Origin of the sequence: Rathayibacter sp. AY2B5, assembly GCF_002931645.1 — a bacterium.
Taxonomy (GTDB): Bacteria; Actinomycetota; Actinomycetes; order Actinomycetales; family Microbacteriaceae; genus Rathayibacter.
Genome location: NZ_PSUE01000004.1, coordinates 1 through 54,244 on the forward strand (window position 1 = coordinate 1; position 54,244 = coordinate 54,244).

Here is a 54,244-nt window from a genome sequence, read left to right on the forward strand (position 1 = left end):
CGTCCAGGACGTCCACATCCCCGAGGACGACACCCAGGAGTCCGACCCGCGCGTCGTCTGACCCGTTCCCCCCGCACCGACGCCCCGGTGCCGTTCGGCCCGGGGCGTCGGTGCGGGGGGAACGGGTCAGACGACGCGCGGGTCGGACTCCTGGGTGTCGTCCTCGGGGATGTGGACGTCCTGGACGGTCACGTTGATCTCGGCGACCTCCATGCCGGCGATGTGCTGGATGGCGTCGGCGACGGCGGAGCGCACGTCCTCGGCGACCTTCTGCAGCGGCGCGGGGTACTCGGCGACGATGGTGATGTCGGCGGCGACCTGGCGCTCGCCGACCTCGACCTTGACGCCCTGGCCGCGGTCGTCGTTGCCGATCGCACTGCGGATGGCGCCGATCGCTCGGGCCGCTCCTCCGCCGAGGGCGTGAACGCCCGGGACCTCGCGCGCGGCGATGCCGGCGACCTTGGCGATGACGCCGTCCTCGATCACGGTGCGTCCGGATCCGGTGCTGGTCTGACGGGTGGTGGTCGCGGTGGTCTCGGCCATGGTCTCCTCTTTCGCTCGGGGCCCGATCGCTCGATCAGGCGGGGTATGCAGGTAGGACGCTCCGTCGACGCCGAACGTCACGGTCGGATCCGGCCCGCCCAGGCAACTGCCAGAGAGGCGGGCCGGGCCGGGCCGGTCCTCTCAGGAACGCGGTCGACGCCCGTCGATTCGCCCTCGGCCCGGTGCTGTGGTGGCATGGAGCCGTGACCGACGCGACCGCCCCGCAGGCGCCCCTCCCCGATCGGACGGCCGCGCGCATGCGCCCGCGCGCCCTGCTCGTCCTGGCCCTGATCGGCGCGGTCGGCGGGACCCTGTCGGGCGCGTTCGGCGTCGGCGGCGGGATCGTGATGGTGCCGATGCTGATCGCGTGGGCCGGGATGGACCAGCGCCGCGCCTCCGCCACCTCGCTGCTCGCGATCGCTCCGACCTCGGTCGCCGGAGCGTTCGGCTACGCCCTCGCCGGCCAGGTCGCCTGGGTCCCGGCGGCGGTGATCGCGGCTGCGGCGATGCTCGGGGCGGTGGCCGGATCCTGGCTGCTCGCGCGGCTGCCTCTGGGGGTGCTGCGCTGGATGTTCGTGGCGCTGCTCGTGGCCGCGGCGGTGCGGATGGCCGTGTTCGGCTCGAACGACACCGGCGACGTCGCCGAGGGCTGGGGCGTGTGGCCCGGGTTCGCGGGGCTCGGCGTCGGGATGGGCGTCGCCTCCGGCCTCTTCGGCATCGGCGGCGGAGCGATCGCCGTGCCGGTCCTGGTCGGCGCCTTCGGGCTCGCGGACCTCCTGGCCAAGGGCACCTCGCTGGCCGCGATGATCCCCACGGCGGTCACCGGCTCGATCGCGAACGCCCGGCGCGGCCTGCTCGACGTGCGCGCGGGCCTCGTGGTCGGGCTCACCGCGACGGCGTTCTCCTTCGCCGGAGTGGCGCTCTCCTTCCTCCTGCCGGCGCGCGTGTCCGGGATCCTCTTCGCGGTCCTCCTCCTGCTCGCGGCGGTGCAGCTCGCCCTCCGCGGGCGGCGCCGCTGAGCCCTGCACGACGCGGACCCCCGCCGTCAACGCCCTGTCCGATCCGTCGCAGACGCTCGTAGCGTCGTCGCGATCGGGCGCGGGCCCGGAGGGGCGGGAGCACGATGGAGCAGCAGCAGCGCGAGCAGCAGCAGCAGCGCGAGCAGCAGGGCCGGCAGCAGCGGCGAGGGGGCGGCGCGAGCCTGCACCGGGACGTCGCGCCCGGGGTGCACCGGCTCGAGCACGCCTGGACGAACCTCTACCTGATCGAGGAGGCCGGCCGGCTGACCGTCGTCGACGCCGGACTCCCGAGGACGTGGCCGCACCTGGTCCGTGCGCTGGAGGTGCTCGGCCGCTCGCTCGGCGACATCGACGCCCTCGTGCTGACCCACGCGCACTTCGACCACCTCGGCGTCGCCCGCAGCCTCGTCCGGCGGGGCGTCCCCGTGCACCTGCACGCGGCCGACGAGCCGCTCGCCGCGCAGCCCTACTCCTACCGCCGCCAGCGCACGCCGTTCGTGTACCCGCTGCTGCACCCCTCCGCGATCCCGGTGCTCGGAGCGATGGCCCGTGCGGGCGCGCTCGCGGTGCCGCCCGTGCACGGGACCCTGCCGCTGACCGCCGGAGCGGTGCTCGACGTGCCCGGATCGCCCCGCGTGCTCGCGACTCCGGGGCACACCGACGGGCACGTCTCGCTGCACCTGCCCGAGCGCGATGCGGTGATCGGCGGAGACGCCCTGGTCACGCTCGACCCCTACTCCGCGCGCACCGGCCCGCACCTGGTCGCGCGCGCCGCGACCGCCGACACGGCGCAGGCCCTCGACTCGCTGCGGGTCCTCGCCGGGACCGGGGCGCGGACACTCCTGCCCGGCCACGGCGCGCCCTGGCGCCTGGGCGTCGCGGCGGCGGCCGAGCTCGCGGCGCGGACGCCGATCGCCTAGGGCGCGCCGCCGCAGGCCGCTCAGAGGCCGGTGGCCTGCCTCCCCGGCCGACCCGGCCCCGCAGCCGTGGCACCATCGGAGATGATGTCGATCCCCGGTCCCGCATGAGCGCGGTCAGCTACCAGGCCGCGTCGATCCCCCTCCGCCTGGCCAGCGCCGGCATGGTCGTCGCCCTCCCCGTCCTCGCCGTCGAGCGTCTCGGCGACGTCGCGCTCGGCGGTGCCCTGACCGGAGCGGCGCTCTTCCCCGCCGTGATCGCCGCGCCGCTGGTCGGCACGGTGCTCGACCGGGTCCGCCGCCCCCGCCGGCTCCTGGTCGGCGCCGCGCTCACGACCGCCGTCGCCTTCGCGGTCGCCGCCTTCCTCGGCGAGGTGCCGACGCCGCTCATCGTGGTGCTGCTGCTCCTCGCGGGGCTCGCGACGCCCGTCTACATGGGCGGCATGTCGAGCTTCGTCACGAGCGCCATCCCGGAGCCGCGCCGCGCCTACGCGCAGGACTCGCTCTCGTACACGGTCGCCTCGATCAGCGGGCCGGCCATCGTGGGCCTCGCGGTCGGAGTCGGGGGAGCGCGGACCGCGATGCTCGCCATGGCGGTCCTCGCCCTCATCGGCGTCGTCGGGTCGCTCGGCCTGGCGATGGAGGCCCGTCCGGCGCCGACCGTCGGCGTGCTGCGGACGATCGTCGCGGGCGTCACCCACCTCGTGCGGCACCGTCCGATCGCGGTGGTCACCTCGGCGGGCACGCTCAGCCAGGTCGCGGGCGGAGCGGCGGGAGTCGCGGCGATCAGCCTCTCGGTGGAGCGGCTGGGCAGCACCGACGCCGCCGCGTGGATCCTGACCGCCTTCGCCGTGGGCGGCCTGCTCGGCGCCCTCGCCGTGGCGGCTCGCCGCTGGACCCGCCGTCCGCCGGCGTGGACCATGGGCGCCGCCTACATCGCGACCGGCGCCGTCCTCCTGATCGCCGTCCCCGACCTGGGCGTCGTCGTGGCGATCGCCGCCTTCGCGGTCGCGGGCGTCTTCACGGCCCCCTCGAACGCGGCGATGCTGCTGCTGCGCGACCAGGAGAGCCCTGCCGCCGTCCGCTCGCAGGTGTTCACGATCGGCGCGGGGCTGCGCTCCGCCGCCGCGGCCGTCGGCGCCGTGCTGGCGGGAGCGGCGTCCGGCCTCGGAGCCTCCTGGCTCGTCTCGGGGATCGCCGTGGTCTGGATCGGCTCCGGCCTGCTCCTGCGCCTGTTCCCCGCGCGCGACCGCGACTGACCCGGGCCGCGCGCGGAGCGCTCGGCGGGACCGGCACCTCCGCGCGCGGGGATCGCGATCAGGCCGCGACGCCCGCCAGCGTGCCCGTGCTCGGCCCGTTCGGGTCGGTGATCATGCAGTTGATCGTGCGGTCGCCCGTGCCCCAGCTCTCGGCGGTCGGGTAGTAGTAGCTGAAGTCGTACGCCGAGTCCTGGTAGCCGATCCCGGTGAACGACTCGAACGCCGTGACGCAGTCGGTCTCGGCCTGCTCCGTCGCGACGGACTCGCCCGGGTACTCGTCGGCGTCGGCCATCGTCAGGTTCTGGAACACCTCGTAGACGTGCGGGTCGGTGCAGGGCACGGTCGGCACGTCGGTGACCTCGGTCGCCTCCTCGCTGAGCTCGCCGTTCAGGCAGTCGCCCACGCGCAGCTGGAAGACGTCGGTCGTCCCGCCCTCGGTGATCTCCCCGGTCTCGTCGTCGCGGGTCTCGCCTCCCATCAGGCCGTTCAGGCCCGAGCAGCCGGTCAGGCCGAGGGCGAGGGCCGCGCCGGCGGCCAGGACGAGGGCGGTTCTGCGGCGGTTCATGGCGACTCCCGGGATCAGCGGTACGGAGGTGTTCCTGTGACGACTCCCAGGCTAGAGGTGCAGGGCATCCGTCCCGAGGGGGATGCACCCGATCCGGATCTCCACTTTCCGGAGTAGCGGACGCTCAGCCCGGTCCGGTCGAATGGGGTCATGGCTCAGAAGACGGTCGCAGACCAGCTCATCGCTCAGCTCATCGACGCCGGCGTCTCCCGCATCTACGGGATCGTCGGCGACTCGCTGAATCCGATCGTCGACGCGGTGCGCCGCAGCGGCGGCTCCGAGAAGGGAGGCATCGACTGGATCCACGTGCGCAACGAGGAGGCGGCCGCCTTCGCCGCCGGCGCGGAGGCGCAGCTCACCGGGCGCCTCGCCGTCTGCGCCGGCAGCTGCGGCCCCGGCAACCTGCACCTCATCAACGGCCTCTACGACGCGCACCGCTCCTCCGCCCCGGTGCTCGCCATCGCGAGCCACATCCCCAGCAACGAGATCGGCTCGTCCTACTTCCAGGAGACGCACCCGGACAGGCTCTTCGTCGAGTGCTCGAACTACCGCGAGCTGATCTCGACCGCCGCCCAGGCTCCGCGGGTCGTCAACGCCGCGATGCGCAGCGCGGTGGCGCTCCGCGGAGTCGCCGTGGTCACCCTCCCCGGCGACATCGCCGAGCTGGAAGCGGTGGACGGCTTCCCCGCGTTCGTGCTGCCGTCGACGCCCGTCCTGGTCCCCGCCGACGCCGACGTCCGCGCCCTCGCGGATGCGATCGACCAGGCGCGGACCGTCGCGATCTTCGCGGGCGCCGGAGTGCAGAACGCGCACGACGAGGTCGTCGCCTTCGCCGAGCTGGTGGGCGCGCCCGTCGGGCACAGCCTGCGCGGCAAGGAGTGGATCCAGTACGACAACCCCTACGACGTCGGCATGACGGGCCTCCTCGGCTACGGAGCGGCTCACGCCGGCATGCACGACGCCGACCTGCTCCTCCTCCTCGGCACCGACTTCCCCTACGAGCAGTTCCTCCCCGACGCCTCGAAGGTCGTGATCGCTCAGGTCGACAGCGACGCCTCGAAGCTCGGACGCCGCGTCAGCGTCGCGCACCCCGTCCACGGCGACGTGGCGGCGACCCTCACCGCGCTGACCCCGCTCGTGCAGCGGAAGGACCACCGCTTCCTCGACAAGACGCTGAAGAAGCACGAGAAGCTGGTCACCGGAGTCGTCGGGAAGTACACCGAGGTCGGCACGCGCAGCCCGATCCACCCCGAGCTCGTCGCGTCCACGCTCGACGGCCTGCTCTCCGAGGACGCGATCGTCACCGCCGACACCGGCATGGGCAACGTCTGGCAGGCCCGCTACATCACCCCCAACGGGAAGCGGCGCCTGCTCGGCTCGTACATGCACGGCTCGATGGCGAACGCGCTGCCGCAGGCGGTCGGCGCGCAGCTCTCGCACCCCGGTCGCCAGGTCGTCTCGCTGAGCGGCGACGGCGGGCTCTCGATGCTGATGGGCGAGCTGGTCACGGTCGCCGCCTACCGGCTGCCCGTGACGATCGTCGTGTTCAACAACTCCACGCTCGGGCTGGTGAAGGTCGAGATGCTGGTCGACGGCTTCCCGGACTTCGCCGTCGACGTGCCGATGGTCGACTACGCGAAGGTGGCGGAGGCGATCGGCATCCGCGGGATCCGCGTCGAGGACCCGCGCGACGTGGAGGAGGCCCTCCGCTCGGCGCTCGCCGACGGCGGCCCGGTCCTCGTCGACGTGGTGACGGATCCGCTCGCCCTCTCGCTCCCGCCCACGATCACGGGCGCGCAGGTGAAGGGCTTCGCGCTGGCGGTCTCGAAGATCGTGATGAACGGAGGAGCGGGCGAGGCCGTCGCGCTGGCCCGCACCAACATCAAGCACGCTCTCCGATGATCGACGCCCGAGCGCTCGCGAGCGGCACCTGGTTCGTCCGGGGCTCCTCGCTGCCGCTCTGGCGCTCGCGGTCGGGGGTGGCGATCACGTACGCGCCGCTCCCGACCGGCGGGATCGGCGACGTCGTCAGCTGGCGCGGCCGCACGCGCTCGCACTACGTGGTCGGCATCGACACCCCCGACCCGCACGATCCGTCCGGCTTCCGCTGGCGCGGCGTCGAGCCGCTGACCCTCCTCGCCCGCAGCCGCTGGTCGTTCGTCGCCGCCGACGAGGAGGCGGGCTGGGCGCTCACCCGCTTCGCCCGGACTCCGTTCACGCCCGCCGGCGTCGACGTGTACGTCCGAGAGCCGCACCCGGCCCGCGGCGTCCTCGCGGCGGCGCTCGCCGCCTGCGCCGCCGACCCGCGCACGTCCGCGCTGCGCCCGCGCCTCTTCGAGGTCGCGCCCTGATTCCTGAGCGCGCGCCCTCCCGTGAGGGGTCACGAACGGTCGTCATCCGAGCGGGATGACGACCGTTCGCGTCCCCTCGGCGGTCGTCGATGCGGAGCCCGTTCCGCGAGTGCTCGTCGCAGGCGCTCGACGGAGCGCTCGGGGTGGGGGACGAACTCGGCGCCGACGATGCGGACGACGCGGACGCCGATCGAGGCGAGGTCGTCGTAGCGGCCGAGGTCGCGCGCGAAGCGCCGGTTGCTGGTGCGGTGATCGTCGCCCTCGTACTCCCACGCGACCCGCTCCGCGGGGTACCAGCCGTCCGGACGCCCGATGAAGACCCCGTCGGAGTCGAACAGCGGCTCCTGCAGCACCGGCTCCGGGAGGCCCGCCCGCACCGAGGCGAGCCGGAACCGCGACTCCTGCCGCGACTCCGCCCCGTCGCGCACCAGAGCGAGCGCCGCGCGGAGCCGCACCGAGCCCCGACCGCGGAAGGCCGACGCGCGCTCCCGCAGGTCGGGCAGCGGCACCCAGGGCCGTCGATCGGCCGGATCGCCGACGACCGGCGTGCGCACCAGCGCGTCGCCCACCGCGACGAGGTCGTCCGGCTCGAGGAGCGCGGAGAGATGGCAGAAGAGCGAGGCCGGATCGGTGAGGGGCAGTCCGCGGCGCAGGACGCGGCGGACGTCGGGATCGGCGAGGGCGTGGCCGACGACGTTCCGGTGCCGGGGAGCGCGTCCCGGCCGGCGGACGCTGACGTGCACCGGCTCGTCCGCAGCGGCGGGCGGGAGGTCGAGCGGCCAGAGCCGCGCCGCCGTCACGTGGCTCAGGAGCGCCTCCGGACCGACCAGCGCGAGGAGCGCCTGCGCGCGCAGGCGCAGGTCGGGGTCGGGGTCGGCGGTGCGGACCCCGTGGAAGGGCCGGTGGAGGTCGGAGCTGCGGAGCCGCCCGCGGCTCAGTCCGCTCGCGCGAGCGTCAGCGACGGTGAAGGCGCGGCCGCGGAGTCCGACCGGAAGCGGCGAGGGATCGTGCATCCGGCCACTGTCCCGCCTCCCGATCTTGTGAACCGGTTCTCCACAGGTCGGATCCTGCGCCCTTCCCGCTCGACCGCGTCCAGGCGTCACGAACGGCCGTCACCCTGCCCGGATGACGACCGTTCGTGACGCCTCGGCGGGCCCCTGAAGCCCGCCGGGCGCGTCACTCGCCGAGCGTGATCGCCTGCGCCTCGACGAGCTCGGGCTCGGGCTCGTGGGCGTCGGCGCGGGCCAGGGTGCGGCGTCCGAGCAGCACGATCAGCGCGGCGACGGCGACGGCTCCGGCCGCGGCGTACATCGGGAAGGCCGGCGAGATCGCCGCGGCCAGGGCGGAGGCGGCGGGCGGGGCGATCGCGCCGCCGAGGAAGCGGACGCCGGAGTAGGCGGACGAGGCGACGGAGCGGGGCAGGTCGGTCGCCTCCATCACGCACTCGGTGAGCACCGTGTTGACGACTCCGAGCAGCAGGCCGCCGACGATGATGCAGACGATCAGGCCGACACGGGATGAGATCACGAGGCCGCCGGCGATCAGGTCGAGCGCGAGCAGCAGCAGCACCGAGCGCAGCACGACGGTGCGCGGGAGGCGCCGGGTGAGCAGCGGAGCGACGAACACGGAGGTGACCGCCACGCCCAGGCCCCAGCCGAAGAACGTGAAGCCGAGGCCCATCTCGTCCAGCCCGAGCGGGTAGGGCGTGTAGGCGAGCAGCACGAAGAAGCCGATGTTGTAGAACAGGGCGGCGCCCGCCAGCGTGCGGATGGCCGGGACCTTGAGGGCCGCGAAGGGCGCCGAGAGCGGAGTCGGAGCGGGCTTCGGGCCGTCCTCGCGCAGGAGCGTCGCGATGGCGATGAAGCCGACGGCCATCAGCACGGCGGTCCCGAAGAACGGGCCGCGCCACGAGACGCTGCCGAGGATCCCGCCGAGCAGCGGGCCGATGGCGATGCCGATGCCCAGCGCGGCCTCGTAGAGCACGATCGCCGCGGAGGAGCCTCCGCTCGCCGCGCCGACGATGGTCGACAGGGCGGTCGAGATGAACAGCGCGTTGCCGAAGCCCCAGCCCGCGCGGAAGCCGATGACGCCCTCGACGCTGCCCGCCGTGCCGGCGAGCGCGGCGAACACCACGATCAGCACCAGGCCGATCATGAGGGTCTTCTTGGCGCCGATGCGGCTGGAGAGCCAGCTGGTGAAGAACATCACGACGCCGGTGATGACGAGGTAGCTCGTGAAGAGCAGCGAGGTCTCGGTCGGAGTCGCCTGCAGGCTCTCGGCGATGGCCGGGAGGATCGGGTCGACCAGGCCGATCCCCATGAAGGCGATCACCGCGGCGAAGGCGACGGCCCAGACGGCCAGCGGCTGCTTCAGGATCGAGCCCTGGGCGGGCGAGTGGGGGGAGGTGGTCACGGCGTAGAGCCTTTCTCGGGGGAGGAGGGGACGGGGGTGCCGGCGATGCGGGCGACGCGGGCCTCGACGAGGGTCGCGGCGCGCTCGAGGGCGAGGCGGTCGTCCTCGTCGAGGTCCTCGAACAGCGGGGCCAGGGCGGCCTCGAGGCGGAGACGGTGCTCGGCGAGGGCGTCGAAGCCGGCGGGAGTGCCCTCGATCAGCCAGGCGCGGCCGTCGCCGGCGTCGTGGACGCGGCGGATCCAGCCGGCCTCGTCGAGCCGGGCGATGATCCCGGTCATCGTCGGCTGGGTGACGCGGGCCCGCTCGGCGAGCTCGCCGAGGCGGGAGGGGGAGGCGGTGCGCAGCTCGGCGAGCGTCGACCAGACTGCTCCGGACTGCGCGCCGAGCCCTGTCGCTCCGCTCGCCCGCCCCGCGAACCGCGTGAGGGCGGTGGCGGCGGAGGCGAGACGCACGGGGGCACTGGAATCGGGCACGAGAAACAATATAGCACGCCTATGTAGTTCGGTCGAGGGCGCTTCGAGTCCACCCTCCATCGGGCGCACTCACTGACGTTCTCCTCCGCTTCTGTGACAGGATCGTCCGTATTCGCGCGTCCACTCCCGCGATCACCGACGGAAAGAGAAGTCATGTCCCCCAGCGAGCACGACGTCGTCGTGATCGGAGCCGGTGCCACCGGACTCACCGCGGCGCTTCGGCTGCAGCAGCACGGCCTCGACGTCGTCGTCGTCGAGGCGCGCGAGCGGGTGGGCGGTCGGCTCGAGACCCGCGTGGTCGACGGGCAGCTCCTCGAGCTCGGCGGCCAGTGGGTCTCGCCGGACCAGACGGCGCTCCTCGAGACCCTCGACGAGCTCGGCCTCGGCACCTACTCCCGCTACCGCGAGGGCGAGAGCGTCTACATCGGCGCCGACGGCTCCGCCCGCCGCTTCACCGGCGACATCTTCCCGGGGAGCGAGCGCACCGAGTCCGAGATCTCCCGTCTGATCGAGGTGCTCGACCGCCTCGTCGCCGAGACGGATCCGGCGGCGCCGTGGACGCACCCGCTCGCCCGCGACTACGACCGCATCACCTTCGCCGCCTGGCTGGAGCAGCAGAGCGACGACGAGGAGGCACGGGCCAACATCGCCCTCTTCCTCGCCGACGCCATGCTCACCAAGCCGGCGCACGCCTTCTCCCTCCTCCAGGCGCTCCTCATGGCCGCGAGCGCGGGGAGCTTCAGCAACCTGGTCGACGCCGACTTCATCCTCGACAAGCGCGTGATCGGCGGCCTCCAGCAGGTCCCGGAGCGGCTCGCCGAGCGCCTCGGCGCCGAGCGCGTCCTGCTCGGGCACCCGGTCCGCTCCGTCCGCCACGGCCACGACGGGGTCGAGGTGCGCGCCGACGGCGTCGTCCTCCGCGCCCGCCGTGCGATCGTCGCCGTGCCGCCGAACCTCGTCGGCCGCATCTCGTTCGACCCGCCGCTCCCGCGCCTGCGGCAGCAGGCCCTGCAGCACCAGTCGCTCGGCCTCGTGATCAAGGTGCACGCCACCTACGCCACGCCCTTCTGGCGCGCCGACGGCCTCTCCGGCACCGCGTTCAGCCCGCACTCGCTCGTGCACGAGGCCTACGACAACTCGAACCACGGGGAGGAGCGCGGCACCCTGGTCGGCTTCGTCTCGGACGAGAAGGCCGACCGCGTGCTCGCGCTCGACGAGGCGGAGCGGAAGGCCGCGATCCTCGACTCGCTCGCCGCCTACTTCGGCCCGGCCGCACTCGATCCGGTCGTCTACTACGAGAGCGACTGGGCGTCCGAGGAGTGGACGCAGGGCGCGTACGCCGCGAGCTTCGACCTGGGCGGGCTGACCCGGTACGGCGCGCTGCAGCTGGAGCCGGTGGGTCCGCTCCGCTTCGGCACGAGCGACCTCGCCGCCGAGGGCTACCAGCACGTCGACGGCGCCGTCCGCGTCGGCAGGCGCCTGGCACAGGAGATCATCGACGAGGACGGCGCGACCGCACCGGCCCCCCAGCGCGAAGGAGCACAGCCCGCATGAGCACCCACTACGCCGTGATCGACCCGGCCACGGGGGAGACCCTCCGCGAGTACCCGACCCTCGGCGACGCCGAGCTGACCGCGGCGATCGGCTCGGCGCAGGACGCCTACTCCTCGTGGTCGCGAACCGTGCCCGTCACGACCCGCGCGGCGCTGATCGCCCGCGTGGCAGAGCTGCACGTCGAGCGCGCCGACGAGCTCGCGGCGATCATCGTCCGCGAGATGGGCAAGCCGCTCGACCAGGCGCAGGGCGAGGTCGGCTTCGCCGCCGACATCTACCGCTACTACGCCGAGAACGGCGAGGCCTTCCTCGCCGACGAGCCGATCGAGCTCGCCGAGGGCACCGGCTCCGCGCTGATCCGCCGCGCCGGGCTGGGCGTGCTGCTGGGCATCATGCCGTGGAACTTCCCCTACTACCAGGTGGCCCGCTTCGCCGGCCCGAACGTGGTCGCGGGCAACACGATCCTGCTCAAGCACGCGCCGCAGTGCCCGGAGTCGGCCGCCGCCATCGCCGACATGTTCCGCACCGCGGCCGAGGAGCTGGGTGCGCCCGCCGGCGTCTACGTGAACCTCTACGCCACGAACGAGCAGACCGCGACCGTCATCGCCGACCCCCGGGTCCAGGGCGTCTCCGTCACCGGCTCCGAGCGGGCCGGCGCGGCCGTCGCGGAGCTCGCGGGCCGCCACCTGAAGAAGGTCGTGCTCGAGCTCGGCGGCTCCGACCCGTTCGTGCTCCTGTCGACCGACGACCTCGACAAGGCGGTCGAGGACGCGGTCGCCGCGCGCCTGGACAACAACGGCCAGTCCTGCAACGCCGCGAAGCGCTTCATCGTGATCGACGAGCTGTACGACGCGTTCGCCGAGAAGTTCACGGAGGCGTTCACCCGCGCCCAGCCGGCCGACCCGTTCGCGGAGGGCACCCTCCTCGGCCCGCTCTCCTCCTCCGCCGCGACGGAGCGACTCGAGGCGCAGCTGGCGGCCGCGCGCGAGCAGGGGGCCACCGTCCGCGCCAGCGGCGAGGTGACCGGCAACTTCTTCCCGCCCGCCGTGCTCGAGGGCGTCACGCCCGAGATGGACGCCTACCGCGAGGAGTTCTTCGGCCCCGTCGCCGCGCTCTACCGCGTCCGCGACGAGGACGAGGCGATCGCCCTCGCGAACGACACCCCCTACGGCCTCGGCTCCTACCTCTACACGACAGACCAGGAGCAGGCGCTGCGCCTGGCGGACCGGATCGACGCGGGGATGGTCTGGATCAACCTCGTCCTCGGCGACGCGGCCGAGCTGCCCTTCGGCGGCGTGAAGCGCTCGGGCACCGGCCGCGAGATGGGCCGCCCCGCCCTCGAGGAGTTCGTGAACAAGAAGCTCATCCGCATCGCGTGAGACGGGCGCGGGCCGGGCCCCGGAGTCGATCCGGAGCCCGGCCCGCAGCCGCTCGGCCTGCGCCCGCTCACTTCTTCGTCAGCGACGACTCCTTGTGCGCGGCCTTCGCGTCGGTCTTGTCGCTCTGCACGATCCAGTAGGGCTCGTCGTCCGAGGCGTTGAACTTCTGCCCCTCGAACTGGAACTCCTTGGTCTTCTTCTCGACCAGCTCGCCGTGGGTCTCGCCCTGCGAGGTGTTCCAGCTGATCTTGTCGCCCTTCTTCACGAGGCGGCTCCTCTCTCTCGGTCGCGCCGGAGCGCGGTGGTCCCCTCGCGCGGGAGCGCGATGGTGGTGGTGACGTCGACCATCGCCGGAGCGGCGGGCGCCGACGAGAAGCCGAACCGCACGGGCGGCGACAGCGGTCCCAGCGGGCCGAGGTCCTCCTCCGCCAGCACGGCGTGGACGCCCTCGACGCGGCGGATCGCCCGCACGCCGTAGTACTCGCGGCGTCCGTGCCCGGCCGACCCGGCCGTGCTGACCCCGCGGACGAGCAGGGAGGCGACCGGCGAGATCGCGGTCAGCCATGCCGGGTGCTCGGCGAGCGGCCGCGGAACGATCCGCAGCAGCCGGCCGAGCGGAGTGAGACCGCCGAGCTCCAGGCGCACCGCGAGCGGTCCGGCCGAGACGGACAGGCCGCCCGCGATCCTCCGCCACGACACCGGCGCGATCCGCACCTCGTCGAACGCGTACGTCGACCCGATGAAGTCCGCGACCTCGCGGGTCGGTGCGATCAGGAGGCGGTGGCCGTCGCCGTCCTCGACCATCGCGTCGGCGAACGGGCCGAAGGGGGTGTCCTCCCAGAGGCCCAGCACGATCCTCGTGCCCGAGGACGTGCCGAACCCCGCGATGCGCCCGCCGAAGCGGAGGAGCCGCGGGGTCCGGCCGGTCATCAGGAGGCCGAGCGCAGCAGTGTGAACGAGCCGTCGCGGACGATCAGCGTGGTGACCTCGCCCTCGACGACCTGCTCCGGGTCGCTCGAGGCGGCCAGCGTCCACTCGGCGCCGGGCGCCTCGGGAACGGTGAACTCGACGCCGTTCTCCGCCGCGTTCAGCAGCAGGGCGAAGCTCGCGCTGCCCTCGTGCTCGAACACGAAGGTGATCGAGCGGGCGTCGGGGTTGTCCCAGTCCTCGTCGGCGAAGCCCTGCGCGTCGGAGCGGAGGATGTCGACCGTGTCGGGGCCGCCGTCGCCGGGGGCGCGGCGGAACCACTTCGGGCGCAGCGCCGGCTCCGCGGCGCGGAGGGCGATCAGCTCGCGGGTGAAGGCGAGCAGCTCGCGGTCCGCGTTCTCCCAGTCGAACCACGAGATCTCGTCGTCCTGGCAGTAGGCGTTGTTGTTGCCGCCCTGCGTGCGGGCGATCTCGTCGCCGCCCAGGATCATCGGCACGCCGGCCGAGAGCAGCAGCGTCGCGAGGAAGTTGCGGCGCATGCGGTCGCGGCGCTCGTTGACCGCCTCGTTCTCGGTCGGGCCCTCGGCGCCGTTGTTGGAGGAGCGGTTGTCGCTCTCGCCATCGTTGTTGTCCTCGCCGTTGGCCGCGTTGTGCTTGCGCGAGTACGCGGTGAGGTCGGCGAGGGTGAAGCCGTCGTGCGCGGTGACGAAGTTGATGCTGGAGACCGGCGAGCGGCGGTCGGCCTCGTACACGTCGGGGGAGCCGAGGACGCGCTGCGCGGTCGTGCCGAGCACCGAGTCGGCGCCGTTCCAGAAGTCGCGCACGTCGTCGCGGAACTTCCCGTTCCACTCCGACCAGTCCGCGGGGAAGCCGCCGACCTGGTAGCCGGCGGTGTCCCACGGCTCGGCGATCATCTTGACGGGCGCGAGCACCGGGTCCTGCGCGATCAGGTCGAGGAAGGCGCTGTGCACCTCGGCCTCACCGGTCTGGCGGGTGAGGGTGGTGGCGAGGTCGAAGCGGAAGCCGTCGATGTGCATCTCGGTCACCCAGTAGCGCAGCGAGTCCATGATCAGGCCGAGCGCGGCCGGGTGCGCGACGTTGAGGCTGTTGCCGGTGCCGGTGGTGTCGAAGTAGTTCGCGCGGTCCTCCTCCACCAGTCGGTAGTAGGAGCCGTTGTCGATGCCCTTGAACGAGAGGGTGGGGCCCTTGTCGTTGCCCTCGGCGGTGTGGTTGTAGACCACGTCGAGGATGACCTCGAGGCCGGCCTCGTGGAACGCCTTGACCATGGCCTTGAACTCGTCGACCTGCGAGCCGTCGTCGCCGGCGTGGGAGTACTCGTTGTGCGGCGCGAAGAAGCCGAGGGAGTTGTAGCCCCAGTAGTTGCGCAGGCCCTTCTCCTCGAGGTGCGAGTCCTGCACGAACTGGTGCACGGGGAGCAGCTCGACCGAGGTCACGCCCAGGTCGGTGAAGTGCTTGATCGCGGCGGGGTGCGCGAGGCCGCGGTAGGTGCCGCGGATGTCCTCGGGCACGTCGGGGTGCAGCTTCGTGAAGCCCTTCACGTGCACCTCGTAGACGACGGTCTCCTCGAGCGGGATGCGCGGCGCGGTGTCGCCGCTCCAGTCGAAGGAGTCGGGGTCGGTGACGACGCAGCGGGGGACCGCGTGCGCGGAGTCGGCGTCGTTGCGGGTGTCGGCGTCCTCGTAGAACTGGCCGAAGACGTCCTCGGACCAGGTGTACGAGCCCTCGATCGCGGTGGCGTGCGGGTCGAGGAGGAGCTTGGCGGCGTTGTGGCGGAGGCCGTTGGCGGGGTCCCAGGGGCCGTCGACGCGCAGTCCGTAGCGGGTGCCGATGCCCATCTCGGGGACGAGGCCGTGGAAGACGTGGCCGGTCCGCTCGGTGAGGGCGACGCGGGTCTCTGCTCCGGACTCGTCGAAGAGGCAGACCTCGACGCTGTCCGCGGTCTCGGAGTAGACGGCGACGTCGGCGCCGGCGTCGCCGCGGAGGGAGACGCCGAGGGGATACGGGAAGGAACGGGGGGATGCGGGCATGCGTCCATCCTGACCGGGCGGCTCCGGGAGCTTCGCGCCCTTGTCGCCGCGCCCGCCTCCCGCTAATCTCCCAGGCCCTCCCTTCGACACGGCGCCCTCCGCGGGCATATAGTCAGCTGGCTTACTAAATCGTCGGAGGAGAGCGTCGTGCGCAACCGCAAGTGGATCGGGCTGGTCGTCATCAGCCTCGGAGTGGCGACGATCATCGTCGACTCGACCATCGTCAACGTCGCCATCCCGTCGATCGTCGCCGATCTCGGGATCACCTCGACCCAGGTGCAGTGGGTGCAGGAGTCGTACACGCTCGTGTTCGCCGCGCTCCTGCTGGTCTTCGGCACCCTCGCCGACCGCTGGGGCCGGCGCCGCATGCTGATCGTCGGCGTCTCGCTCTTCGCGCTCTCCTCCGTCGCGGCGGCCCTCGCTCCGACCGGCGACCTGCTGATCCTCTCCAGGGTCGTGCAGGGCGTCGGAGGAGCGATGGTGCTGCCGACGACCCTCTCGCTGATCAACGCCACCTTCCGCGGGCGCGAGCGCGCCATCGCCTTCGCCGTCTGGGGCTCGACCATCGGCGGCATGACCGCGGTCGGCCCGCTGCTCGGCGGCTGGCTCACCACCGACTTCTCCTGGCGCTGGGCGTTCGGCATCAACATCCCGCTCGGCGTGATCATCGTGGTCGGAGCGCTGCTGTTCGTCGACGAGTCGCGGCAGCCCGACGGGCGGCGGGTCGACCTCGTCGGCGCCGCGCTCTCGATCATCGCCTCCGCCTCCCTGGTGTTCGCCCTGATCGAGGGGCGCACCCTCGGCTGGTGGGGCGTCGACGAGCGCCTGAGCGTCGGCGGCTGGAGCTGGCCGCTCGGTCTCTCGCCGGTCCCGATCGCGTTCGCCGTCGCGGTGCTCGCCGGGGTCGCCTTCGTCCTCTGGGCGCGGGCCCGCGAGCGCGCCGGGCGCTCGGCGATGCTTGCAATCGGGCTCTTCCGCCTCGCCTCGTTCCGCAACGGCAACCTCGCCGCGATGATCGTCTCCCTCGGCGAGTTCGGGATCATCCTGGCGCTGCCGATCTGGCTCCAGAGCGTCCTCGGCTACACGGCCGTGCAGACCGGCCTGGTGCTCCTCGCGCTCGCGCTCGGCTCCTTCGTCGCCTCGGGCTTCGCCGGCGCCTTCGGAAACAGGGTCGCGCCGGTGCTGATCGTGCGGGTGGGCCTCGCGGCCGAGATCGTCGGAGTCGCGGGCATCGGCCTGGTCGTCTCCGACTCCACCCCGTGGTGGGCCCTCGTCCCGTTCCTCGCCGTCTACGGCTTCGGCGTCGGCCTCGCGACGGCGCAGCTGACCGGGGTCGTGCTCCGGGACGTTCCCGTCGAGCTCAGCGGGCAGAGCTCGGGCACGCAGTCGACCGCACGGCAGATCGGCTCCGCCCTCGGCATCGCCGTGCTCGGGACGATCCTCTACACCTCGACCGCGGGGGTCCTCACGACCTCGCTCGAGCAGCAGGGCCTCTCCGCGGAGCAGGTGGCGACCACCGTCGACGCGGTGGTCGACTCCTCCGGTGCGGCGATCGCCGGGCTGGCCGCCTCACCGGCCACCGCCGACGCGGCCCGGGCGGCGGGCGAGGCGTTCTCGGACGGCACCCGCTACGCCGCCTTCGCGGCCGCCGGGTTCCTCGCCGTCGGCTTCCTGGCCACGCTCTCGCTCGGCCGACCGGCCGAGGAGGAGGAGACGGTGGTCAGCTCAGCGGAGCCGAGTCGTCGGCAGTGAAGACGACCTTGCCGATCGTGCGGTCGGCGCCGGTCGCTCGGCGCGACAGCACGTCGACGACGTCGCCCAGAGGATGCACGGCGCCCGGCCGGGGCCGCAGCTCACCGGAGGCGGCGAGCGAGACCGCGCGCCCGATCCGCTCCGCCGTCGCCACCACGATCATGTTGCGCACCCGTGGGCGGTCGCGGCGGACGAGGCCCGTCGCCTGCGAGACCAGCGCCGGACCGCTCGGCACCAGCGTCGCGATGCGCCCGCCCTCGGCCAGGAGGATCGCCGCGTCGTCGACCGGCAGGTGGCCGGAGACGTCGACGACCACGTCGAAGCGGCCGCCCAGCACCCCGAGGTCGAGCGCGCGGTAGTCGTGCGGCTCGGCGCCGAGCGAGCGGAGCAGGTCGGCGGAGGCGGCCGAGCCGGTGGCCGCGACCGTGCAGCCCGCCCGCACCAGCAGCTGGATCGTCGGATCGCCGATGGCTCCCGAGCCGCCGCTGACGAGGACGCGCTCGCCGGCGCGCACGTGCAGTGCGTCCACCAGGCCCACCGCGGTGCCGCCCGACATCGCGAGCGTGACGGCCTCGACGAAGCCGAGGGAGTCGGGCATCGGGACGAGCGAGCGGCTGCGCGCGATGGACGCGTCGGCGAAGGCGTCGCCGTCGCGGGTCATCCCCACCACTCGGTCGCCGATCGCGACCGAGTGCGACCCCGGGCCGAGCGCCTCGACGGTGCCGGCGATGTCGAGCCCGAACCCGTAGGGACGGGAGCGGCCGACGGCCATGATCCGCGCGGAGCCGGACAGGATCTTCTCGTCGGTCGCGTTGATGCTCGCCGCGCGTGTGCGCACCAGGACCTCGCCGCGACCCGGCATCGGCACCGGCGCTTCCCGCCACGAGAGCAGATCGGGCCCGCCGAACCTGTCGTACCCGAGTCGTCGCATGTCGCTCCCGTCGTCCGTGCCAGCCCCCCGAGCCTAGGGCGTGGCCGCTGAGCGGAGGCGTCGCGGGCGCCCGGCGGAACCCCCTCCGGTGCCCGCGGGCCCGGTGCTACCGTGGCGGCCATGAGCGCAGACGACAGCCCCGAGTTCGCAGGCTTCGAGGCCACCCCCTCCACCGATGCGGAGAAGGCCGACGACGTCCGTCCCGCCGACGCCGAGGTCGAGGAGAACACGACGGCCGACGAGAGCCGCGACCCGGACCACGGCTACGACCCGATGAGCGAGAGCGGCTCCGAGAACGCCCCCGAGGACGAGGTCGGCCCCCGCGAGGACGAGGAGGGCCTGCTTCCCCCCGGCAGCACCGCCGAGGGAGCCGGCACCGCGCTCGGCGCCGACGCCGTCGAGGGCGGCGAGCCCCTGGGAGAGAACGCGAGCGCCGGCACCCCCGGCCAGCTCGCCGACGAGCGCTGGCGCACCAACGGCATCAACCCGCTGGGTTGAGCCGTCTTCCGCGGCGGTCCCCGCCCGCCGCGGCGCAGTCGGCTACCCGGGATGGCCGGGCGGGTGGAGCGTCCTGCGTCCAGCTACGACGGAACGCTGACACGCGTTCCGCCGGTTCGCCTCGCGGACACAGCGGCGGTGGACGCCCGGCCGCGCGGGCCATCGACTCCTCCGACCACGACCACGGTGGCGCGCCGCGTCGAGGCGAACCGTCGAAACGCGTTTTGGCGTAGCCGGTCGCGACCCGCTCCACCTGCCCGGCCACTCCTGGGAGCCGACCGCGCCGCGGCGGGCGGGGACCGCCGCGGTAACGAACACTGCCGTGAGGCGAACCGACGAAACGCGTTCCAGCGTTTCGGCGTAGCCGGTCGCGACCCGCTCCACCTGCCCGGCCACTCCTGGGAGCCGACCGCGCCGCGGCGGGCGGGGACCGCCGCGCAACAAACACAGCTGGCGTTCCGGTTGCTCGGAGGAGGAGCAGGGGTGGGCGCCGTAGCGTTCCGGGAGCGCGGCACGTCGGTCGCGCGGACGGGGAGTCCCATGTCGTTGTTCCTGAACCGCACTCGTGAGGTCCGATGGACCGAGGACGAGAGGCGGGCGCTGGCCGAGGCGGTGGCGGAGGACCGGGCCGACGCCTGGCGCGGAGTGGGTGCGCTGGATCGCACCGTCGTCGTCTCGACCGAGGATCCCGGCGTCCGCGGCGGCGCGCGCTGGCCCACCGATCACCGTGCGTTCCTGCGCGTCGACCGCGGCGCCTCCGTGGTGCTCGCGACCGACGGGCTGAGCGATCCCTTCGACCGGCTCGCGCATCCCGGCACCGGTCTCGGCCTCGAGCTGTGCCTCGAGACGTCCGCCGTCCGCGGCGTCCCCACCGCCGAGCTCTGGAACCACTGGCACTTCCGCCTGCTGTACGAGGCCGCCCGACGGGCCGCCCTCCAGGGGGTGTGCTGCCGCAGCTCCCTCGACACGGCGCGGCTCGCGAACGTCGCGGCGCCGCCCGCCTGGACCGATGAGCAGGGCACCGTCGGTGTCCTCCTGGGCCTGCGCAGCCCCGGCCTGCCCGAGCGGCTCGACCTGGCGACCGGTCACGCCGACCTGGTCACCCTCACGCCGCTGCGGCCGCAGGAGCACGCCCGGGCGTCGGTCGACGCAGGCGCCCGTGCCGAGATCGCCGAGCGCCTCGGGGCCCTGCCGCACGAGGAGCTCGTGCACACGGCCCGGCCGCTCGTGGTCTGAGGAGCGTCGCGGGTCAGGAGCCCTCGGCCGGCTCCGGCACCACGGTCATCTCGCCGGTGTTGTTCGCGCTCGCGATGAACTGCTCGATCCACAGGCGGTTGAGCGACGGGCGCTTGCTGCCGTGGAACCGGAAGTGCAGCGGAGTCGTCGGGTGCACCCAGACGGAGCTGCGGCCGTAGCCGGACGATTCCGGCTCGCTCCAGGAGAGGCTGAACGACTCGTTCCGCCGCATCTTGGTGAACATCGCGACCTTGAGGTGCGCGAGGAGCCGGTCCTCGAAGTCGATCTCGAGTGATTGCGGTCCGTAGATCAGTCGTCCCATTGTCTCCGCCGTGAAGTGGTGCCGACGCGCCGGAGTCCCGGACGGCGTCGCGGGCTCCGTGAGCTCGGGAGCCGCCACGGAGAGGATACCGATCCTGCGGCCCGGAGGGGTGGCACGGGTTTCGCCTCCGCCGGCCGGGGGCGTAATCACCCCGTCAACGACGGACGCCCCGCCGACCGGATCCGGGGATCCTGGTCGACGGGGCGTCGGAAGTCGGAGATTACTCGCCGACGCCGCGGATGTTCGCGGCCTGCGGGCCCTTGCGGCCCTGCTCGACGTCGTACTCGACGTGCTGGTTCTCGACGAGCTCGCGGTAGCCCTGCTTCGCGATGGCGGAGAAGTGCGCGAACACGTCGGCGCCTCCGTCGTCGGGAGCGATGAAGCCGAAGCCCTTTTCGGAGTTGAACCACTTAACGGTGCCAGTAGGCATTTCTTTTCCTTATGTGTTAATGACGCCGACCGGGGCCCGCGTCGTCAGAGTCCGCACGAGTGTGCGGTACCCGCTCGACTCGGCCTCCGCGGGTGAAACACGCGTCTGCCGGAGTCGTCCGGGTCGTCTAGGGGCTGAGCTCGCGCCTCCGGGGGAGGGCGGCTCTGCGGGGGAGAACGTCCCGCGGACCGGGCGAGCCGGTGGAGCGGGGGTCGAACGAGGAACGGCGCGGCTTCCGCGGCGTCCTGTGAAGGGCGGTACCCGCGTGCGAGGCGGGCGTTCGAACCGGACGACCGAGGACGATGCTCTCGGTCGGTGCGGTCTCTATCAGGGGCTGAGTCTCTTCGTCGTCGTGCGACTTCTCAGCCGTGGAATTCGGGCGATCGCCCAGGAGATGTCTCGACTCTACGGGATCACGGCCCCCGAGCGCGACCGCCCGCGTCATACGGCGCGCCGATCCGCGTGCGCGAGGCGGCCGGAACCGCTGTCCGGGCGGGTCGCGGTGTGCCACGATACGACTCGGATCGCGCCGTTCCCCGCCGCCGATCCCCGCCACAGCCTCCCCGCCACAGCCTCCCCGCCACCGTCGCCCCGGAACGAGCCCGGAGCCCGTCCTCCCGAGGTCACCGTGCCCCTGCCTCCCCGGCCCGCCGACGCCGCGGTGCTGCTGCGCGAGCAGCGCGAGGTCGGCGTGCTCTGCGCCCGGCGGGCGGGCGGGGTGCTGACCGCCGCCTCCGCGCTGCACCTGCTCGCCCTGACGCCCGCGCAGCTGACCACGGTGCTGCCGAGCCTGGCGCTGCTGGTCGTCTCGGCGCTCGTGCAGCTCGCGCCCGGCCGATCGGTCGCGACCGGAACGAGGGCCGTGATCCTGGGATCCGCGCTGAACGTCGCGGCACTCGCCGCCTTCCTCTCGCCGGGCGTCGACGCCTCCCTCCGCGCCGTTCTGGGCGGGATCACGATGCTCGCCTCGATGGCGCTGCCGTGCGCGCTGCTCGCCGTCGGCTCCTGGCGGGGCATGCCGTGGGCCGCGGTCCTCGCGCTGCTCCCGGTCCTCGCCCTCGGCGCGGCGGCGACGGGCGCGTCCGGGCGCGCTCCCTTCGTCCTGATCTCGGTCGTCGTCTGCTGGGCGCTGCTGCTGACCGCCGCGCGGTGGCTCGCGGGCAGCGTCGCGCGTGCGCACGTCGGCACCGCCCGCCTCCGGACCGCCCACGACGCCGAGCGCCGCTCGAGCGAGAGCGAGTCCCGGCACCGCGCCGACGCGCGGCTGATGCACGACACGATCCTGGCGACGCTGACGCTGGTGGCGCACCGGGGGGAGGGCGTGCCCGCTCCGGTGCTGCGCGACCGGGCAGCCGCCGATCTGGCCCTCCTGCGCGGTCTGGAGACGGTGGAGGAGCCGGACCCGGACGGGGCGGCCGGGGTGCCGGAGGCGCTCCTCGCGCTCGGTCGGCGTTCGGCGGCGGTGGGCGTGGAGGTGCGCTGGCACGGCGGTGCGCAGCCGCGGATCCGACCGGAGGTGCTCGACGCCGTGGTGCGCGCGACCGGGGAGTGCCTCGAGAACGTGCGGCGCCACTCCGGAGCGGCCCTGGCCCACGTGAGCGTGGCGGAGGAGGCGGGCACGCTCCGCGTCGTCGTCTCGGACGAGGGGCGCGGTTTCGACCCGGCCGCGGTGGCGGCCGGACGCCTCGGCCTCGCGGAGTCGGTCGTCGGCCGGATCGAGGCGGTGGGCGGCGCGGTCCGGGTCTTCTCGGCGCCCGGGTCCGGCGCGACCGTGCTGCTGAGCGTGCCGCTGTGAGCGGGTCGCGGCAGGAGGAGGGGACGCTCCTGGAGCTGGTCCGGGCGGCGGACAGGAGCCCGGGCGCGCTGTGGAGCATCCGCGAGCGCCTCACCCGGCCGAACCGCCTGAGCGGGAGCTACCTCGGGCTGGGCTTCCTCACGATGGCGGTGCTGCTCGACATCCGCGGAGTGATCTCGTACCTCTGGTCCCTCGACGCGCGGTCCGCGACCTGGCTGAGCGGACTCTCCTGGCTGCTGGTCGTCGTCGCGAGCGCGGTGGGGGTCTCGATCGCCCTCCGCCGCCACGGCGAGCTGCCGCGCCGGGCCTTCGCGGGCGTCCTCGCTGTGGACGTGGCCGCGCTGCTGCTCGAGTTCGCCGACCACGCCCTGCCGACACCGGCTCCGATGTACTACCCGTCGGTCTGCGTGGGAGTGGGCGCGGGGGTGATCGCGCTGATCACCTTCCAGCCGCTCTCGCGCTCGTTCCTCGCTCTGGTGGTCCTGGTCGGGCTCACGGCGCTCGGCCTCGTCGGCCAGGCGCTCCTCGGCGACGGAGGCGCCGCCCTCGCGGTGAGCAACGTCCTCCTCGCCGTCGCGCCCGCGGCCGTGTGCGTCGTCGTGCTCACCTCGCTCGACCAGTACGTGCGGCGCACGCTCGACCGCAGCCTGGCCGACGGCACCGTCCACGCCGCGGACGACGAGTTCTCGCAGGTGGACGCCCGCATCGAGGAGCTCCTCGAACGGGTCCGGACGCCGGTGCCGCTGGACGAGGAGCTGGGCGAGCGGGCGCGGGTGCTCGGAGACGAGCTCCGCGAGGCGCTCGCCCGCAGCCATGACCGCACCTGGCTGAGGATCGCGGTGGAGGAGTCGGCGCTGCTGTCCTCCGCTGTCGCGCTCGACGATCCGAGCGGGGCTGCGGCGCTGCTGGCCCCGCTCGATCGCTCGCGGCTGCTCTCGGTGCTCTGGCTGCTCACCGCCCCCGCGGGGAGGACTCCGCTCGCCGTCCGCCTGGAGCCGGGCCAGGGCGGCGGGGTGGAGCTCGCCCTGGTCGCCGCGGGCATCCGCGCCCGCGACCTCGACCGCTCGGTCTGGGGCATCCTCAGCGAGCTCGGCGAGCACCGCACGACGACCGACCACGGCGCGACGAGGATCCTCGTCGCCCACCGGCCCCGGAGGAGGACGACGACATGAGCGACGAGCCCGCGATCACGCTGGCCATCCTCGACGACCACCCGATCCTGCTGGCGGCGCTGGCGGAGTGGATCCGCCGCTCGGGCACGGACATCCGCGTGGCGGCGACGGTCGGCACCTGGACGGACCTGCTCGCGCATCCGGCCTTCCCGACCGACGTGGTGCTGCTCGACATCGACCTCGGCGACGAGCTCGACCTCGCCATGAAGATCCGGATCATCGCGGCCGCCGGCGCCGCCACGATCATCATCAGCACGCACTCCGAGCCGGGCACGATCAGCCGGGCGCTCGAGGCCGGGGCGCACGGCTACGTGGTCAAGAGCGAGCGGACCGAGACGATCCTCGCGGCGATCCGCGCGGCGGCGCGCGACGAGCGCTTCCTGACGGCGCAGACGCGGGAGCTGCTCGGGGCCGACCGCCCGGGCACCCTGACGCACCGCGAGCGGGAGATCGTCCGCCTCTTCGTCGACGGGATGCCGCTGAAGCAGGTCGCCACGCTCCTCGGCATCACCCAGGACGCCGCGCGGAGCTCGCTGCGCAGCGCCCGGGGCAAGTACCGGGCGGAGGGGCTGGCCGTCGGCACGAAGATCTCGCTCCGCCGGCAGGCGCTGCGCGACGGGATCGTCGAGCGCTAGGCGCGCGCTCGACGGTCCCGGGGGCCTAGACCGTCTCGGCGCGCTTCTGCCGCGCGGGCTCGGCGGGGTCGGAGGGTCCGTTCCAGATCGAGACGATGCCCCAGACGACGGCCGCGATCGGCACGGCCAGCACGGCGCCGACGATGCCGGCGAGGACGGTGCCCACGGTCAGGGCGATCAGGACGATCAGCGGGTGCAGCTTCAGCGAGCGCGCCATCACGACCGGCTGGAGGAAGTTGCCCTCGAGCTGGTTGACCCCGATGACGACCAGGATCACGATCAGCGCGGCGACCGGGCCGTTGGCGACCAGGGCGACGAGAGCGGCGAGGATGCCGGCGGCCGTGGCTCCGACGATCGGGATGAACGCGGTGAGGAAGACGATGACGGCCAGCGGGATCGCCAGCGGCACCTGGATGATCGCCAGTGCGACTCCGATGCCGATCGCGTCGACCGCCGCGACGGTCGCCGTTCCGCGGACGTAGCCGCCCAGCACGTCGACCGTCTTGTGCCCGACGCGCTTGGCGCGCTCGTAGCCCGAGCCGGTGAAGGGGCGCAGGAGGAACTCCCAGATCTTCGGGCCGTCCTTCATGAAGAAGAAGAGCACCACGATCATCAGCACGAGGCCGGTGATGAAGTTCGCCGCTGCGGAGACGCCCGCGAGCGCGCCGTTGCCGAACGAGCTGGAGGTGAGGAAGTCGACGACCGACTGGCGGGCGGACTCGATCTGCTCGTCGGTGATCTGGAACGGCAGGTGCTGCACGTAGTCCTGCAGCGAGGTGATGCCGTCGGAGGCGCTGCTGACCAGCTCGTCCCACTGGTTGCGGACCGCGACCGTGATCAGCCAGCCGACCGCGCCGAGGACCGCGAGCAGCCCGATCAGCGCCAGCCAGGTCGCGAGGATCGACGGCACGCCCTTGCGCCGCATCCACGCCAGCACCGGGTGGATCGCCGCGGCGAGGATGAGCGCGATCATCACGGGGATGAGCACCAGCGTGAGCTGCGTCATCGCGAAGACGAGCACCGAGGCCAGCAGGAGGACGATGACCACCTGGAGGCAGCGGGTGGCGAACCGGCCGAGGCCGTCGCTCCAGACCCGCCGCTGCGGATCGGGTGCGCTCGGCTGCGGCGCTGCGGCGCTGGTCGAGGAGTCGTTGCGGTCGAAGAAGCCCATGGAGGGACGGTATCGGCTCGGGCCGACCTGCCGTCCCTCCTTGACACCCCGCCCGCGCCGCGGCGATCCGGGGGTCAGAGACCGGCGGGCTTCTCCGGCGTGCGCAGCCAGGTGTCGAAGAAGTCCGCCAGGTCGGAGCCGGAGACGTTCTCGGCCAGGGCCTGGAAGTCGGCGGTCGTCGCGTTCGAGTAGCGGTTCTCGGAGGCCCAGCGCTTCAGCAGCACGCCGAACGCGTCCGCGCCGATCCGGTCGCGGAGGGCGACGAGGGTCAGGCCGCCGCGGGCGTAGACGGGCGCGTCGAAGAGGCCCGCGGCTCCGGGGTCGGCGACGGCGGTCGACCAGAACGGGTCGTCGGCGGGAGCGGCGGCGACCCGGGCGGCGGACTCGGTGACGCTCGCGCCGCCGGTGTGCTCCTCCCAGAGCCACTCGGCGTAGGTCGCGAAGCCCTCGTTCAGCCAGATGTCGGACCAGGTCTCCGGCGTGACGCTGTCGCCGTACCACTGGTGCGCGGTCTCGTGCGCGACGGTCGACTCGTCCGCGCCGCCGGAGTAGAACGAGCGGCCCTGGGTCTCGAGGGCGTAGCCGATCCGCTCGTCGTCGACCACGGCTCCGGCCGAGCGGAACGGGTACGGGCCGAAGACGGAGGAGAAGTAGTCGATGATCGCGCCCTGCTTCGCGAGGGCCGCCTCGGTGCGGGCGCGGGTGTCGCCGGTGATGTCCCGGTCGATCGCGTCGATGGTCGTCACGCCGCCCTGGGTGGAGCGGACCAGGTCGTAGTCGCCGATGTTCACCATGGCGAGGTAGCTCGCCATCGGGCTGGTCTCGACCCAGCGGGAGGTCGTCCACCCCTTCGACGTGGTGGGGGAGCCGACCGGCAGGCCGTTCGCGACGACCGTCCGGCCCTCCGGGACCGTGATGCTGAAGGTGTAGCGCGCCTTGTCGGCGGGCGAGTCGTTGACGGGGTACCAGGTCGAGGCGCCGTCCGGCTCGCTGGCGACCAGGGCGCCGTCGTCCGTCGACCACCAGCCGAAGGGGGCCCCGGTGCCGTCGACGGGGTTCCCGGTGGTCCCGGCGTAGTCGATGCTCACCAGCGCGGGCAGGCCCTTCCGGAGGGTCCGGGCGGGCGTGACGGTCAGCTCGTCCCCCGACTGCGAGAACCGGGCGACCCCGGCGTTGACGGTGACCTTCGAGACGGTGAGGCCGGTCAGGTCGAAGGAGAGCGAGCGCAGGTCCTTCTGGGGCGCGAGGGTGACCACGGCCCTGCCGCCGAGGGCCCGGGTCGCCGGATCGTACTTCAGGACGAGGCTGTAGGTGAGGGCGTCGAAGCCGCTGCTGCCGAGGCCGGGGAAGTAGGGATCACCGGCGCTGGTGCCCCCGTCGACGGCGCCCGCGCGGGCGGCGGGGGAGGCGATGGCGGCGGGTGCGAGGAGGAGGGAGGAGGCCACGAGCGCGCTGAGCGCGGCTGACGCACGGAATGTCATGTCCGCACGCTAGCGGGCGGGCGTTTCGTGCGCGTGTCGGCACCGTGCCGAGGAGAAGCCCCATCGATCGACGGACGGGCGATCACGTTCCTGCCGGGGCGAGTCAGCTGCGGAATCCGTCGCGGTCACGGAGCATCGCACGGTGGAATTACCCATTCGAGCCGCCGGAGCCCCGCGGATCGTTGCGGCGGCGACGGATTCCGCACTACAGTCGCGGTGTTCATGCAGGTGCATGGGGTGCGGTACCCGAAGCCGCACTGCACCGCCCTGCTCGGAGCAGACGCCTCCGCCGGGAGGGATGACGATCCTCTCTCCCGGAGGGAGGCGGACCGGGCGGATCCGCCCGGCCGCCGCCGGCGCTACGCCGGGACGCGCACCGTCAGCCCGCCGGGCTCGATCCAGGTGCGGAACGCCGAGGTCGAGCCGAACGGATCGCCGTCGAGCTCGATCTCCTGCGCGTGCTCGAGGCGGACCGTGAGGTCGCGGCCCTTCACGTACCGCAGGGCCGACACCTCCTTGGTCAGGCCCATCAGCTTCTTGCCGACGACGCCGCTGCGGCGGAGCACGCCGTTCTCCCACACCACCTTGAAGATGATCTGCACCCAGCCGAAGAAGCCCTCGGGGCGCAACAGGACGATGTCGAACTCGCCGTCGTCGACGGCCGCGTCCGGCAGCAGGAGGATGTTCGCCGGCAGGGCGCCGCAGTTGCCCACGATGATCGTGTGCGCGCGCACCTTGCGGGTCTTCGAGCCGTCGAGGCGGTAGCGGAACTCGAGCTGGTTCTTGTCGAGCAGGGCCTTCCGCAGCGCGTCCACGTAGGCGAGCCAGCCGGCCCGCTTCTTGAGGTCGTCGTCGGTGTTGGCGAGCATCTTCGCGTCGATCCCGAGGCCCGCCATCACGACGTAGGCGTGGCGGTCGCGGCCCGTGGAGGTCTCGATGTCGATCATCCCGACGTCGATCGCCCGGTCCTGTCCGGAGAACGCGACGGTCAGGGAGTTGTCGATGTCGTCGAGCGTGAGGTTCAGGTTGCGGGCGAGCAGGTTGCCGGTGCCGGAGGGCAGCAGCGCGAGCGAGGCGTCGGAGCCGCGGAGGGCCTCCGCCACGACGCGGACCGTCCCGTCGCCGCCGGCCGCGATCACGACGTCGGCGCCCGCGGCGAGGGCCTCCTCCGTCTGACCGGCTCCGGGGTCCTCGACGGAGGTCTCGTACCAGAGCGTCTCCTCCCAGCCGGCGGCCTCCTCGGCGCGCTTCACAGCGGCCTTCACGGACTCCAGGTCGACCTTGACGGGGTTGTAGACGAGGGCGGCACGGCGGCGCTCAGGCATCGTCGCGGCTCTCGTCGAGCTCGTCGCCGTTCTCGTCGACACGGCCCGGTCGCACGGCGGCGTCCTCGCGGATGTCGATGCGGGTGTCGCCGGCCTCGGTGGTGGAGACCTCGATGCGCGGGGCCGCGTCGGCCTCCGTCGCCTTCGGGGCGCTGGTCAGCTGGTCGTGGCGGTCGTCCGCGCTCTGGTCGGTCATGCCTGGACGGTAGCAGCGGGCGATCCGCGCCCGCGCGGGCTTGCGTCAGCGGCTGCGTGCCGCCTGAAGACCCCAGAGCACGAGCGGGATCTGGAGCGGGAGGCGCAGCAGCGTGATCGCCCGGGTCCGAGGCCGACGGGCGTCCCGCGCCATCTGCACGTTGCCGGGGAGGACGGCGGCCATCAGGGCGGCGGAGGCGAGACCGCCGGCCGCGCGGGTCCGCGGGTGCAGCGTCGCGGCCGCGCAGACCAGCTCCGCCGCTCCCGAGACGAGGACCCATCCGCGCGCCGAGCCGGGCATCCCCCGCGGGACGACCGCGTCGAAGGTCCGCGGGTGCACCAGGTGCACGACTCCCGAGACCGCCATCGCCGACACGAGCACGAGCGGGCCCGCGCCCAGGCCGCTCATCGGCCCTCCGCCCCGCGCTCGAGCGGAGCGACGTGGTCGAGGATCCGGCGCCACTCACGCACCAGCGCCAGCCGGCCGGCTCCGTCGACCGTCACGGTGCGCGCCCGCGCGAGGCGGCCGCGGTACCAGCGGCCGTCCTCGGCGCTCGCCACCGGGTCCGCGTCGCCGTGGACCAGGAGCGTCTCGGCGGTCACCCGGTCGAGGTCGTCGGCCCAGGAGCCGTCGCGGAGCGCCGCGAGATCGGTCGCGGCGCCGCTCGGGCCCTGCCGCCAGCCCTCGGCGAGCATCCGCTCCAGCCGGTTGCGCAGTCCGCCGTGGGTGGCGAGCACCGGGTCGTCGGAGTCGATCCCGAGCGCGTCCAGGCCCGGCTGCGTCTGCGGGAGGGCGGCGGCGATCGCGTCGGCGTCCTCCCCGCGGAGGGTCTCGCGCCGCTCCCACGCGCTGGTGGGGTGCACGATCACGCCGGCCTGCGGGGGCGCGGGGGTGCCGACCAGCGCGAGGCGGTCCACGAGGTCGGGGTGCCGGGCCGCGAGCGAGAGCGCGAACGCGCCGCCGGAGCCCCAGCCGACCACGCCGACGCTGCCGAAGCGGGCGCCCTCGACCATGCGGGCTGTGCGCTCGGAGCGGCGCAGGTACTCGGCGAGGTCGTCCGCGCGGTCCTCGACGCGGCCGTGAGCGGCGTCGACCGGGTCCGAGGCGCCGTAGCCGGGGCGGTCGAGGATCAGCAGGTGCAGACCCCACGGACCGGTGACGGTCGGGTCGGGGTCGAAGCCGCCCGCTCCGGGAGTGGGGTGGCAGAACACCACCAGCCGGTCGGCGACGGGATCGCCCGCCGCCGAGACGCCCATCCCGCGGCCGGACCGCAGCTCGAAACGGTGGTTCGCCATGTCGCCTCCCGGGTGCGCCGAGGGTCGGCGCGTCGCCCCCAGTCAAGCGGAGACGGCGGCCCGCGCGCTGGGCCTTGTGCCGGAGCGGGAGCAGTCGGACGCGTCTGGAGCGGGCGTGCTCGATGCGGGTGGTGCGACCGTCGTCAACCCCGGTGACGCGCCCTCCGCCGTCCGGTGGACTGGACGGTCCCTCGAGGAAGGACCACCCGTGATCCGCACAGCACTGCCCGCGACCGTCGACGACGTGGAGCTCGACCCGGTCGGCGACGACGGCTGGCGGGTCCGCGCCCGCACCGAGGACCCGCGGGAGCCGGAGGCCGTGCTCGGCTTCATCACGCCGGTCGACGGCGGCTTCGAGGCGCACCGCCTCGGGCTGCCGCAGGAGGACGTGACCTGCCCGTCGCTCGAGGACGCGCTCTCGAGGTACGTCGCCGAGGAGCCGCTGCCCGCGTGGATCCGCACCGCCCGGACGGAACCGCGCACCGGCTTCCTCGGCGAGCGGGAGGTCGTGGTCGGCACCCCCGAGGCCGAGGGGGCGGGCCTCCTGGTCGTGCACGTCGACGGCGAGCTCGCCGGGCACGTCGTCGCGACCAACCCGATCGCCTTCGTCGCCGAGCGCGGCGACCTCCCGCCCCTCGTCGTCGAGTCGATGGACGGGCTCCTCGCGCTCGTCTCGGGACTGCGCCGGTAACCCCTGCCCCCCGCGGAGGTCGACCCCCGTGGCAGGCGGCCGGCGGCCGCCTAGCGTGCTGGGAGCGGGTCGGCACCGGCTCCGTTCCGTGCTGCCGCGGATGATCGAGCAGGGGCGGGGCAGCGTGATCACCACCTCCTCCGTCGCCGGGCTCGACGGCGCCCCGGGCCTCAGCCCCTCCGTCGCCTCGAAGCGCGGGGTCGCCGGGCTCACCAGGAGCGCGGCCCTCGAGGTCGCGGGCACCGGCGTCCGGGTCGACTCGGTCCACCCGTCGCCCGTGAACACCCGGATGATGCGCTCGATCGAGGCGGGAGCCGTCGACGCCGGCGCACCGTCCGTTCACCCGATGTCCACGTGACGCCGCGGAGGAGGGGAGCGAGGATGGGGGCGTGTCCCGTCGCCTCCTTCTCCCCGTCGCCGGCGTCCTCGCCGCGGCCCTCGCCGCCGGCGGGCTGACGCTCCTCGTCTGGACGATCGACGAGACGCCGTTCGCACGGCCCGACGCCGGCTTCGACCGTCTGACGAGCGAGGTCGCCGCGGTGCCCGGAGTCTCCCTCGACGGCGCCGAGCGCTGGGTCGAGGCGCCGGCGTTCGGCCCGCCGACCTCCTGGGTCGGGGTCGCGGTCGAGGAGCCGGCGCTCGCCGACGCCCTCGCGACGGCCTGTGCGACCGAGTACGCGGATCCGGTGCTGTGGTCGTTCCGGGCGACGTCCGCAGGCGGGAACACCCTCTCCTTCGCGGGCGCGGAGGAGCCGACCGCCGCGTGCCCCGCTCCCGCTGTCGACGCGTCGGCCCTGCTCGAGCGGATCGACGGGCTCGGCCGCGGCCTGGAGCTGCACGCGTCGCTCCGCGAGGGGGCCTTCGCCCTCGACTCCTTCGAGGACGTCTCCGGCGGGCTGCCCGCGCTGCTCCCGATCGTCCGGGCGGCGGAGGACCTGCGGGACGCTGCGGGCGCGGAGCGGGGCGCCCCGGTCGAGATCTCCGGTCCCTGGGCCGCGATCACCGTCGGTCCCGGCGAGCAGGAGCGGACCGCCGCGCTGCTCACGACCCTCGTCGAGGAGCACGGCGTCACCGCCTACTGGGCGACCGAGGACGGCCTGCGGATCGTCGCGCCCGACGGCGGGCACGCCGCGATCGAGGCCGCCGTGCGCGACTCCGGGCTGCCGGTGGCCGACCGGTCCCTGCGCTTCGAGGCCGACGAGTCCTGACGCCGGGCGGCCGTGAACGGGTGCGGCCTGGCTCAGACCTCGGTGGCGGGTGCTCGACGGGCTCCCCGGCTCACGACGGGAGGCACCTCCAAGACGGGGACTGCACGCTTCATGAACCGGTCGAAGTCCGGAACAGTGAACGCGGCGTACCCGTGCTCGGGAGTGAACAGGAGCCCCATCCCGATCAGCTCCGCGCGGACCGATCCGAGCTGAGTGGACGCGCGCTCCAGAAGCGCCGCGACGTCGCCCGCTTTCTGGGGCTCTGGTCCGAGCTCCGCCATGGCTCGCATGTACGCGGTCTGAAGTGGACTCGCCCGATCGAGTCGCACGCGGAAGAAGGAGCTGTCCAGCTTCGCCTCGTAGGCCTCCCTCGCCAGTTCGACGTCCTCCCGGTGGATGCGATCGTTCTCAGCCACCGTCCAGACCTGGTAGCCCAGTTCCTGGATGAAAGAGGGATATCCGGTCGTGATCTCGACTGAGAGTTCAACAGCGTCGTCGTCGTAGACCGCGCCCTCGGCCGCTGCCGGCTCTCGGAGAGCCGCTACCGCTTCGTCGTGATCGAGCGAGTCGATCCGCGGAAAGCTGAAGAGCCGCTCGGCGTACGATCTCGCATCGCCGACCAGCTCGGCGATCTGCGGAGGACCGGCACCGACGAACGTGACGGGGAGGCTCCGCTGCACGGTCTTGTGGATGGCTTGGATGAGCGCTTAGAGCTGCGGTGAGTCGAGGAACTGGACCTCGTCGATGAGCACGACGATCCCCTCGCCCTGCTCGGCCGCCGCTTCACCCACGGCGACGAGGACGTCCGTCAGGTCCAGTCCGAGATCCCGATGATCGGCCACCCCTTCTGCCGGCGGTACACCCCATCCGATGGACCACACGCCGTCCGCTCCGACAGACACCGCGAAGGCGCTCAAGACCGCGGCGGCGTGCCTCCCGCGGTCGGTCCATCTCGCGCCGGGGGACAGGCGGAGGAGTGCCGCCTTGAGCTGGGATGCCAGCACCTGGCGGAACCGGCCCTCGTCGTGCTTGACCGCCTCGAACTCGATCACTTCCCCGTTCTCCTCCTGGGCGATCGTCCGGAAGCTGTTGAGAAGGACCGTCTTTCCGACGCCCCGCAGACCCGTGATGGTCATCGACTGGTTCGTGCGGCCCCGTCGCAGGCGCGTCAGCAGGGTGCGGAACGCCTGGGTCTTCTCGTCTCTGCCGATGAGGATCTCCGGTCGCGCTCCCGCGTTCGGCGTGTAGGGATTGTCGACGGCATCCATACGGGCCGGTTCAGGAGTCTTACTGTGCTTTATCCAGATCGAGTGAAGCGCAGTAAAGCCATCGAACGGCGCCCGTCACGCGCGCCAGGCCGCCAGCTCCTCCGCAGCCGCCAGGACGCGGTGGGTCGGCGAGAGGTCGAGGACGCACGCGCCTGAGCGCCTGCGAGGCCCGGATCCCGCCTCCTGGACCCGCGACCCAGGGAACGCTGGCAGGATGTACGGGACGGTCGGTGCGCGAGAGCGCGCCGCACGGACGGCACCGCCCGCTGAGAGCGGCCCCGCCCGGCCCCGTCCCGCACACCTCCACCCGCTCCCGACAGCGCTCACAGCGCCGGAGCGACACATCACCGCGGCCCGACCGGGCGCGCGGTCGGACCCTGCGCCGCGCGCCCGCGTCCAGCCACTCCCTCCCGGAAGAACCGCATGAGAAACGCCAGAACCGCCAAGCCCGCCCGCCACCACCTCGAGCTCCCCAAGCCCAAGCCCCTCGAGAAGGGCGCCATGCGGATCACCCCGCTCGGCGGCCTCGGCGAGATCGGCCGCAACATGACCGTCTTCGAGCACAAGGGCAAGCTGCTCATCGTCGACTGCGGCGTCCTCTTCCCCGAGGAGAACCAGCCCGGCATCGACGTGATCCTCCCCGACTTCGCCGCGATCCGCTCGCGCCTGAAGGACATCGAGGCCATCGTCCTCACCCACGGCCACGAGGACCACATCGGCGGCGTGCCGTACCTCCTCAAGGAGCGCGGCGACATCCCGATCATCGCCTCGACCTTCACCCTCGCGCTGATCAGCGCGAAGCTGCAGGAGCACCGCATCACGCCGCGCACGCGCCCGGTGAAGGAGGGCGACCGGATCGACGCCGGCGTCTTCGACCTCGAGTTCCTCGCCGTGAACCACTCCATCCCGGACGGGCTCGCCGTCGCGATCCGCACCGAGGCCGGCCTCGTGCTGCACACGGGCGACTTCAAGATGGACCAGTTCCCGCTCGACGGGCGCACCACCGACCTCCCCGGCTTCGCGCGCCTCGGCGACGAGGGAGTCGACCTGTTCCTGGTCGACTCCACGAACGCCGACGTCCCCGGCTTCGCGATCTCGGAGGGGGACCTCGCCCCCGCGATCGACCAGGTGTTCCGCACCGCGCCGCGCCGCATCGTCGTGTCCAGCTTCGCGAGCCACGTGCACCGCATCCAGCAGGTCCTCGACGCCGCGCAGCGCCACGGCCGCAAGGTCGCCTTCGTCGGCCGCTCGATGGTCCGCAACATGGGCATCGCCGCCGACCTGGGCTACCTCAAGATCCCGGCCGGCCTCGTCGTCGACATGAAGGTGCTCGAGAAGCTCCCCGCGACCGAGATCGTGATGATCTGCACCGGTTCGCAGGGCGAGCCGATGGCGGCGCTCTCGCGCATGGCCAACAAGGACCACATCATCGACATCGGCCCCGGCGACACCGTGCTGCTGGCCAGCTCGCTGATCCCCGGCAACGAGAACGCGATCTACCGGATCATCAACGCCTTCACCCGCTGGGGCGCCACGGTCGTGCACAAGGGCAACGCCAAGGTGCACGTCTCGGGTCACGCCAGCGCGGGCGAGCTCGCCTACTGCTACAACATCCTCCGCCCCACCGCGGTGCTCCCCGTGCACGGCGAGTGGCGCCACCTCACCGCGAACGCGGCGATCGCGACCCGCACCGGGATCGACGAGAAGGACGTCTTCGTCATCGAGGACGGCGTCTCGATCGACCTGGTGAAGGGCCGCTCGCGCATCAGCGGGCGCATCCCGGCCGACCAGATCCTGGTCGACGGCACCACGATGGGCGTCGCCACCGAGGACGCGATGAACGACCGCATCGTCCTCGCCGAGGAGGGGGCCATCACGGTCCTCGCCATCGCCGACCTCGACCGCGGCACGCTCGGCGAGCCCGTCGAGTTCTTCACCCGCGGCTTCGTCGAGGAGCCGGGCTGGAAGGCCAATGCGAGCAAGGCGATCGACGACGCCGTCCTGCAGGCCGCGGGCAAGCCGGTCGAGCTCGAGGCCATGGAGGCGCTGATCACGCGCACCCTCGGCCGCTGGCTGACCCGCCGCCACCGCCGGAACCCGGTCATCACCACCATCGTCGTCGAGGAGTAGGCGCCTTCCACGCCGCCCTCCGCCTCCGCTACCCCCTGCCCCGCGAGGCGCGGGCGGAGCAGAGTGGGAGGGTCGGCAGGTCGCCGACGCGAAGGGAGAGCGCCATGAGCACCGACCGCACCACGGGTGAGGACACCGAGAAGACCGAGGACCTCCCCGACGGCACCGGGACGGACACCTCCTCCGGTGGCGGCGACACCGACACCGTCTCCGGCGGCGAGCCGGACGAGCCCGCCGAGTAGGGCCGTGAACGACGAAGGGCGGGACCGCGAGGTCCCGCCCTTCGTCGTTCCGCCGATCAGATCAGCGGGCCGTCGCTCTCGCTCGAGCGGCGGGTGACCTGCTCGCCGCTGGCCGGGTCGACGGCCGAGCGCGTGGTCGAGACGGCCTGGCGGCGGCGCGTCAGCAGGACCAGCCCGAGGATCAGGCCGACCGCTCCGGCCGCCATGAGGATGTAGCCGACCAGCCTCAGGTCGATCCCGGACACCTGCACGTCCACCGCGAAGGCGAGGACCGCGCCGACGACGAGGAGGAAGATCCCTGCTCCGATGCTCATTGCGTGCTCCTTCTGACTGCCGCCGGAGCGCACGCGGGAAGCGCGCAGGGGCACCGGCGATCGCCCCACGGTAGACCCCGGGTCCGGCGGCCCCCAGGCCTTCCGGCGGGAGCCTCCGGGGGTGTAGGGCGGTGCGGGTCAGCGGTCGGAGACGCGGAGCATCACGCGGGTGCGGTCGGCGCGGGTGACCAGGCCCTCGATCAGGAGGAACACGCGGTACTCGAGCCGGTACTTCGCCAGGAACACGCGGCCCAGGCGCTCGACCTCGCCGGGGTCGGCGTCGATCTCCGCGGCGGCCTCGACCGGCACCGCGTAGTCGGAGACGCGGCCGCGGCGGTCGCACGGGACGAGGGTCACCCGCGCGTCGTTGCGGAGGCGCTTCACCTTGCCGCTGCGGCGGGGAGTGGTGACGATCAGCTCGTGGCCGTCGCGGGCGATCCAGACCGGGGTCGAGACGGCGTCCCCGGACTTCCGGAACGTGGTGAGCGAGACGAAGCGCTCGTCGGCGAGGGCGGTGAGGTCCTGGGAGAGGGGCATGTCCGAAGTAGAGCGGCCGGGAGCGGTCACCGCAAGCCTCCGTGGCACCTCGATCCGCCCCCGTAGGGTGGAGTGATGACCGACGCGACGCCTCTGATCGGCCCGACCGAGGCGCCCGATCTGCACGTGATGACCTACAACATCCGCCGGCGGATGCCGCGCCTCACCTCCCGCGCCGTCGACCAGTGGGACCGGCGCCGCCCGCTCGTCCAGCGGGTGCTGGAGCAGGAGCGCCCCTCGATCCTCGCCGTGCAGGAGGCGCTGCCGGACCAGTCGGCCGCCGTGCACGAGGCGCTGGGCTCCTCCTTCGAGGCGATGGGCTTCGGCCGGGACGCGGACCGCGGCGGCGAGCGCGTGATGCTCTTCGTCGACCGCAGCCGCTACGCCGTCCGGCACTGGACCCAGATCGCCCTCTCGGACACCCCGGACGTCGCCGGCTCGCGCAGCTGGGGCAACCGCATCCCGCGCACCGCCGTGATCGCGGAGCTGACCGATCACGCGACCAGCCGCGAGCTCACCGTGGTCTCGACCCACTTCGACCACATCTCGCGGCGCTCGCGCCAGCGCTCCGCCGAGCTGATCGCCCGCCGCGTCCTCGAGCTCGGACGCCCCGCGATCGTGATGGGCGACACCAACACCGACGTCGACACCGTCCCCTACCGGACGATCCTCGAGGAGGGCCGCCTCGCGGACGCGTGGGAGACGGCGGAGAAGCACCTCACCCACTCGTGGAGCACCTTCTCGAACTACCGCCCGCCGGCGCCGGGCAAGCGGATCGACTGGCTGCTCGTCAGCGAGGGCGCGTTCGAGGTCGTCTCCGCGGGGATCAACGCCGTCCGCTACGGGGGAGCGGCGCCCTCCGACCACGAGCCGGTCCAGGCCGTGCTGCGCTTCACGAACCCGTGAGCGGCTCCGCCCTCGTCGAGACATTCCTGGTGCCCCCGCGCACCCGCGGGGAGTGGACGGCCGACGGCATCCGCGCGATCGGGGCGGCGAGCATCGTGGCGGCCGCGATCGGCTGGGACCTGGTCGACGTGGCGGTGCTCGCGCTCGCGGCGATCGGGCTGGTGCTGCCGCGCTTCCTCGGCATCCGTCCGGCGCTCGACGCCCTCTTCGGGCTCGCGCTGCTCGTGGCGTCCTGGAGCAGCGTCCTCGGCCTCTACGAGGCCTGGCCGCAGTGGGACCTGGTCGTGCACTGCGTGCTCAACGGGCTGATCGCCGCGGTGGCCTACATCGTCGCCGCGCGGGCCGGAGTCGTGCCTGCCGTCGCGGGCGATCGCGGGCCGCTGCTCCCGGCGGTCGTGCTCTGCGCCTGCTTCGGGACGACGGCGGGCGTCCTGTGGGAGTGGGGCGAGTGGGCGGGGCACCGCTTCATCGACTCCTCGATCTTCGTCGGCTACGAGGACACGCTCGGCGACCTCGCCGCAGGTGCGCTGGGCTCGATCGTCGCCGGCGCGCTGATGCGCTTCTGGTCCGCGAAGTCCCGGGTGGTCGGACCGGGCGCCTCGCGCGGCGTCGGAGGTGCGGCGTAGCCTGTCCCGCATGTGCGGCCGCTTCGCGATGGACTCCGAGACCGATGAGCTGATCCGCGAGTTCGTCGCCGCGGGCGGGCGCGCCGAGGACTGGGCGCCCGACTACAGCGTCGCTCCCACCGACGTCGCGCCGATCGTCCGCGAGCGGCTCCACGACGGCGAGCGGGAGCGCGAGCTGGAGCTCGCGTCCTGGGGCTTCACCCCGTCCTGGTCGAAGGGCAGGGGGCCCTCGCCGATCAACGCGCGCCTCGAGTCGGTCGCGACGAACGGCCTGTTCCGCGGGGCGTTCGCCAAGCAGCGCGCGATCGTCCCGATGCGCGGGTACTACGAGTGGGAGACCCGCGCCGACGGCAAGCAGCCCTGGTTCCTGCAGGGCGAGGAGCCGATCCTCGCCGCGGCCGGCCTCTACACGGCCCGCAAGGAGGGCGACGACTGGCGCGTCTCCTTCACGATCATCACCCGCGAGGCGCGCGACGCCTCCGGCGAAGTGCACGACCGGATGCCCGTGTTCCTCACGCCCGACGTGCGCGACGCCTGGCTCGACCCGGCTCCGCTCGCCTCCGCCGAGGAGATGCTCGCCACCCTCGACCGGGCGTCCGTCGCGATGGCCTCGACCGTCACGGCCCACCCGGTCGACCGCCGCGTGAACAACTCCCGCACCGTCGACCGCCGCGACCCGGGCCTGCTGACGCCGGTCGCCTGAGGCCGTTCGCTCGGAAGGCGCGGGACGATCCGCGCGATCTGCGGAACCCCCCGGGCGAGGGCGGACGACGGGTGGTGGGTGGACCGGAGAGCACGGGAGGGGCGGAGCCGCGGCCCCGCCCCTCCCGGGCGTCCTACTTCGTGCCGGCGTGACCCGGGAACGGCTTGCCGTTCAGCGAGACCTCGTCGGGGTCGACCTCGACGTCGCCCACGTCGTCCGGGCCGCCCGTGCCGGGCACGGCCTTCACCTCGGCCGAGCCGGAGACCTCGGTGCGGCTCTCCGCCGGATCCGAGTCCTGCTTGGCCTCGGTCTCGCGCTCGCTGCCGGGCGACTCCGAGATGTCCTTCTCGATGGTCTCGCTCTCGGAGGAGGTGGCGGGAGCCGCCCCGTCCGGCTTGCCGATGGTCGAGCCCTGGTCGTCCTGCTCCGTGCGGTCCTGGTCCATGTCGTCGCCTTTCGTCGGGACCTCCGACGCTACGTCGGGGCGCGCGCGGGGGCACCCGCTTGACAGCCCGGCCGGGGGAGGGCGGCGTGCAGGGTCGACGTACTACCCTGGGTCGACGGTCGCACCGGGGGGCGCGGCACACCCGCCGCCGACCGCGAGGAGGACCCGTGGCATCCCACCGGACAGGCGACACCCGCATCGTCGGGACGACGGTCGACGGCCGGTACACGATCGAGGAGCTCATCGGCCGCGGCGGCATGGCCACGGTCTACCGGGCGCGAGACGGCGTCCTCGGCCGCTCCGTCGCGCTGAAGATGTTCGCCCCCGGCATCGACGACGCGCAGGACCTGCAGCGCAAGGCGTCCGAGATCCGGCTGCTCGCGGCCCTCAACCACCCCGCCCTCGTCACCCTCTACGACGCGCACGACGGCGGCGACGACACCAACGGCCAGGCCTACATGGTGATGGAGCTCGCCGAGGGCCCGAGCCTGTCCGAGCGGCTCGCCGAGGGCCCGGTCGCGCCGAACGACGTCGCCTCGATGGCGGGCGACCTCGGCGAGGCCCTGCACACGGTCCACGCGGCCGGAGTCGTGCACCGCGACGTGAAGCCGTCGAACGTGCTGCTCGTCCCGAGCCCGCTGACCAGCCGCGAGTTCCGCCCGAAGCTGGCCGACTTCGGCATCGCCTCCCTCATCGACGCGACGCGGATCACCGCGCCGGGCACCCTCATCGGCACCGCCGCCTACCTCAGCCCCGAGCAGGCGCACGGCGACCCGGTCACCTCGGCGAGCGACATCTACTCCCTCGGCCTGGTGCTCCTGGAGTCGCTGACCGGCCGCCGCCCGTTCACGGGCTCGGCGATCGAGGTCACGCTCGCCCGCCTGCTCCGCGACCCCGAGGTCTCGGAGTCGCTCGGCAGCGGCTGGACCTCGCTCCTGACCTCGATGACGCGGCGCGAGCCCGGCGAGCGTCCCGCCGCGCTCCAGGTGGCGGAGTCGGCACGCCGCCTGATCGATCCGCGGCGCGACTCCCCGCCGGCGGCCATCGTCGTCCCCGACGTCCCCGCCACCCGGGTGATGTCGACGGAGCCGCTCGCCGAGACCGAGCCGATCACGCGGACGGAGGCGCTCGACCCGACCCGCCGGCTCGCGGCCGACGCCTGCCCGGCCACGGAGGCGATCGCTCCGACGCAGCGCTTCACCGCGACCGAGCGGATCGCTCCGGCACCGCGGATCGCTCCGGCACCGCAGACCGCTCCGGCGCCGCGCACGGCTCCGCTCCGCCCCGCGGCCGCCCCTCCGCAGCGCCGCGGCCCGAGCCCGTGGCTGATCGTGCTGGTGCTCGCGCTGGTCGCGGTCGCCGTCGGGCTCGCGATCATCCTGATCGACGGTCCCCAGTCGCCTCTGCCGCAGGTGGACGGTGAGCTGGGCGACCACCTCCGTCAGCTGCGCGAGAGCATCCGCTCGTGAGGGGCCTCCGACTGCGCGCCGCCGGCGCCGTGCTCGCCTCGGTCCTGCTGCTGAGCGGATGCTCCTCCGCGCCGCAGGGCATCGACGAGGGCACCGCCCAGACCCTCGACGACGCGGTGGTGGCCGTCGCCGAGAAGGCCTCGGCCGACGACTACCAGGGCGCTCTCACCGAGCTCGCCTCGCTGCAGTCGGCGCTGGACGCCGCGCTCGCCGAGGACTCCGTCAGCTCCGACCGCGCAGCGACGGTGCAGGCGCAGGTCGACGTCGTCCGCGCCGACCTCGAGGCCCTGATCGCGGGAGCCCCGGAGCCGGCGCCGGCCGAGACGACCGCCCCGGCTCCCGAGGAGACGACCCCGGTCGAGGAGAAGCCGGAGGACACGCCGGCTCCGGTCGAGACCGAGGACGACCCCGCCCCCTCGCCCGAGGAGTCGGAGCCGGAGGAGACGCCGACCGAGCCGGAGGAGCCCGCGGAGGAGACCCCGGCCGCTCCCGGCGATGACGCTCCGGGGAACAGCGGCGACGCTCCGGGGAACAGCGGCGACGCTCCGGGGAACAGCGGCGACGCACCCGGCAACAGCAGGAACGCTCCCGGCAACGGCAACGGCAACGGCAACGCGGGCGGCAACGGCCCGGGCGCTCGCGGTGCGGCGACCGGAGTCGGCGCCCCCGCGGGCAGCGGTGCCGCACCCGGGGCCGCGAAGGGCCCCGGCGGCCGCTAGAGCGCTATTCCTGGGTCGAGAGCACGGCGAACGCGGCGTCGAGCTCGACGTCCACGTCCCTGCCGTCCTCGCGGGTGACCTCCACCTCGAAGGCGTGGTCGGCGTCGTCGCTGCGCTCGGCCTCGGTGACGGTCCCGGAGCCGACGGCGCCCAGCGCCGCCTCGCTCGCGCGGGCCAGGTCGTCGCCGGTGAGGTCGTCCGGGTCCACGGCGGCCGCGGTCGGGTCGCCGGCAGGCACGCCGTCGTCGCCCGAGCCGGCCTGGAGGGCGCGGTCGTCGGGGTCCACGGACACGACGGCGAAGGAGTCGTCGAGGCGCACCTCGTACTCGAGGCCGTCGCGGTCGGTCAGGTCCAGCTCGTAGCCGGTGGCGCCGTCGTCGTCGCGCTCGGCCGAGGTGACGGTCCCGCCGCCGATCTCGGCGAGCGCGGCCTCGCTCGCGCGGTCCAGGTCGCTGCCGGTGAGGGAGTCGGATCCCTCGAAGCCGTCGGTCGCGGCGTAGGCGATGCCCGTCCCGGCTCCGATCAGCACGACCGCTCCGGCAATCCCGGCGATGATCTTCGTCTTCTTCTGCACGATGGCTCCGTCCCGGCGCCGCTGGTTGACGCCTCCAGCACTCTCGCGGTCGGGCGCTGAAGCAGGCCTGAAGCGCCCGCTCAGCGGACGAGCGGCACCCGCACCTCGACCCGGGCGCCGCCCAGCGCCGAGTCGCCGACGACGACCCGTCCGCCGTGGGCCCGCGCGATCCCGGCGACGATCGCCAGGCCGAGGCCCGACCCTCCGGCGTCGCGCGTCCGGCCCTCGTCGAGGCGGACGAAGCGCTCGAGCACCCGCTCGCGCTCCGCCGCCGGGATCCCCGGCCCGTCGTCGTCCACCGCGAGCACCGCCTCCGCTCCGTCGATCCGGGTCGAGAGCGCCAGCTGCGAGGAGCGGTGCCGCACCGCGTTGTCGACCAGGTTCCGCAGCGCCCGCGAGAGCAGGGCCTCGTCGGCCACCGCCTGCACGGGCGAGATCCCGCTCGCGTCGACCCGGGCTCCGGAGTCGCGCAGGCGCCGCACCTCGCCGAGAGCGAGATCGTCGAGGTCCACGGGAGCCGCCGCCACGGCCAGGCGCGCCTCGTCCGCCCGGGCGAGCAGCAGCAGGCCCTCGATCAGCCCGCCGAGCCGCACCGACTCCTCCGCGACCGTCCTCGCCAGCCGGGCGGAGTCGAGCCGGTCCGGGTGCGCGAGCGCCACCTCCGCGGTCTGACGCAGCGCCGCGACGGGGGAGCGCAGCTCGTGCGAGGCGTCCGAGACGAAGCGCCGCTGCCGCTCCTGCCCGCTCTGCAGCCGATCGAGCATCCGGTTGAGGGTGTGCGCCAGCCGGTCGACCTCGTCGCCGGAGCCGGGAGCGGCGATCCGGCGGTCCAGGGCGGAGGAGGTGACCGCCTCGGCCTCCTCGCGCATCCGCTCCACGGGGCGCAGCGCCCGGCCGACGACGACGGCGCACACCACCGCCACCAGCGCGATCAGCAGCGGGACGGCGACCGCGAGCAGCCCGATCGTCGTGGACACCGCCTCCTCGCGGCCCTCGTCGGGCACGCCGACCACGACGAGGGAGTCGTCGTCGAGCTCGCGGGCGGCGACCACCACCGCTCCCTCGTCCTCCACGTCGACCGTGGCCGGGTCGTCGCTCTCGGCCAGCGCGAGCGGAGGGAGGTCCTCCGCGTCCTCGCCCGCGGCGGTCACCCGCCCGTCGACCACGAGCTGGACCAGTCCCTCCGAGCCGCGGACGGCCTCCGGCCCGCCCTGCTCGACCAGCGCCGCGACCCGCTCCGCCTCGGCGGCGGCGGCGGAGGCGGCGCTCGAGGCGAGCACGGAGGAGAGGACCAGGACGAAGAGCACGCTCCCGAGGAGCGCGGCGGCGGCCACCACGGCGGTCGCGGCCGCGGTGATGCGGGTCCGCAGGCTCCGGCGGCTCACCCTGCCACCAGCGTGTAGCCCGCCCCGCGCCGGGTGCGGAGGGTGTCGCGGCCGAAGGGCCGGTCGATCTTGTTGCGCAGGGTGCGGACGTAGACCTCGACGATGTTCGGGTCGCCGTCGTAGTCGAAGTCCCAGACGGCTCCGAGGACGTCGCGTTTCGAGACGACCTCGCCCGCCCGCGAGACGAAGTACTCGAGGACGCTGAACTCGCGCGCGGTCAGCGGCACGGCGACTCCGCCCCGCTCGACGCTCCGGGACGCCGGATCCAGCACGAGATCGCCGACGACGCGCACCGTGGGCCGCTCGGCGGCTCCGCGGCGGATGAGGGCGCGCAGCCGCGCGACGAGCACCGGGAACGAGAACGGCTTGGTGAGGTAGTCGTCGGCGCCGGTGTCGAGGGCCTCGACCTGGTCGAGGTCGCCGTCCTTCGCGGTGAGCATCAGGATCGGGGTCCAGTCCTCGGCGGCGCGCAGCCGCTCGCAGACGCGGAAGCCGCTGACGTCCGGGAGCATCAGGTCGAGGACGATGGCGGCGTAGTCGGCCTCCTGCGCGTACCAGAGGGCGTCGGTGCCGGTGGTGGCGGTGTCCACGGCGAAGCCCTCGGCCTCCAGGCCCGTCTCGAGGGCGCGGAGCAGGTTGATCTCGTCGTCGACGACCAGGATGCGGATGGCGGCCTCCCCGGGCTCGGCGCGCGGGGGCCCGCGCGAGCCCAGGCTAGCCGCGGCCCCGCTGAAGCCCGCCTGAAGCGCCGGCGGACCACCGCGTCCCGCCGAGGCGCCGGCTCCCCGCCGGGACACCGGCCGGAGCGCGGTGTCCCGGCGGGACGCGCGGCGCCCGGGCGCGGGTCACTCGTCGCGGTCGGTGTACTCGCCCTCGCCCTCGGCGGAGGTGCCCGCGGCGCTGGTGTCGACGTAGCTGCCCTTGTCGGCGGTGCTCTGCTCGTTGACCGAGGTGTCGACGTAGCTGCCCTCGGCCTCGCCGGCGGTGTGCGAGACGCCCTCCGTCGAGGTGTACTCGCCGCCCTCGGTGTCCTCGGTGCTCGTGCCCTCGGCGACGTGACGGCCGTGGCCGGCGGTGTGCTCGTCGTGACCCTCGTGGTGGTCGTGGTGCTCGTGACCCTCGTGGTGCTCGTTGTCGTGGTCGTGGTGGGCCATGGCGGCCTCCTCGCTTCGTCGCGTCGGTGCGCGGTCGGATCCGCCGCGCTCGCTCCGAGACTTCTGCATCGGGGGCGGGGGTGCAAGACGTGGCGGCTGCACATCCGTGCCGCGCAACTCCTACCGGCGCCGGATCCGTCCGCCTAGCCTCCGAGGATGAGCAGACCCCCTCGCACCCGCTGGAGCGTCATCGGCCAGCTCGGCCCTGCCTTCGACGACGGCGGTCCGATGCTGCTGGTCGAGGCCCGATCGGCGTTCGGGCGCCGCCCGATGCACCGCGCCAAGGCGCAGCTGCTGCTGTCGGCGCTCCGCCACCGCGCCCGCGAGCTCGGGGACCGCGCCGAGTACGTCCGCTCCGAGACCTTCGGCGAGGCCCTCGCCGGGCGCGACGACCTCGAGGTGATCGACCCGCCCACCCGCGGCGGCCGCCGCCTCGCCCGCAGGCTCGGCATGAGCGTCCTGCCCAGCCGCGGCTTCGTCACGGCCGAGGAGGACTTCCGCGAGTGGGCGCTCTCCCGCTCGGGCAAGCGCCTGCTGCTGGAGGACTTCTACCGGTGGAGCCGCGAGCGCACCGGCGTGCTGATGCGCGGCGACCAGCCCGAGGGCGGCCGCTGGAACTACGACCACGACAACCGCCAGCCTCCGCCCAAGGGCGCCTCCCGGCTCGGCCTGCCGGACCCGTGGTGGCCGGAGGAGGACGACATCGACGAGGAGGTGCGCGCCGACCTCGCGCGCTGGGAGGCCGAGGGGGCGGTCCGCCTGGTCGGCGCCGACGGTCCGCGCCGCTTCGCCGCGACGCCCGCCGAGGCAGAGGCGGCGCTCGCCGACTTCGTGTCGTCGCGGCTGGGCGACTTCGGGACCTACGAGGACGCGATGCTCTCGGGCGACTGGACGATGGCGCACTCGCTGCTCAGCGCCCCGATGAACCTCGGCGTGCTCGATCCGCGGACGGTCGTCGAGGCGGCCGAGGCGGAGTACGCCGCCGGGGGCGCGCCGATCGCGGCGACGGAGGGGTTCATCCGCCAGATCCTCGGCTGGCGCGACTACGTCTGGAACCTGTTCTGGCACCTCGGGCCGGAGTACCGGAACCGCAGCCGCGCGCTCGGCGCCTCCACGCCGCTGCCCGCCGGGCTGCTCGCGCTCGACCCGAGCGGCATCGAGGCGAACTGCCTGCACGAGACGCTCGACGACGTGCACCGGCACGGCTGGGCGCACCACATCCAGCGCCTGATGGTGCTCGGCAACTGGGGACTGCAGCGGGGGTGGGATCCGGCGGAGCTCAACGACTGGTTCGTGGACGTCTTCGTCGACGGCACGGAGTGGGTGATGCCCGCGAACGTGATCGGGATGTCCCAGCACGCCGACGGCGGCGTCGTCGCGACGAAGCCGTACGCCTCGGGCGGCGCCTACATCAACCGGATGTCCGACTACTGCGGCGGCTGCCGCTTCGACCCGAAGGTGCGCCTGGGCGAGAACGCCTGCCCGGTGACCGCCGGGTACTGGGCCTTCCTCGACCGGGCCGAGCCGGTCCTCCGCGGCAACCACCGGATGGCCCAGCCCCTCGCGGGCCTGCGTCGCCTCGCGGACCGCGAAGCGGTGGTCGACCAGGAGCGCCTGCGCGAGACGTACTGACGCGGGGTCGGCGGCACGCCCGCCGCTACTCCGCGCGCACGAAGCGCGACACGGTGACCGCGACCGTCACCGCGGTCGTCCCCTCCACCGCCGCGAGCCGAGCGTCCAGCGCCTCGGGATCCACGTGGTGGGCACTCGGCCCCATCAGCACCTCGGCGCGCAGCTCGTCGACGCTCATCAGCACCGTCGTGTCGAGCTCGATGCGCTCCTCGAGCGCGAACCCCGCCAGCTGCTCGTCGAGCCGCTCCGCCTTGCCGGCGTCGATGCCGAGCATCCCGAACCGCTCGCGGATCTCGTGCAGGTGCCTCTCGCGCGGAGTGACGACGACGGCGACGCCGCTCGGACGGAGCACCCGCCGCATCTCCGGGGCGTTCCGCGGCGCGAAGACGGTGAGCAGCGCGTCGGCGGAGGCGTCGGCCAGCGGGAGGGGCTGCCAGAGGTCGGCGGTCGCGATCGCCGCCCGGGGGTGCGCGCGGGCGGCGCGGCGGGCGGCCGGGGCCGAGAGGTCCAGGCCCAGCCCGTCCGCCGCCGGATGCGCCTCGAGCACGGCCGCGAGGTACGCCCCGGTGCCGCAGCCGAGGTCGACCACGAGCCGCGCGTCGGCGGGGACGGCCGCGGCGACCGCGTCCTGGATCACCCGGTAGTGGCCGGAGCCGAGGAGGTCGGCACGGGCCTGCACCATCGCCGCGGTGTCGCCCGAGGTCGCGTGCCTCCCGCGCAGCAGCGAGGCGTAGCCCTGACGCGCGAGGTCGGCGCTGTGCCCGAGGGGGCAGCGGAGCGAGGAGGGGCGGGGGAGCGCGTCGGGGGCGAGCGCGCCGCCGCAGACCGGGCAGGCGAGGGCGGGCAGCACCGTCGATCCGGGTCGGGCGGCCGGATCGAACGCGCTCACTCCGCGCCGGGCGCGCGCGCCCGCATGGCGGTGACCGCCGCGTTCAGCGTCGCGATGGTCGGCACCGCGAACAGCGCCCCGGCGAGCCCGGCCACCTCGAGCCCGGTCGCGACTCCGAGCACCACGGCGAGCGGATGCACCTTCACGGCGGTCCCGAGGATGAGCGGCTGCAGCACGTGCCCCTCGAGCAGGTGCACCAGGATCACGACGCCGACCATCACCAGCGCGGCGACGGGCCCGCTGAACAGCAGAGCGACCAGTGCGGCGAGCGCACCGGTCACGATCGCGCCGAGGATCGGGACGAACGAGCCGAGGAACACCACGATCGCGATCGGCACGACGAGCGGCAGCTGCAGCGCGAGCGCGCCGATGCCGATGCCGACGGCGTTGATCCCGGCGACGCCGAGCTGCGCGATCACGAACTGGCTGAGGGTCCGCCAGCCGGCGGCGCCGCCGCGCTCCATCGCGGGGCGCGCGCGGCGGGGGAGGAGGCGGAGGAACCAGTGCCAGATCCGGCGGCCGTCGAGGAGCAGGAAGATCAGCGAGAACAGGGTGAGGAGGGTTCCGGCGAAGACCTCGGCCAGCTGGGAGCCGACGGCGAGGGCCCCGGACGCGATCGTCGACGCCTGCGCGTCGGCCCAGTCGACCGCGCGCTGCGCCCAGTCCGAGAGCTGGACGTCCGAGAACGACAGCGGCGGGCTCCGCAGCCACGCCTCGACGCCGTCGACCGCGTCGAGAGCGCGCTGCCCCACTCCGCTGAAGCCGGAGCGCGACTGCACGATCACCAGCCCGACGAGGCCGGTCAGCAGGAGGAGCATCAGGACGATCGAGACCAGGACCGCGAGCGGGCGGGGGAGCCGCAGGCGCTCGAGCCGGTTCCGCAGCGGGGTGAGGAGCGCGGTGAGCAGCAGCGCGATCAGCACCGGCACGACGATCACGGGCAGCAGCGAGACGAGGCGCACGAGGAGGTAGAGGAGCCCGGCGACGGCGAGGAAGCGCCACGACCAGGCGGCGGCGATCCGCATCCCGGTCGAGACGTCGCCCGAGGCGTCGTCCGGCGAGTCCGAGGGGGCCGGAGCCGTGACCGCAGCCGGGGGAGCGGCGGCCGCAGGCGGACTCGCCGCCGTGCCGTGCCGCTCGTCGCGCGCTCGCCGTCCCCGCATGACCCCTCCGATCCTCTCGCAGTGTACGGCGGAGCGGCCGTCCGGGACCGGGAGGGAGCCCGGGGGCGCCCCGCCTGGAGGGATCCGGGCGCCGGATGTGCCGGCAGCGGCTCGTCCGGAGGGCGGAACGCGCCGGATCGCGCCGTCTCCGCCCCGTTCCCCGTCTCGGCCGCGGGAGGCCGGTCCGCGCCGGTAGCGTTGTGCGGGTCGATGCCGAGCGAGGAGGGCGACGGATGCTGGAGGCGGTTCTCGCGATCGCCGCGTGGTGCGCGGGCGCGGTGCTCGTCGTCAGCGGCGCCCTGAAGCTCGGCCGCACGGAGCGGTTCCGGGCGAGCCTCGAGGCGCTCGGGGTCCCCCTCCTCCTCCGGCGCCGCGGCTGGTTCGCGGCCGCCTTCCCCGTCGTCGAGATCGCGCTGGGCGCCGCGGTGGTGCTGGCGCCCGCTCCGGCGCACCGTGCCGCCCTCGTGCCGGTGGCGCTCCTCGACGCCGTGTTCCTCGTCGTCGCCGTCCGTGCGGTCCGCGCGACGGAGGACGTCGACTGCGAGTGCTTCGGCGGGCTGGGCTCGGCACGGATGACCGGACACACCGTCGCGAGGAACGCGGTGCTGCTCGCGCTCGCGGTCGCCGGGGCCCTCGGCGGGCTCGCTCCGGCCGCGCTGCTCGGCGGCGGCGGTGCCTCGGCGGCGGCGTCCGGGCTCGCCGCCGCTCTCGCCGCGGTCTCGCTCGTGCTGGTGCGCGACCGCCTTGCGGCGTCGACGGCCGCTCGCGTCCGGGCGGCCGCCCGCCTGTCCGCAGCCGACAGGGAGTCCGCGCCGGGGCGCGCGCCCGAGGGCGACCTCTCGGCCGCCGACCTCGCGTTCGTCACAGTGGCCGGCGAGCTCCTGACGCTCGAGGAGTTGTCCCGCCCGGCGACGCACCTCGTCTTCTTCTCGCCCTCGTGCGCCGCCTGCCACGCGCTCGTCGAGCGCTTCCGCTGGTGGCCCCACGGCCTGCGCCCGGGCGAGGAGCTGCTGCCCGTCCTCCTCGGCAGCCGCGAGGACTTCGCGGTGCACGCCGTCTACGGGCCGCTCGTCGACCACGCCCTCTACGATCCGGAGGGCCGCGTCGCCGCCGCCCTCGGCCGCGCGGGGACGCCGGGCCACGTGCTGCTCACGCCCGAGCGTCCGCTCGGCGACGGCTGGACCTCGGGAGCCGCGTCGATCGAGGCACGCGTGCTCCGGCCCGGATTCCTCGCCGAGCTGCAGGCGGCCGGCCCGGACCCGGCTCCGGCGGCCGGCGGCGCGGTACCGGCGGGGTGACGACGGCCGGCGGGCGGAACGGTGCCGCCGGGCTGTCGACGACCGACCGACGGCGGCCGGGCTCAGCGGCGCTCGAACTCGCCGGACATCGAGCCGTGCACGGGGTGGGCGGGATCGTCACCCACGGCGCGGGCGGGATCGTCGATCTCCACGGCGCGGGACGGGGGCTCCTCGTCGCTCGCGTCGAGGCCGAAGCCGTCCTCGAGCAGCTCCTGGGCGATGCGGCTCGACAGGCCGCTCCTCTCGCCCGGTCCGGGGTCGCTCTCCGGGTCGACGGGGGCGGCGAACGCCTGCTCGAGTCCGGACGCCGGCATCCCGGCGTCGTCGATCGAGTCGGCTCGCCCGTCGAAGGGTCCTCGTGCAGGTCTCGGCATGCGCCCGAGCGTAGAGGACGGGCCCCCGGAGGTCGACGCTCCGTCGCGCACTGCCGGGCCGCCCGCGCGCCGGGTCAGTCGTGCAGCGACCAGGAGTGGGGAGCGACCTGGACGCCGCCGACGGTCGCCGTCTCGTCGCCGATGTTCAGCGCGAGCCGCGCGGTGCGTCCCTCCGGGCCCTCCGCCACGAGCATCACGGCGGTGTTGGAGAGGTCGACCGTGCGGGTGCTCGCGCCGACCAGCCACGGGTTCCGTCGGCGGAACGCGACGACCTCCTGGTGGGCCCGGTAGGCCTCCCCGCCCGGCCACTCGGCGGGCTCGGCCGGGAACTCCGGGCGGATCGCGTCGTCGCCGCCGATCCGCTCCTCCTTGACGCCGCGCAGGCCCCGCTCGTCGCCGGAGTAGATGCTCGGCACGCCGGCGACGAAGCCGAGGATCGCCGTGGCGTGGCCGTGGTGGCGCTCGTCGCTGACGGCGCTGGCGATCCGGGTCACGTCGTGGTTGCCGACGAAGGTCAGGGGCAGGAACTCGCGGACGAAGTCGTCGTGGCGCTTCAGGGACCAGGCCAGCTCGAAGAGGTTCGCCTCCTCGAGGGAGTTGCGGACGGCCTTCCAGAGCTCGTACTGCGTGACCGAGTCGAGCCCCGACTCCCGCACGTAGCCGGTGTAGTCGCCGTGGATGACCTCGCCGACGAACCACGCGTCGGGGAAGCGCTGCCGCACCGGGTCGATCGCCGCGTGCCAGGCCGCCGGCGCGACCGCGTACGCCGCGTCGAGCCGCCAGCCGTCGATGCCCCGCTCGAGCCAGTGCGCGAGCACGGAGGACACGTGCTCCGCGACCTCGGGGTTCCCGTTGTCGAGCTCGACCAGGGCGTCGTGCCCCTCGAACACGTCGACGCGGAGGCCGTCGACCTCCTGCGACCGCTCGCTGCGGGAGAAGCGCGCCGCCTCGGGGGAGCCCTCGCCGGCCGCGACGGCGGCACGCCACCAGGGGTGCTCCCGTCCCACGTGGTTGAAGACCCCGTCGAGCAGCACCCGGATCCCGCGCTCGCGGCACGCGGCGATCAGCGCGTCGAGGTCTGCCTCGTCGCCGAGGCGGGGATCGACCCGGAAGTGGTCGACCGTGTCGTAGCCGTGGGTGGAGGAGGCGAAGACCGGCCCCAGCAGCAGCCCGTTGCAGCCCAGCGCCAGCAGGTCGTCGAGCCAGGGGAGCAGGGCGCGGAGGCGGTGCTGCGGCTCGTCGTCCGGGCCCGGACCCTCCGAGGCGCTCGCCTCGGCGCCCGTGAAGCCGAGCGGGTAGACGTGCCACCAGATCGCCGTCGAGATCCAACCGTCCGTCTGAGCCATCGTGGCCGTCCTCCCGGCCCGCTCGGGCGCGGGCCGCCGTCACTGTAGCGAGGCGGGCTGGACCGGAGCCGCGCCCGCTCACGAGCCGGGCCGCAGGGCGGCGATCCAGGCCAGCACGGCGAGGCCCGCCCGCACGGAGGCGGGTGCCGTGACGGTGCAGACGAGCAGCGCGAGAGCCGCGCAGGCGAGCCCGGCCACCGCGCTCCTCCGCTCGCCCGCCCACCGCAGCGCCCGCACGGACGCGATCACCGCGGCGACCGCCACGGCGACGGCGGGGAGGGCCCAGAGCGGATGCACGGAGGACGCGAGCGCGAGCAGGCCCAGCGCGAGCGCGGCGAGGCCGGGCTCGTACGGCCGGCGAGCGGGAGGGTGCCGCCGGGGCGGCCGGGGGAGGGCCGCGTCGGCCGGAGCGGATGGAGGGAGGAGTGCCGTCGTCGTCATGAGCCGATCCTCGTCAGGCGGCGGACTCTGCGGAGTGGCGATCGGCGGATCGGTGGACGAGAGGCGCCGAGCGCCTCCTGTGGAGGGACCGACCGGCGCGATCGGCGTCGTTCCGGGCGTCTCGAGGCCGGAATCGCCGGAGATCCGGGGCGGGGCTGGTAGGTTACCGACGGTCCGACCGGTTGAGGACGTCCGTCCCCGGCCGAGGACGATCCATCGAAACCAGCTGTTCCGACAGCGAGAACGTCCTGGGAGGACACTCCATGGCTGACAAGTCGCTCAACCGCACCGAGCTCGTCGCGAAGATCGCCGCCGACTCCGGCCAGAGCCAGGCCGCCGTCAACGGCGTCCTCGACTCGCTCTTCACCACCCTCGCCGACTCCGTGTCGAACGACGTGAAGGTCACCATCCCCGGCTGGATCGCCGTCGAGCGCACCTCCCGCGCCGCGCGCACCGGCCGCAACCCGCAGACCGGCGAGACCATCCAGATCGCCGCCGGCCACTCGGTCAAGGTCTCCGCGGGCACCAAGCTCAAGGCCGCCGCGAAGTAGTCGCGCCCTCCGACACGGCCCCGGCACTGCGCCGGGGCCGTCGTCGTCCGCGGACGCGGCTGCCGATCAGCCGCGGAACGTAGGCTGGACCGGTGAATCGAACCGTCCGGATCGTCGGCCCTGCGCTCGTGCTCGTCGCCGCAGCGCTCGTCGCCCTCCTCGCGGCCCTGGCCTTCGGCGGGGGAGCCGCGGCTCCGCTGCTGAACGATCCCGGCCCCGTGGTCCGCTACGGCCTCCCGATCGCCAAGCTGGCCGTCAATCTCGGCGCCGCGGGGATGATCGGCTCGCTCGTGCTGACGCTGTTCGCGCTGAGCCCCCGCGCCGTTGCCGCCCGCGACGCCCGATCCTCGTCCCGCGCCTCGACCGCTCACGCCTCCTCGCGCGCCGGTCAGTCCTCCTCGCGCGGCGGCCAGTCCTCCTCCCGCGCCGGATCGACGCGCACCGCGGTCGCCCCCGCGAGCCCCGCGCCCGCCGAGGCCGCGCCCGAGCCGCGCACCGAGTTCTCGATCGCCCTCGACGTCGCCGCCGCCAGCGCCGCCTTCTTCGCCGCGGCCAGCGCGGTGACCGGGTTCCTCACCTTCCTCAACGTCACGCAGACGCCCCTGAGCCTCGACCGCGACTTCGGCACCAAGCTCAGCTACTTCATCGGCAGCATCGAGGTCGGACAGGCCTGGCTCATCACGACGCTGCTCGCGGCCGTCGTCACCGTCCTCTGCTTCGCCGTCCGCAACCAGACCGCGCTCGTCTTCGTCACGGGCCTGGCCCTGCTCACGCTGCTGCCGATGGCGCAGCAGGGGCACGCGGCGGGAGCGAGCGGGCACGACGCCGCCGTCACGGCGCTGGGCCTGCACCTCGTCTTCGCGGCGATCTGGCTGGGCGGCCTCATCACCGTCATCGCCCTGCGGCCCCTGCTCGGCGGCTCCCGCCTGCTGCCCGTGATCGAGCGCTACTCCAGCCTCGCGCTCGTGAGCTTCGTCGTGGTCGCGGCGTCCGGCTACGTCAGCGCCGAGCTCCGGCTCGCCACCCTCGACAACCTGCTGACCGGCTACGGGATCCTCGTGCTGGTCAAGGTCGCGGCGCTGGTCGCGCTGGGCCTGTTCGGCGTGCTGCAGCGCCGCTACCTCATCGAGCGGATGCGGAAGGCCGGCGGTGTCGGCGGCCGCAGCTTCTGGTGGCTGGTCGGCGCCGAGATCGCCTTCATGGGGATCGCGTCCGGAGTCGCCGCGGCGCTCGCGCGCACCGCGACCCCGGTCGACCAGATCGCCGCGAGCCAGCTCACGGATCCGACCCCGGCCCAGCTGCTGACGGGCGAGCCCCTGCCGCCGCCCGCGAGCGCGATGAACTTCCTCACGCTCTGGAAAATCGACCTGGTCTGGCTCCTGGTCTGCTCCTTCGCCATCGCGTTCTACGTCGCCGGAGTGGTGCGCCTGCACCGCCGCGGCGACCGCTGGCCCCTGCACCGCACGATCCTCTGGATCGCGGGCATGCTCCTCCTGGCCTACATCACGAACGGCGGGGTGAACGCGTACGAGAAGTACCTGTTCAGCGCCCACATGCTCTCGCACATGGTCCTCACCATGGCGGTGCCGCTGCTGCTCGTCCCGGCGGCACCGGTCACGCTGATCGCCCGCGCCGCCGCCCGCCGCACCGACGGCTCCCGCGGCGCCCGCGAGTGGGTGCTGCTCGCCGTGCACTCGCGCTTCGCCACCGCGATCTCGCACCCGATCGTCGCCGCGCTGCTGTTCGTCGGGTCGCTCTGGGGCTTCTACTACTCCCCGCTGTTCCGCTGGGCCACCACGGACCACATCGGCCACGAGTGGATGATCGTCCACTTCCTGATCACCGGCTACCTCTTCGTCAGCGTCCTGATCGGAGTGGACCCGAGCGTGCACCGCGTGCCCTACGCGATGCGCCTCCTGCTGCTGCTGGGCACCATGGCGTTCCACGCCTTCTTCGGCCTCGCACTGATGACGGGGGAGGGGCTGCTCCTCGCCGACTGGTACGGAGCGATGGGCTGGGGCACCTCCGCGCTCGCCGATCAGCAGGCGGCCGGCGGCATCGCGTGGAGCATCGGCGAGATCCCCACCCTCGCGCTCGCGATCGTCGTCGCGATGATGTGGAGCCGCTCCGACGCCCGCGAGACCAAGCGCCGCGACCGCCAGGCCGACCGCACCGGAGAGGCCGAGCTCACGGCCTACAACGACCGCCTGGCCGCCCTCCAGAAGCGCGGCTGATCCGCGCCGGGCCCCGGGGTCCCGGCGGCCCGCGGGTACAGTGGAGCGGTGACTCAGCCGACCCTCTCCGACGAGCAGCAGCGGGTCTTCGACCTCATCGAGAACACGCGCGAGCACCTGTTCGTCACGGGTCGCGCGGGCACGGGCAAGTCCACCCTGCTCAACCACCTGAGCTGGAACACCGACAAGCAGATCGTCATCTGCGCCCCCACCGGCGTCGCGGCGCTGAACGTCGGCGGCCAGACCATCCACTCGCTCT

The 54,244-nt window shown here is 73.8% G+C and carries 59 protein-coding genes (1 of these 59 cut by a window edge); 28 read left to right on the top strand and 31 right to left on the bottom strand.

Going from position 1 to position 54,244, the window contains the following annotated elements; genetic code table 11:
- Positions 1-126: 126 nt before the first annotated feature.
- Positions 127-543 (bottom strand): Asp23/Gls24 family envelope stress response protein, encoded by a 417-nt coding sequence (locus C5C30_RS03830; protein ID WP_104225148.1) that lies wholly within the window; start codon positions 541-543, stop codon positions 127-129.
- Between the two features lie 203 nt (positions 544-746).
- On the opposite strand from C5C30_RS03830, the gene C5C30_RS03835 reads away from it, so the two are divergent.
- The 3 genes from C5C30_RS03835 (at position 747) to C5C30_RS03845 (ending at position 3,738) form a co-directional block, all read left to right on the top strand.
- A complete protein-coding gene (locus C5C30_RS03835) occupies positions 747-1,562 on the top strand; it encodes a sulfite exporter TauE/SafE family protein (protein WP_104333211.1) in 816 nt (271 codons plus the stop codon).
- A 104-nt stretch (positions 1,563-1,666) separates the two neighbouring features.
- Positions 1,667-2,482: an MBL fold metallo-hydrolase gene (locus C5C30_RS03840; protein WP_104333212.1), complete on the top strand. Its 816-nt coding sequence runs from the start codon at positions 1,667-1,669 to the stop codon at positions 2,480-2,482.
- Between the two features lie 104 nt (positions 2,483-2,586).
- A complete protein-coding gene (locus C5C30_RS03845; RefSeq protein ID WP_104262790.1) occupies positions 2,587-3,738 on the top strand; it encodes an MFS transporter in 1,152 nt (383 codons plus the stop codon).
- A gap of 58 nt (positions 3,739-3,796) precedes the next feature.
- Here the strand turns inward: C5C30_RS03845 and C5C30_RS03850 are convergent, their stop codons facing one another.
- The gene (locus C5C30_RS03850) at positions 3,797-4,303 is read right to left on the bottom strand and encodes a septum formation family protein (RefSeq protein ID WP_104226088.1); all 507 of its coding nucleotides are present in this window, start codon (positions 4,301-4,303) and stop codon (positions 3,797-3,799) included.
- 150 nt (positions 4,304-4,453) lie between these two features.
- Between C5C30_RS03850 and C5C30_RS03855 the strand changes: the two genes are divergently transcribed.
- Positions 4,454-6,205, top strand: coding sequence for a pyruvate dehydrogenase (locus tag C5C30_RS03855; RefSeq protein WP_104333213.1), 1,752 nt, complete (start codon positions 4,454-4,456; stop codon positions 6,203-6,205).
- Entirely contained in the window at positions 6,202-6,654 is a 453-nt protein-coding gene (locus C5C30_RS03860) for a hypothetical protein (protein WP_104225142.1), read from the top strand. The genes C5C30_RS03855 and C5C30_RS03860 overlap by 4 nt, the downstream gene beginning before the upstream one ends.
- Positions 6,655-6,683: 29 nt before the next feature.
- Here the strand turns inward: C5C30_RS03860 and C5C30_RS03865 are convergent, their stop codons facing one another.
- The 3 genes from C5C30_RS03865 to C5C30_RS03875 all read right to left on the bottom strand — a co-directional run bounded on the left by C5C30_RS03865 (position 6,684) and on the right by C5C30_RS03875 (position 9,539).
- On the bottom strand, positions 6,684-7,667 hold the full coding sequence (locus C5C30_RS03865) for a hypothetical protein (RefSeq protein WP_104333214.1): 984 nt from the start codon (positions 7,665-7,667) through the stop codon (positions 6,684-6,686).
- Between the two features lie 163 nt (positions 7,668-7,830).
- Positions 7,831-9,066, bottom strand: coding sequence for an MFS transporter (locus C5C30_RS03870; protein ID WP_104333215.1), 1,236 nt, complete (start codon positions 9,064-9,066; stop codon positions 7,831-7,833).
- Positions 9,063-9,539: a MarR family winged helix-turn-helix transcriptional regulator gene (locus tag C5C30_RS03875; RefSeq protein ID WP_181131440.1), complete on the bottom strand. Its 477-nt coding sequence runs from the start codon at positions 9,537-9,539 to the stop codon at positions 9,063-9,065. Before C5C30_RS03875 ends, C5C30_RS03870 begins: the two co-directional genes overlap by 4 nt.
- A 153-nt stretch (positions 9,540-9,692) precedes the next feature.
- Between C5C30_RS03875 and C5C30_RS03880 the strand changes: the two genes are divergently transcribed.
- Together C5C30_RS03880 and C5C30_RS03885 are read left to right on the top strand one after the other, a co-directional pair.
- Positions 9,693-11,093 (top strand): NAD(P)/FAD-dependent oxidoreductase, encoded by a 1,401-nt coding sequence (locus C5C30_RS03880; protein WP_104333217.1) that lies wholly within the window; start codon positions 9,693-9,695, stop codon positions 11,091-11,093.
- Entirely contained in the window at positions 11,090-12,472 is a 1,383-nt protein-coding gene (locus C5C30_RS03885) for an NAD-dependent succinate-semialdehyde dehydrogenase (protein ID WP_104269731.1), read from the top strand. The genes C5C30_RS03880 and C5C30_RS03885 overlap by 4 nt, the downstream gene beginning before the upstream one ends.
- Positions 12,473-12,539: 67 nt before the next feature.
- On the opposite strand, the gene C5C30_RS03890 is transcribed toward C5C30_RS03885, so the two are convergent.
- The 3 genes from C5C30_RS03890 to glgX are packed head-to-tail and all read right to left on the bottom strand — an operon-like array spanning position 12,540 to position 15,447.
- Positions 12,540-12,737 (bottom strand): DUF2945 domain-containing protein, encoded by a 198-nt coding sequence (locus tag C5C30_RS03890; RefSeq protein ID WP_056866275.1) that lies wholly within the window; start codon positions 12,735-12,737, stop codon positions 12,540-12,542.
- Positions 12,734-13,402 carry a hypothetical protein gene (locus C5C30_RS03895; protein ID WP_104333218.1) on the bottom strand — a complete coding sequence of 223 codons (669 nt, stop codon included), beginning with the start codon at positions 13,400-13,402 and terminating at the stop codon, positions 12,734-12,736. The genes C5C30_RS03890 and C5C30_RS03895 overlap by 4 nt, the downstream gene beginning before the upstream one ends.
- A complete protein-coding gene (gene glgX / locus C5C30_RS03900; RefSeq protein WP_104246955.1) occupies positions 13,402-15,447 on the bottom strand; it encodes a glycogen debranching protein GlgX in 2,046 nt (681 codons plus the stop codon). Before glgX ends, C5C30_RS03895 begins: the two co-directional genes overlap by 1 nt.
- 147 nt (positions 15,448-15,594) lie before the next feature.
- On the opposite strand from glgX, the gene C5C30_RS03905 reads away from it, so the two are divergent.
- The gene (locus C5C30_RS03905; protein WP_104333219.1) at positions 15,595-17,199 is read left to right on the top strand and encodes a DHA2 family efflux MFS transporter permease subunit; all 1,605 of its coding nucleotides are present in this window, start codon (positions 15,595-15,597) and stop codon (positions 17,197-17,199) included.
- Here the strand turns inward: C5C30_RS03905 and C5C30_RS03910 are convergent.
- Positions 17,168-18,130, bottom strand: a complete 963-nt coding sequence (locus C5C30_RS03910; protein ID WP_104333220.1) for an NADP-dependent oxidoreductase — start codon at positions 18,128-18,130, stop codon at positions 17,168-17,170. The genes C5C30_RS03905 and C5C30_RS03910 overlap by 32 nt on opposite strands.
- 120 nt (positions 18,131-18,250) lie before the next feature.
- On the opposite strand from C5C30_RS03910, the gene C5C30_RS03915 reads away from it, so the two are divergent.
- Positions 18,251-18,628, top strand: a complete 378-nt coding sequence (locus tag C5C30_RS03915) for a hypothetical protein (protein ID WP_104314845.1) — start codon at positions 18,251-18,253, stop codon at positions 18,626-18,628.
- A gap of 540 nt (positions 18,629-19,168) precedes the next feature.
- Complete coding sequence (locus C5C30_RS03920; protein WP_104257992.1) at positions 19,169-19,864, top strand: hypothetical protein; 696 nt, start codon at positions 19,169-19,171, stop codon at positions 19,862-19,864.
- Between the two features lie 13 nt (positions 19,865-19,877).
- On the opposite strand, the gene C5C30_RS03925 is transcribed toward C5C30_RS03920, so the two are convergent.
- Together C5C30_RS03925 and C5C30_RS03930 are read right to left on the bottom strand one after the other, a co-directional pair.
- Complete coding sequence (locus C5C30_RS03925) at positions 19,878-20,186, bottom strand: hypothetical protein (protein ID WP_104226101.1); 309 nt, start codon at positions 20,184-20,186, stop codon at positions 19,878-19,880.
- A 220-nt stretch (positions 20,187-20,406) separates the two neighbouring features.
- Positions 20,407-20,616 carry a cold-shock protein gene (locus C5C30_RS03930; RefSeq protein ID WP_055786246.1) on the bottom strand — a complete coding sequence of 70 codons (210 nt, stop codon included), beginning with the start codon at positions 20,614-20,616 and terminating at the stop codon, positions 20,407-20,409.
- A 628-nt stretch (positions 20,617-21,244) separates the two neighbouring features.
- On the opposite strand from C5C30_RS03930, the gene C5C30_RS03935 reads away from it, so the two are divergent.
- From C5C30_RS03935 to C5C30_RS03945, 3 genes are read left to right on the top strand one after another with little or no spacing between them, the layout of a single operon-like run.
- Entirely contained in the window at positions 21,245-22,411 is a 1,167-nt protein-coding gene (locus tag C5C30_RS03935) for a sensor histidine kinase (protein ID WP_104333221.1), read from the top strand.
- The gene (locus C5C30_RS03940; protein WP_104333222.1) at positions 22,408-23,583 is read left to right on the top strand and encodes a hypothetical protein; all 1,176 of its coding nucleotides are present in this window, start codon (positions 22,408-22,410) and stop codon (positions 23,581-23,583) included. Before C5C30_RS03935 ends, C5C30_RS03940 begins: the two co-directional genes overlap by 4 nt.
- Positions 23,580-24,218, top strand: a complete 639-nt coding sequence (locus C5C30_RS03945; RefSeq protein WP_104257995.1) for a response regulator — start codon at positions 23,580-23,582, stop codon at positions 24,216-24,218. Before C5C30_RS03940 ends, C5C30_RS03945 begins: the two co-directional genes overlap by 4 nt.
- 25 nt (positions 24,219-24,243) lie before the next feature.
- Here the strand turns inward: C5C30_RS03945 and C5C30_RS03950 are convergent, their stop codons facing one another.
- From C5C30_RS03950 to C5C30_RS03975, 6 genes are all read right to left on the bottom strand, one after another.
- Positions 24,244-25,389, bottom strand: coding sequence for an AI-2E family transporter (locus C5C30_RS03950; RefSeq protein WP_104233055.1), 1,146 nt, complete (start codon positions 25,387-25,389; stop codon positions 24,244-24,246).
- Between the two features lie 74 nt (positions 25,390-25,463).
- A complete protein-coding gene (locus C5C30_RS03955) occupies positions 25,464-26,870 on the bottom strand; it encodes a M1 family metallopeptidase (protein ID WP_104333223.1) in 1,407 nt (468 codons plus the stop codon).
- Positions 26,871-27,229: 359 nt separating this feature from the next.
- Entirely contained in the window at positions 27,230-28,195 is a 966-nt protein-coding gene (locus C5C30_RS03960) for a diacylglycerol kinase family protein (RefSeq protein WP_104273762.1), read from the bottom strand.
- Positions 28,188-28,391 (bottom strand): multidrug transporter, encoded by a 204-nt coding sequence (locus tag C5C30_RS03965; protein ID WP_104222930.1) that lies wholly within the window; start codon positions 28,389-28,391, stop codon positions 28,188-28,190. Before C5C30_RS03965 ends, C5C30_RS03960 begins: the two co-directional genes overlap by 8 nt.
- 45 nt (positions 28,392-28,436) lie before the next feature.
- The gene (locus C5C30_RS03970; RefSeq protein WP_181131442.1) at positions 28,437-28,799 is read right to left on the bottom strand and encodes a hypothetical protein; all 363 of its coding nucleotides are present in this window, start codon (positions 28,797-28,799) and stop codon (positions 28,437-28,439) included.
- Positions 28,796-29,686 carry an alpha/beta fold hydrolase gene (locus C5C30_RS03975; RefSeq protein WP_104222928.1) on the bottom strand — a complete coding sequence of 297 codons (891 nt, stop codon included), beginning with the start codon at positions 29,684-29,686 and terminating at the stop codon, positions 28,796-28,798. Before C5C30_RS03975 ends, C5C30_RS03970 begins: the two co-directional genes overlap by 4 nt.
- Positions 29,687-29,894: 208 nt before the next feature.
- Between C5C30_RS03975 and C5C30_RS03980 the strand changes: the two genes are divergently transcribed.
- The 3 genes from C5C30_RS03980 to C5C30_RS03990 all read left to right on the top strand — a co-directional run bounded on the left by C5C30_RS03980 (position 29,895) and on the right by C5C30_RS03990 (position 31,585).
- The gene (locus C5C30_RS03980) at positions 29,895-30,377 is read left to right on the top strand and encodes a hypothetical protein (protein ID WP_104222927.1); all 483 of its coding nucleotides are present in this window, start codon (positions 29,895-29,897) and stop codon (positions 30,375-30,377) included.
- Between the two features lie 88 nt (positions 30,378-30,465).
- The gene (locus C5C30_RS03985; RefSeq protein WP_258060003.1) at positions 30,466-30,735 is read left to right on the top strand and encodes an SDR family oxidoreductase; all 270 of its coding nucleotides are present in this window, start codon (positions 30,466-30,468) and stop codon (positions 30,733-30,735) included.
- A gap of 31 nt (positions 30,736-30,766) precedes the next feature.
- The gene (locus tag C5C30_RS03990; RefSeq protein ID WP_104323656.1) at positions 30,767-31,585 is read left to right on the top strand and encodes a hypothetical protein; all 819 of its coding nucleotides are present in this window, start codon (positions 30,767-30,769) and stop codon (positions 31,583-31,585) included.
- 32 nt (positions 31,586-31,617) lie between these two features.
- On the opposite strand, the gene C5C30_RS17965 is transcribed toward C5C30_RS03990, so the two are convergent.
- Together C5C30_RS17965 and C5C30_RS17970 are read right to left on the bottom strand one after the other, a co-directional pair.
- On the bottom strand, positions 31,618-32,265 hold the full coding sequence (locus C5C30_RS17965) for a hypothetical protein (RefSeq protein WP_258065784.1): 648 nt from the start codon (positions 32,263-32,265) through the stop codon (positions 31,618-31,620).
- A gap of 27 nt (positions 32,266-32,292) precedes the next feature.
- Positions 32,293-32,853: an ATP-binding protein gene (locus C5C30_RS17970; protein WP_258065785.1), complete on the bottom strand. Its 561-nt coding sequence runs from the start codon at positions 32,851-32,853 to the stop codon at positions 32,293-32,295.
- A 423-nt stretch (positions 32,854-33,276) separates the two neighbouring features.
- On the opposite strand from C5C30_RS17970, the gene C5C30_RS04000 reads away from it, so the two are divergent.
- Entirely contained in the window at positions 33,277-34,983 is a 1,707-nt protein-coding gene (locus C5C30_RS04000) for a ribonuclease J (protein ID WP_104222925.1), read from the top strand.
- A gap of 104 nt (positions 34,984-35,087) precedes the next feature.
- A complete protein-coding gene (locus C5C30_RS17545; protein WP_159940924.1) occupies positions 35,088-35,225 on the top strand; it encodes a hypothetical protein in 138 nt (45 codons plus the stop codon).
- Positions 35,226-35,281: 56 nt separating this feature from the next.
- Here C5C30_RS17545 and C5C30_RS04005 read toward each other — a convergent pair whose 3' ends face one another.
- Positions 35,282-35,539 (bottom strand): DUF6458 family protein, encoded by a 258-nt coding sequence (locus C5C30_RS04005; protein ID WP_104262774.1) that lies wholly within the window; start codon positions 35,537-35,539, stop codon positions 35,282-35,284.
- A 138-nt stretch (positions 35,540-35,677) separates the two neighbouring features.
- Positions 35,678-36,076, bottom strand: coding sequence for a PPOX class F420-dependent oxidoreductase (locus tag C5C30_RS04010; protein ID WP_104246944.1), 399 nt, complete (start codon positions 36,074-36,076; stop codon positions 35,678-35,680).
- A 75-nt stretch (positions 36,077-36,151) separates the two neighbouring features.
- Between C5C30_RS04010 and C5C30_RS04015 the strand changes: the two genes are divergently transcribed.
- The 3 genes from C5C30_RS04015 to C5C30_RS04025 are packed head-to-tail and all read left to right on the top strand — an operon-like array spanning position 36,152 to position 38,311.
- Complete coding sequence (locus C5C30_RS04015) at positions 36,152-36,982, top strand: endonuclease/exonuclease/phosphatase family protein (protein WP_104262773.1); 831 nt, start codon at positions 36,152-36,154, stop codon at positions 36,980-36,982.
- On the top strand, positions 36,979-37,608 hold the full coding sequence (locus C5C30_RS04020) for a hypothetical protein (RefSeq protein ID WP_104333224.1): 630 nt from the start codon (positions 36,979-36,981) through the stop codon (positions 37,606-37,608). The genes C5C30_RS04015 and C5C30_RS04020 overlap by 4 nt, the downstream gene beginning before the upstream one ends.
- 10 nt (positions 37,609-37,618) lie before the next feature.
- The gene (locus C5C30_RS04025; RefSeq protein ID WP_104226115.1) at positions 37,619-38,311 is read left to right on the top strand and encodes an SOS response-associated peptidase; all 693 of its coding nucleotides are present in this window, start codon (positions 37,619-37,621) and stop codon (positions 38,309-38,311) included.
- A 133-nt stretch (positions 38,312-38,444) separates the two neighbouring features.
- On the opposite strand, the gene C5C30_RS04030 is transcribed toward C5C30_RS04025, so the two are convergent.
- The gene (locus C5C30_RS04030) at positions 38,445-38,756 is read right to left on the bottom strand and encodes a hypothetical protein (RefSeq protein ID WP_104222919.1); all 312 of its coding nucleotides are present in this window, start codon (positions 38,754-38,756) and stop codon (positions 38,445-38,447) included.
- 167 nt (positions 38,757-38,923) lie between these two features.
- On the opposite strand from C5C30_RS04030, the gene C5C30_RS04035 reads away from it, so the two are divergent.
- Complete coding sequence (locus tag C5C30_RS04035) at positions 38,924-40,225, top strand: serine/threonine-protein kinase (RefSeq protein ID WP_104333225.1); 1,302 nt, start codon at positions 38,924-38,926, stop codon at positions 40,223-40,225.
- Positions 40,222-40,944, top strand: a complete 723-nt coding sequence (locus C5C30_RS04040) for a hypothetical protein (RefSeq protein ID WP_104333226.1) — start codon at positions 40,222-40,224, stop codon at positions 40,942-40,944. Before C5C30_RS04035 ends, C5C30_RS04040 begins: the two co-directional genes overlap by 4 nt.
- Before the next feature lie 4 nt (positions 40,945-40,948).
- On the opposite strand, the gene C5C30_RS17550 is transcribed toward C5C30_RS04040, so the two are convergent.
- From C5C30_RS17550 to C5C30_RS17555, 4 genes are all read right to left on the bottom strand, one after another.
- Positions 40,949-41,518 carry a PepSY domain-containing protein gene (locus tag C5C30_RS17550; RefSeq protein WP_104269456.1) on the bottom strand — a complete coding sequence of 190 codons (570 nt, stop codon included), beginning with the start codon at positions 41,516-41,518 and terminating at the stop codon, positions 40,949-40,951.
- 80 nt (positions 41,519-41,598) lie between these two features.
- On the bottom strand, positions 41,599-42,903 hold the full coding sequence (locus C5C30_RS04050) for a cell wall metabolism sensor histidine kinase WalK (protein WP_258065786.1): 1,305 nt from the start codon (positions 42,901-42,903) through the stop codon (positions 41,599-41,601).
- On the bottom strand, positions 42,900-43,571 hold the full coding sequence (locus tag C5C30_RS04055; RefSeq protein WP_104222956.1) for a response regulator transcription factor: 672 nt from the start codon (positions 43,569-43,571) through the stop codon (positions 42,900-42,902). The genes C5C30_RS04050 and C5C30_RS04055 overlap by 4 nt, the downstream gene beginning before the upstream one ends.
- Before the next feature lie 177 nt (positions 43,572-43,748).
- Positions 43,749-44,057: a hypothetical protein gene (locus C5C30_RS17555; RefSeq protein WP_181027115.1), complete on the bottom strand. Its 309-nt coding sequence runs from the start codon at positions 44,055-44,057 to the stop codon at positions 43,749-43,751.
- Between the two features lie 156 nt (positions 44,058-44,213).
- Here C5C30_RS17555 and C5C30_RS04065 point away from each other — a divergent pair, with 156 nt between their 5' ends.
- Complete coding sequence (locus C5C30_RS04065; protein WP_104333227.1) at positions 44,214-45,689, top strand: cryptochrome/photolyase family protein; 1,476 nt, start codon at positions 44,214-44,216, stop codon at positions 45,687-45,689.
- A gap of 25 nt (positions 45,690-45,714) precedes the next feature.
- Here C5C30_RS04065 and C5C30_RS04070 read toward each other — a convergent pair whose 3' ends face one another.
- Together C5C30_RS04070 and C5C30_RS04075 are read right to left on the bottom strand one after the other, a co-directional pair.
- A complete protein-coding gene (locus C5C30_RS04070; protein WP_104319173.1) occupies positions 45,715-46,578 on the bottom strand; it encodes a methyltransferase domain-containing protein in 864 nt (287 codons plus the stop codon).
- Positions 46,575-47,741, bottom strand: coding sequence for an AI-2E family transporter (locus tag C5C30_RS04075; RefSeq protein ID WP_104226121.1), 1,167 nt, complete (start codon positions 47,739-47,741; stop codon positions 46,575-46,577). Before C5C30_RS04075 ends, C5C30_RS04070 begins: the two co-directional genes overlap by 4 nt.
- A gap of 233 nt (positions 47,742-47,974) precedes the next feature.
- On the opposite strand from C5C30_RS04075, the gene C5C30_RS17975 reads away from it, so the two are divergent.
- On the top strand, positions 47,975-49,039 hold the full coding sequence (locus C5C30_RS17975; protein ID WP_104260428.1) for a MauE/DoxX family redox-associated membrane protein: 1,065 nt from the start codon (positions 47,975-47,977) through the stop codon (positions 49,037-49,039).
- A gap of 62 nt (positions 49,040-49,101) precedes the next feature.
- Here the strand turns inward: C5C30_RS17975 and C5C30_RS17980 are convergent, their stop codons facing one another.
- The 3 genes from C5C30_RS17980 to C5C30_RS04095 form a co-directional block, all read right to left on the bottom strand.
- A complete protein-coding gene (locus tag C5C30_RS17980; protein ID WP_146076888.1) occupies positions 49,102-49,413 on the bottom strand; it encodes a hypothetical protein in 312 nt (103 codons plus the stop codon).
- Between the two features lie 74 nt (positions 49,414-49,487).
- Positions 49,488-50,759 carry an alpha-amylase family glycosyl hydrolase gene (locus tag C5C30_RS04090; protein WP_104260427.1) on the bottom strand — a complete coding sequence of 424 codons (1,272 nt, stop codon included), beginning with the start codon at positions 50,757-50,759 and terminating at the stop codon, positions 49,488-49,490.
- Positions 50,760-50,837: 78 nt separating this feature from the next.
- Positions 50,838-51,200, bottom strand: coding sequence for a hypothetical protein (locus tag C5C30_RS04095; RefSeq protein WP_104222909.1), 363 nt, complete (start codon positions 51,198-51,200; stop codon positions 50,838-50,840).
- A 263-nt stretch (positions 51,201-51,463) separates the two neighbouring features.
- Between C5C30_RS04095 and C5C30_RS04100 the strand changes: the two genes are divergently transcribed.
- From C5C30_RS04100 to C5C30_RS04110, 3 genes are all read left to right on the top strand, one after another.
- Positions 51,464-51,751 (top strand): HU family DNA-binding protein, encoded by a 288-nt coding sequence (locus C5C30_RS04100; RefSeq protein ID WP_056037903.1) that lies wholly within the window; start codon positions 51,464-51,466, stop codon positions 51,749-51,751.
- Positions 51,752-51,843: 92 nt separating this feature from the next.
- Positions 51,844-53,985, top strand: a complete 2,142-nt coding sequence (locus tag C5C30_RS04105) for a bifunctional copper resistance protein CopD/cytochrome c oxidase assembly protein (RefSeq protein ID WP_258065789.1) — start codon at positions 51,844-51,846, stop codon at positions 53,983-53,985.
- Between the two features lie 48 nt (positions 53,986-54,033).
- On the top strand, positions 54,034-54,244 hold the 5' end (the start) of the coding sequence (locus tag C5C30_RS04110; protein WP_104222908.1) for an ATP-dependent RecD-like DNA helicase. 1,091 nt of this gene lie beyond the right edge of the window; only the first 211 of its 1,302 coding nucleotides appear in the window; it begins with the start codon at positions 54,034-54,036; its stop codon lies beyond the right edge, outside the window.

Coding starts and splice junctions, on each gene's coding strand:
- C5C30_RS04100 (WP_056037903.1), top strand. CDS start 51,464: ATGGCTGACAAGTCGCTCAACCGCACCGAGCTCGTCGCGAAGATCGCC.
- C5C30_RS03920 (WP_104257992.1), top strand. CDS start 19,169: ATGTCGTTGTTCCTGAACCGCACTCGTGAGGTCCGATGGACCGAGGAC.
- C5C30_RS03910 (WP_104333220.1), bottom strand. CDS start 18,130: ATGCGACGACTCGGGTACGACAGGTTCGGCGGGCCCGATCTGCTCTCG.
- C5C30_RS03855 (WP_104333213.1), top strand. CDS start 4,454: ATGGCTCAGAAGACGGTCGCAGACCAGCTCATCGCTCAGCTCATCGAC.
- C5C30_RS04015 (WP_104262773.1), top strand. CDS start 36,152: ATGACCGACGCGACGCCTCTGATCGGCCCGACCGAGGCGCCCGATCTG.
- C5C30_RS17975 (WP_104260428.1), top strand. CDS start 47,975: ATGCTGGAGGCGGTTCTCGCGATCGCCGCGTGGTGCGCGGGCGCGGTG.
- C5C30_RS17970 (WP_258065785.1), bottom strand. CDS start 32,853: ATGGATGCCGTCGACAATCCCTACACGCCGAACGCGGGAGCGCGACCG.
- C5C30_RS03965 (WP_104222930.1), bottom strand. CDS start 28,391: ATGACCGACCAGAGCGCGGACGACCGCCACGACCAGCTGACCAGCGCC.
- C5C30_RS03925 (WP_104226101.1), bottom strand. CDS start 20,186: ATGGGACGACTGATCTACGGACCGCAATCACTCGAGATCGACTTCGAG.
- C5C30_RS04065 (WP_104333227.1), top strand. CDS start 44,214: ATGAGCAGACCCCCTCGCACCCGCTGGAGCGTCATCGGCCAGCTCGGC.
- C5C30_RS04000 (WP_104222925.1), top strand. CDS start 33,277: ATGAGAAACGCCAGAACCGCCAAGCCCGCCCGCCACCACCTCGAGCTC.
- C5C30_RS03830 (WP_104225148.1), bottom strand. CDS start 543: ATGGCCGAGACCACCGCGACCACCACCCGTCAGACCAGCACCGGATCC.
- C5C30_RS03895 (WP_104333218.1), bottom strand. CDS start 13,402: ATGACCGGCCGGACCCCGCGGCTCCTCCGCTTCGGCGGGCGCATCGCG.
- C5C30_RS17545 (WP_159940924.1), top strand. CDS start 35,088: ATGAGCACCGACCGCACCACGGGTGAGGACACCGAGAAGACCGAGGAC.
- C5C30_RS03915 (WP_104314845.1), top strand. CDS start 18,251: ATGAGCGCAGACGACAGCCCCGAGTTCGCAGGCTTCGAGGCCACCCCC.
- C5C30_RS03865 (WP_104333214.1), bottom strand. CDS start 7,667: ATGCACGATCCCTCGCCGCTTCCGGTCGGACTCCGCGGCCGCGCCTTC.
- C5C30_RS03885 (WP_104269731.1), top strand. CDS start 11,090: ATGAGCACCCACTACGCCGTGATCGACCCGGCCACGGGGGAGACCCTC.
- C5C30_RS04075 (WP_104226121.1), bottom strand. CDS start 47,741: ATGCGGGGACGGCGAGCGCGCGACGAGCGGCACGGCACGGCGGCGAGT.
- C5C30_RS03950 (WP_104233055.1), bottom strand. CDS start 25,389: ATGGGCTTCTTCGACCGCAACGACTCCTCGACCAGCGCCGCAGCGCCG.
- C5C30_RS17980 (WP_146076888.1), bottom strand. CDS start 49,413: ATGCCGAGACCTGCACGAGGACCCTTCGACGGGCGAGCCGACTCGATC.
- C5C30_RS17555 (WP_181027115.1), bottom strand. CDS start 44,057: ATGGCCCACCACGACCACGACAACGAGCACCACGAGGGTCACGAGCAC.
- C5C30_RS03970 (WP_181131442.1), bottom strand. CDS start 28,799: ATGAGCGGCCTGGGCGCGGGCCCGCTCGTGCTCGTGTCGGCGATGGCG.
- C5C30_RS03840 (WP_104333212.1), top strand. CDS start 1,667: ATGGAGCAGCAGCAGCGCGAGCAGCAGCAGCAGCGCGAGCAGCAGGGC.
- C5C30_RS04010 (WP_104246944.1), bottom strand. CDS start 36,076: ATGCCCCTCTCCCAGGACCTCACCGCCCTCGCCGACGAGCGCTTCGTC.
- C5C30_RS04025 (WP_104226115.1), top strand. CDS start 37,619: ATGTGCGGCCGCTTCGCGATGGACTCCGAGACCGATGAGCTGATCCGC.
- glgX (WP_104246955.1), bottom strand. CDS start 15,447: ATGCCCGCATCCCCCCGTTCCTTCCCGTATCCCCTCGGCGTCTCCCTC.
- C5C30_RS03945 (WP_104257995.1), top strand. CDS start 23,580: ATGAGCGACGAGCCCGCGATCACGCTGGCCATCCTCGACGACCACCCG.
- C5C30_RS04030 (WP_104222919.1), bottom strand. CDS start 38,756: ATGGACCAGGACCGCACGGAGCAGGACGACCAGGGCTCGACCATCGGC.
- C5C30_RS03850 (WP_104226088.1), bottom strand. CDS start 4,303: ATGAACCGCCGCAGAACCGCCCTCGTCCTGGCCGCCGGCGCGGCCCTC.
- C5C30_RS03845 (WP_104262790.1), top strand. CDS start 2,587: ATGAGCGCGGTCAGCTACCAGGCCGCGTCGATCCCCCTCCGCCTGGCC.
- C5C30_RS03955 (WP_104333223.1), bottom strand. CDS start 26,870: ATGACATTCCGTGCGTCAGCCGCGCTCAGCGCGCTCGTGGCCTCCTCC.
- C5C30_RS03930 (WP_055786246.1), bottom strand. CDS start 20,616: ATGCCTACTGGCACCGTTAAGTGGTTCAACTCCGAAAAGGGCTTCGGC.
- C5C30_RS04090 (WP_104260427.1), bottom strand. CDS start 50,759: ATGGCTCAGACGGACGGTTGGATCTCGACGGCGATCTGGTGGCACGTC.
- C5C30_RS03960 (WP_104273762.1), bottom strand. CDS start 28,195: ATGCCTGAGCGCCGCCGTGCCGCCCTCGTCTACAACCCCGTCAAGGTC.
- C5C30_RS04095 (WP_104222909.1), bottom strand. CDS start 51,200: ATGACGACGACGGCACTCCTCCCTCCATCCGCTCCGGCCGACGCGGCC.
- C5C30_RS04005 (WP_104262774.1), bottom strand. CDS start 35,539: ATGAGCATCGGAGCAGGGATCTTCCTCCTCGTCGTCGGCGCGGTCCTC.
- C5C30_RS03860 (WP_104225142.1), top strand. CDS start 6,202: ATGATCGACGCCCGAGCGCTCGCGAGCGGCACCTGGTTCGTCCGGGGC.
- C5C30_RS03880 (WP_104333217.1), top strand. CDS start 9,693: ATGTCCCCCAGCGAGCACGACGTCGTCGTGATCGGAGCCGGTGCCACC.
- C5C30_RS03975 (WP_104222928.1), bottom strand. CDS start 29,686: ATGGCGAACCACCGTTTCGAGCTGCGGTCCGGCCGCGGGATGGGCGTC.